Origin of the sequence: Streptomyces sp. NPDC057565 (assembly GCF_042801455.1) — a bacterium.
GTDB classification, from domain to species: domain Bacteria; phylum Actinomycetota; class Actinomycetes; order Streptomycetales; family Streptomycetaceae; genus Streptomyces; species Streptomyces yanii.
In genome coordinates this window covers 1-56,240 of the sequence record NZ_JBHVFU010000030.1, presented here as the reverse complement: position 1 = coordinate 56,240, position 56,240 = coordinate 1, and the positions used below count along the sequence as shown (strand labels likewise).

Annotated in this window: 54 protein-coding genes (1 of these 54 running past the window's edge); 31 read left to right on the top strand and 23 right to left on the bottom strand. The window is 68.9% G+C overall.

All coding sequences use genetic code 11. The annotated features are described in order from the left end of the window. Positions 1-211 carry the start of a S8 family serine peptidase gene (locus tag ACFU8W_RS34040; RefSeq protein ID WP_384045575.1) on the bottom strand. 3,620 nt of this gene lie to the left of the window's left edge, so 211 of the gene's 3,831 nt are visible here — the first part of the coding sequence; the start codon lies at positions 209-211; its stop codon lies off the left edge, out of view. Positions 212-829: 618 nt separating this feature from the next. Between ACFU8W_RS34040 and pip the strand changes: the two genes are divergently transcribed. Both pip and ACFU8W_RS34030 read left to right on the top strand, forming a co-directional pair. After that, positions 830-1,792, top strand: a complete 963-nt coding sequence (gene pip, locus ACFU8W_RS34035; RefSeq protein WP_384045572.1) for a prolyl aminopeptidase — start codon at positions 830-832, stop codon at positions 1,790-1,792. A gap of 207 nt (positions 1,793-1,999) precedes the next feature. Beyond that, a complete protein-coding gene (locus ACFU8W_RS34030; RefSeq protein ID WP_345510953.1) occupies positions 2,000-2,380 on the top strand; it encodes a tetratricopeptide repeat protein in 381 nt (126 codons plus the stop codon). A gap of 286 nt (positions 2,381-2,666) precedes the next feature. On the opposite strand, the gene ACFU8W_RS34025 is transcribed toward ACFU8W_RS34030, so the two are convergent. Both ACFU8W_RS34025 and ACFU8W_RS34020 read right to left on the bottom strand, forming a co-directional pair. Further along, positions 2,667-3,074 carry a DUF2795 domain-containing protein gene (locus ACFU8W_RS34025; protein WP_345510955.1) on the bottom strand — a complete coding sequence of 136 codons (408 nt, stop codon included), beginning with the start codon at positions 3,072-3,074 and terminating at the stop codon, positions 2,667-2,669. A 124-nt stretch (positions 3,075-3,198) separates the two neighbouring features. Further along, positions 3,199-3,447, bottom strand: coding sequence for a hypothetical protein (locus ACFU8W_RS34020; RefSeq protein ID WP_384045568.1), 249 nt, complete (start codon positions 3,445-3,447; stop codon positions 3,199-3,201). Positions 3,448-3,934: 487 nt separating this feature from the next. On the opposite strand from ACFU8W_RS34020, the gene ACFU8W_RS34015 reads away from it, so the two are divergent. From ACFU8W_RS34015 to ACFU8W_RS34005, 3 genes are all read left to right on the top strand, one after another. Further along, positions 3,935-5,563 carry an IS200/IS605 family accessory protein TnpB-related protein gene (locus ACFU8W_RS34015; RefSeq protein ID WP_384045565.1) on the top strand — a complete coding sequence of 543 codons (1,629 nt, stop codon included), beginning with the start codon at positions 3,935-3,937 and terminating at the stop codon, positions 5,561-5,563. A 443-nt stretch (positions 5,564-6,006) separates the two neighbouring features. Then, the gene (locus ACFU8W_RS34010; protein WP_345510958.1) at positions 6,007-6,138 is read left to right on the top strand and encodes a hypothetical protein; all 132 of its coding nucleotides are present in this window, start codon (positions 6,007-6,009) and stop codon (positions 6,136-6,138) included. 345 nt (positions 6,139-6,483) lie between these two features. After that, positions 6,484-7,560, top strand: coding sequence for a glycerophosphodiester phosphodiesterase family protein (locus ACFU8W_RS34005; protein ID WP_384045562.1), 1,077 nt, complete (start codon positions 6,484-6,486; stop codon positions 7,558-7,560). Positions 7,561-7,837: 277 nt separating this feature from the next. On the opposite strand, the gene ACFU8W_RS34000 is transcribed toward ACFU8W_RS34005, so the two are convergent. Further along, complete coding sequence (locus ACFU8W_RS34000; RefSeq protein ID WP_345510960.1) at positions 7,838-8,857, bottom strand: LLM class flavin-dependent oxidoreductase; 1,020 nt, start codon at positions 8,855-8,857, stop codon at positions 7,838-7,840. A gap of 194 nt (positions 8,858-9,051) precedes the next feature. Beyond that, the gene (locus ACFU8W_RS33995) at positions 9,052-9,618 is read right to left on the bottom strand and encodes an isochorismatase family protein (protein ID WP_384045556.1); all 567 of its coding nucleotides are present in this window, start codon (positions 9,616-9,618) and stop codon (positions 9,052-9,054) included. A 112-nt stretch (positions 9,619-9,730) separates the two neighbouring features. Here ACFU8W_RS33995 and ACFU8W_RS33990 point away from each other — a divergent pair, with 112 nt between their 5' ends. Then, positions 9,731-9,856, top strand: a complete 126-nt coding sequence (locus tag ACFU8W_RS33990) for a hypothetical protein (protein WP_384045553.1) — start codon at positions 9,731-9,733, stop codon at positions 9,854-9,856. A gap of 199 nt (positions 9,857-10,055) precedes the next feature. On the opposite strand, the gene ACFU8W_RS33985 is transcribed toward ACFU8W_RS33990, so the two are convergent. Beyond that, positions 10,056-10,421, bottom strand: coding sequence for a hypothetical protein (locus ACFU8W_RS33985; RefSeq protein WP_384045550.1), 366 nt, complete (start codon positions 10,419-10,421; stop codon positions 10,056-10,058). A gap of 36 nt (positions 10,422-10,457) precedes the next feature. Here ACFU8W_RS33985 and ACFU8W_RS33980 point away from each other — a divergent pair, with 36 nt between their 5' ends. Beyond that, complete coding sequence (locus ACFU8W_RS33980) at positions 10,458-11,237, top strand: PP2C family protein-serine/threonine phosphatase (RefSeq protein ID WP_384045547.1); 780 nt, start codon at positions 10,458-10,460, stop codon at positions 11,235-11,237. 234 nt (positions 11,238-11,471) lie between these two features. On the opposite strand, the gene ACFU8W_RS33975 is transcribed toward ACFU8W_RS33980, so the two are convergent. The 3 genes from ACFU8W_RS33975 to ACFU8W_RS33965 all read right to left on the bottom strand — a co-directional run bounded on the left by ACFU8W_RS33975 (position 11,472) and on the right by ACFU8W_RS33965 (position 16,205). Further along, entirely contained in the window at positions 11,472-12,521 is a 1,050-nt protein-coding gene (locus ACFU8W_RS33975) for a PP2C family protein-serine/threonine phosphatase (protein ID WP_384045544.1), read from the bottom strand. A gap of 209 nt (positions 12,522-12,730) precedes the next feature. Further along, complete coding sequence (locus tag ACFU8W_RS33970) at positions 12,731-15,103, bottom strand: SpoIIE family protein phosphatase (RefSeq protein WP_384045541.1); 2,373 nt, start codon at positions 15,101-15,103, stop codon at positions 12,731-12,733. Between the two features lie 436 nt (positions 15,104-15,539). Beyond that, complete coding sequence (locus ACFU8W_RS33965) at positions 15,540-16,205, bottom strand: TetR/AcrR family transcriptional regulator (protein ID WP_384045538.1); 666 nt, start codon at positions 16,203-16,205, stop codon at positions 15,540-15,542. 72 nt (positions 16,206-16,277) lie between these two features. Here ACFU8W_RS33965 and ACFU8W_RS33960 point away from each other — a divergent pair, with 72 nt between their 5' ends. Further along, positions 16,278-17,108, top strand: coding sequence for a class I SAM-dependent methyltransferase (locus ACFU8W_RS33960; RefSeq protein ID WP_384045535.1), 831 nt, complete (start codon positions 16,278-16,280; stop codon positions 17,106-17,108). A 407-nt stretch (positions 17,109-17,515) separates the two neighbouring features. On the opposite strand, the gene ACFU8W_RS33955 is transcribed toward ACFU8W_RS33960, so the two are convergent. Next, a complete protein-coding gene (locus ACFU8W_RS33955; protein WP_384045532.1) occupies positions 17,516-18,352 on the bottom strand; it encodes an alpha/beta fold hydrolase in 837 nt (278 codons plus the stop codon). Between the two features lie 81 nt (positions 18,353-18,433). Beyond that, a complete protein-coding gene (locus ACFU8W_RS33950; RefSeq protein WP_384045529.1) occupies positions 18,434-19,186 on the bottom strand; it encodes an alpha/beta hydrolase in 753 nt (250 codons plus the stop codon). 598 nt (positions 19,187-19,784) lie between these two features. Between ACFU8W_RS33950 and ACFU8W_RS33945 the strand changes: the two genes are divergently transcribed. Beyond that, on the top strand, positions 19,785-20,540 hold the full coding sequence (locus ACFU8W_RS33945) for a dienelactone hydrolase family protein (RefSeq protein ID WP_384045526.1): 756 nt from the start codon (positions 19,785-19,787) through the stop codon (positions 20,538-20,540). Positions 20,541-20,817: 277 nt separating this feature from the next. On the opposite strand, the gene ACFU8W_RS33940 is transcribed toward ACFU8W_RS33945, so the two are convergent. Continuing rightward, positions 20,818-21,276 carry an Lrp/AsnC family transcriptional regulator gene (locus ACFU8W_RS33940; RefSeq protein WP_384045522.1) on the bottom strand — a complete coding sequence of 153 codons (459 nt, stop codon included), beginning with the start codon at positions 21,274-21,276 and terminating at the stop codon, positions 20,818-20,820. A 176-nt stretch (positions 21,277-21,452) separates the two neighbouring features. Here ACFU8W_RS33940 and ACFU8W_RS33935 point away from each other — a divergent pair, with 176 nt between their 5' ends. Together ACFU8W_RS33935 and ACFU8W_RS33930 are read left to right on the top strand one after the other, a co-directional pair. Beyond that, positions 21,453-22,097 (top strand): AzlC family ABC transporter permease, encoded by a 645-nt coding sequence (locus ACFU8W_RS33935; RefSeq protein WP_384045644.1) that lies wholly within the window; start codon positions 21,453-21,455, stop codon positions 22,095-22,097. After that, on the top strand, positions 22,090-22,419 hold the full coding sequence (locus ACFU8W_RS33930; RefSeq protein ID WP_384045516.1) for a branched-chain amino acid transporter permease: 330 nt from the start codon (positions 22,090-22,092) through the stop codon (positions 22,417-22,419). Before ACFU8W_RS33935 ends, ACFU8W_RS33930 begins: the two co-directional genes overlap by 8 nt. Before the next feature lie 413 nt (positions 22,420-22,832). Here ACFU8W_RS33930 and ACFU8W_RS33925 read toward each other — a convergent pair whose 3' ends face one another. Further along, positions 22,833-23,105, bottom strand: coding sequence for a DUF6225 family protein (locus ACFU8W_RS33925; RefSeq protein WP_266989368.1), 273 nt, complete (start codon positions 23,103-23,105; stop codon positions 22,833-22,835). 567 nt (positions 23,106-23,672) lie between these two features. Between ACFU8W_RS33925 and ACFU8W_RS33920 the strand changes: the two genes are divergently transcribed. After that, positions 23,673-24,194 carry a hypothetical protein gene (locus tag ACFU8W_RS33920; protein WP_384045510.1) on the top strand — a complete coding sequence of 174 codons (522 nt, stop codon included), beginning with the start codon at positions 23,673-23,675 and terminating at the stop codon, positions 24,192-24,194. Positions 24,195-24,589: 395 nt separating this feature from the next. Continuing rightward, positions 24,590-26,800, top strand: coding sequence for a HelD family protein (locus ACFU8W_RS33915; RefSeq protein ID WP_384045639.1), 2,211 nt, complete (start codon positions 24,590-24,592; stop codon positions 26,798-26,800). A gap of 241 nt (positions 26,801-27,041) precedes the next feature. Here the strand turns inward: ACFU8W_RS33915 and ACFU8W_RS33910 are convergent, their stop codons facing one another. After that, positions 27,042-29,696, bottom strand: a complete 2,655-nt coding sequence (locus ACFU8W_RS33910; RefSeq protein ID WP_384045505.1) for a SpoIIE family protein phosphatase — start codon at positions 29,694-29,696, stop codon at positions 27,042-27,044. Positions 29,697-29,997: 301 nt separating this feature from the next. On the opposite strand from ACFU8W_RS33910, the gene ACFU8W_RS33905 reads away from it, so the two are divergent. Next, positions 29,998-32,070, top strand: a complete 2,073-nt coding sequence (locus ACFU8W_RS33905; RefSeq protein WP_384045502.1) for a SpoIIE family protein phosphatase — start codon at positions 29,998-30,000, stop codon at positions 32,068-32,070. 107 nt (positions 32,071-32,177) lie between these two features. On the opposite strand, the gene ACFU8W_RS33900 is transcribed toward ACFU8W_RS33905, so the two are convergent. From ACFU8W_RS33900 to ACFU8W_RS33890, 3 genes are all read right to left on the bottom strand, one after another. Beyond that, positions 32,178-33,074 (bottom strand): RNA polymerase sigma-70 factor, encoded by an 897-nt coding sequence (locus ACFU8W_RS33900; RefSeq protein ID WP_384045499.1) that lies wholly within the window; start codon positions 33,072-33,074, stop codon positions 32,178-32,180. A 15-nt stretch (positions 33,075-33,089) separates the two neighbouring features. Further along, positions 33,090-33,356, bottom strand: coding sequence for a hypothetical protein (locus tag ACFU8W_RS33895; protein ID WP_384045496.1), 267 nt, complete (start codon positions 33,354-33,356; stop codon positions 33,090-33,092). A gap of 75 nt (positions 33,357-33,431) precedes the next feature. Further along, complete coding sequence (locus ACFU8W_RS33890) at positions 33,432-34,163, bottom strand: SDR family oxidoreductase (protein WP_384045493.1); 732 nt, start codon at positions 34,161-34,163, stop codon at positions 33,432-33,434. A gap of 3 nt (positions 34,164-34,166) precedes the next feature. On the opposite strand from ACFU8W_RS33890, the gene ACFU8W_RS33885 reads away from it, so the two are divergent. Continuing rightward, positions 34,167-34,412, top strand: a complete 246-nt coding sequence (locus tag ACFU8W_RS33885) for an Rrf2 family transcriptional regulator (RefSeq protein ID WP_384045490.1) — start codon at positions 34,167-34,169, stop codon at positions 34,410-34,412. Between the two features lie 158 nt (positions 34,413-34,570). Here ACFU8W_RS33885 and ACFU8W_RS33880 read toward each other — a convergent pair whose 3' ends face one another. Beyond that, positions 34,571-35,767, bottom strand: a complete 1,197-nt coding sequence (locus ACFU8W_RS33880) for an NAD(P)/FAD-dependent oxidoreductase (RefSeq protein WP_384045487.1) — start codon at positions 35,765-35,767, stop codon at positions 34,571-34,573. Positions 35,768-36,211: 444 nt separating this feature from the next. Here ACFU8W_RS33880 and ACFU8W_RS33875 point away from each other — a divergent pair, with 444 nt between their 5' ends. The 4 genes from ACFU8W_RS33875 (at position 36,212) to ACFU8W_RS33860 (ending at position 37,932) form a co-directional block, all read left to right on the top strand. Beyond that, positions 36,212-36,445 carry a hypothetical protein gene (locus ACFU8W_RS33875; protein WP_384045484.1) on the top strand — a complete coding sequence of 78 codons (234 nt, stop codon included), beginning with the start codon at positions 36,212-36,214 and terminating at the stop codon, positions 36,443-36,445. Next, the gene (locus ACFU8W_RS33870) at positions 36,432-36,611 is read left to right on the top strand and encodes a hypothetical protein (RefSeq protein ID WP_384045653.1); all 180 of its coding nucleotides are present in this window, start codon (positions 36,432-36,434) and stop codon (positions 36,609-36,611) included. Before ACFU8W_RS33875 ends, ACFU8W_RS33870 begins: the two co-directional genes overlap by 14 nt. A 422-nt stretch (positions 36,612-37,033) precedes the next feature. Then, positions 37,034-37,354, top strand: coding sequence for an SRPBCC domain-containing protein (locus ACFU8W_RS33865; protein ID WP_384045481.1), 321 nt, complete (start codon positions 37,034-37,036; stop codon positions 37,352-37,354). A 35-nt stretch (positions 37,355-37,389) separates the two neighbouring features. After that, positions 37,390-37,932, top strand: coding sequence for a TIGR03086 family metal-binding protein (locus ACFU8W_RS33860; protein ID WP_384045478.1), 543 nt, complete (start codon positions 37,390-37,392; stop codon positions 37,930-37,932). 246 nt (positions 37,933-38,178) lie between these two features. Here the strand turns inward: ACFU8W_RS33860 and ACFU8W_RS33855 are convergent, their stop codons facing one another. Further along, the gene (locus ACFU8W_RS33855; protein WP_384045475.1) at positions 38,179-40,512 is read right to left on the bottom strand and encodes a SpoIIE family protein phosphatase; all 2,334 of its coding nucleotides are present in this window, start codon (positions 40,510-40,512) and stop codon (positions 38,179-38,181) included. A gap of 477 nt (positions 40,513-40,989) precedes the next feature. On the opposite strand from ACFU8W_RS33855, the gene ACFU8W_RS33850 reads away from it, so the two are divergent. The 3 genes from ACFU8W_RS33850 to ACFU8W_RS33840 all read left to right on the top strand — a co-directional run bounded on the left by ACFU8W_RS33850 (position 40,990) and on the right by ACFU8W_RS33840 (position 42,314). Beyond that, a complete protein-coding gene (locus ACFU8W_RS33850) occupies positions 40,990-41,433 on the top strand; it encodes an SRPBCC domain-containing protein (RefSeq protein WP_384045472.1) in 444 nt (147 codons plus the stop codon). Further along, positions 41,430-41,783 (top strand): metalloregulator ArsR/SmtB family transcription factor, encoded by a 354-nt coding sequence (locus tag ACFU8W_RS33845; RefSeq protein ID WP_345518846.1) that lies wholly within the window; start codon positions 41,430-41,432, stop codon positions 41,781-41,783. The genes ACFU8W_RS33850 and ACFU8W_RS33845 overlap by 4 nt, the downstream gene beginning before the upstream one ends. 297 nt (positions 41,784-42,080) lie before the next feature. Continuing rightward, complete coding sequence (locus ACFU8W_RS33840; RefSeq protein ID WP_384045469.1) at positions 42,081-42,314, top strand: hypothetical protein; 234 nt, start codon at positions 42,081-42,083, stop codon at positions 42,312-42,314. A 324-nt stretch (positions 42,315-42,638) separates the two neighbouring features. Here the strand turns inward: ACFU8W_RS33840 and ACFU8W_RS33835 are convergent, their stop codons facing one another. From ACFU8W_RS33835 to ACFU8W_RS33820, 4 genes are all read right to left on the bottom strand, one after another. Beyond that, positions 42,639-43,460 (bottom strand): alpha/beta fold hydrolase, encoded by an 822-nt coding sequence (locus tag ACFU8W_RS33835; RefSeq protein WP_384045467.1) that lies wholly within the window; start codon positions 43,458-43,460, stop codon positions 42,639-42,641. 338 nt (positions 43,461-43,798) lie between these two features. Next, on the bottom strand, positions 43,799-44,560 hold the full coding sequence (locus ACFU8W_RS33830) for a metallophosphoesterase family protein (protein WP_384045463.1): 762 nt from the start codon (positions 44,558-44,560) through the stop codon (positions 43,799-43,801). A 640-nt stretch (positions 44,561-45,200) separates the two neighbouring features. Further along, on the bottom strand, positions 45,201-46,028 hold the full coding sequence (locus tag ACFU8W_RS33825) for a VOC family protein (RefSeq protein WP_384045459.1): 828 nt from the start codon (positions 46,026-46,028) through the stop codon (positions 45,201-45,203). A gap of 35 nt (positions 46,029-46,063) precedes the next feature. Continuing rightward, positions 46,064-46,390 carry a plasmid stabilization protein gene (locus ACFU8W_RS33820; protein ID WP_384045456.1) on the bottom strand — a complete coding sequence of 109 codons (327 nt, stop codon included), beginning with the start codon at positions 46,388-46,390 and terminating at the stop codon, positions 46,064-46,066. A 260-nt stretch (positions 46,391-46,650) separates the two neighbouring features. Here ACFU8W_RS33820 and ACFU8W_RS33815 point away from each other — a divergent pair, with 260 nt between their 5' ends. The 9 genes from ACFU8W_RS33815 to ACFU8W_RS33775 all read left to right on the top strand — a co-directional run bounded on the left by ACFU8W_RS33815 (position 46,651) and on the right by ACFU8W_RS33775 (position 55,992). Then, positions 46,651-47,067 (top strand): hypothetical protein, encoded by a 417-nt coding sequence (locus ACFU8W_RS33815; RefSeq protein ID WP_384045453.1) that lies wholly within the window; start codon positions 46,651-46,653, stop codon positions 47,065-47,067. A 542-nt stretch (positions 47,068-47,609) separates the two neighbouring features. Then, positions 47,610-48,137: a (2Fe-2S)-binding protein gene (locus tag ACFU8W_RS33810; protein ID WP_384045450.1), complete on the top strand. Its 528-nt coding sequence runs from the start codon at positions 47,610-47,612 to the stop codon at positions 48,135-48,137. Positions 48,138-48,148: 11 nt separating this feature from the next. Beyond that, on the top strand, positions 48,149-49,147 hold the full coding sequence (locus ACFU8W_RS33805) for an FAD binding domain-containing protein (protein WP_384045447.1): 999 nt from the start codon (positions 48,149-48,151) through the stop codon (positions 49,145-49,147). Then, positions 49,144-51,384 (top strand): xanthine dehydrogenase family protein molybdopterin-binding subunit, encoded by a 2,241-nt coding sequence (locus ACFU8W_RS33800; protein WP_384045444.1) that lies wholly within the window; start codon positions 49,144-49,146, stop codon positions 51,382-51,384. Before ACFU8W_RS33805 ends, ACFU8W_RS33800 begins: the two co-directional genes overlap by 4 nt. Before the next feature lie 257 nt (positions 51,385-51,641). Continuing rightward, positions 51,642-52,124: a DUF6328 family protein gene (locus tag ACFU8W_RS33795; protein ID WP_384045441.1), complete on the top strand. Its 483-nt coding sequence runs from the start codon at positions 51,642-51,644 to the stop codon at positions 52,122-52,124. 149 nt (positions 52,125-52,273) lie between these two features. After that, the gene (locus tag ACFU8W_RS33790; RefSeq protein ID WP_384045438.1) at positions 52,274-52,612 is read left to right on the top strand and encodes a thioredoxin family protein; all 339 of its coding nucleotides are present in this window, start codon (positions 52,274-52,276) and stop codon (positions 52,610-52,612) included. A gap of 235 nt (positions 52,613-52,847) precedes the next feature. Continuing rightward, positions 52,848-54,476, top strand: a complete 1,629-nt coding sequence (locus tag ACFU8W_RS33785; RefSeq protein ID WP_384045435.1) for an IS200/IS605 family accessory protein TnpB-related protein — start codon at positions 52,848-52,850, stop codon at positions 54,474-54,476. 46 nt (positions 54,477-54,522) lie between these two features. Then, positions 54,523-55,161 carry a TetR/AcrR family transcriptional regulator gene (locus tag ACFU8W_RS33780; protein WP_384045432.1) on the top strand — a complete coding sequence of 213 codons (639 nt, stop codon included), beginning with the start codon at positions 54,523-54,525 and terminating at the stop codon, positions 55,159-55,161. Positions 55,162-55,305: 144 nt separating this feature from the next. After that, entirely contained in the window at positions 55,306-55,992 is a 687-nt protein-coding gene (locus tag ACFU8W_RS33775) for an alpha/beta hydrolase (protein ID WP_384045429.1), read from the top strand. Positions 55,993-56,240: the final 248 nt, after the last annotated feature.

Here is a 56,240-nt window from a genome sequence, read left to right as displayed (position 1 = left end):
CCGACGCGGTGCGCCGTCCGCCGGGCAGCGATGTCACGGTCACCCGGTCACCGGTCACCAGCCGTACGGTCGCGGTCCGAGCTCCCGGCACGGCGGCGGCTCGAGTGGCGGTCCCGGTGTCAGCCGTCCGCGTCGCGGCGCCGGCCGGCAGGCCTCCGGCAACCAGCATCAATCCTGTCGATACAGCCGCCGTCAAGCGGATCCATCTCATCAGCGAAAGACCTTTCGTACAGCTGGCGGTCACAACCTGTCCGAAAGAATCGGCTGATGAAGCCGCACGTGTCACTGACCTCACGTGTCGCACCTGCGACATGTCCCAACGACGACACGCCACGCCGGCCGCCCGCCGGATGTTCGCCGTCGGCCCAACGGCCCACGGCCCACGGCCAGGGACAGCCCTCGACGAGTCGCCCCAGGGCGATCGTCTCGGGCACGGCGACAGGCATGACTGGCACCGGCCGCGGTAGCCCACGGTGCTCGAACTCGACCTGCTCGACGGCGTCCTCGACGGGGTCGGGCAGCCCGGCCGTAGCCGTCGGATCACGGGGGAGCGCTCGTGGAAGCGCCGGATGTACTCGGTCAGGTACGGCGAAAGAGGAGCGGCGGACGCGTCCGACAGCGTCCGCCGGCCCTCGCCCGCGTCGCGGCGCAGTGCCCGGCCACGGGGGGGGCGTGTACGAGACCGCTCCTTGAGGGTCACCGCCTGGCGGGCACGACCTGACGACATGAATGCCGGCTGAACGACGGCCCGTCAGCTGAGTCGCCTCGGCAGCCAGGGGAGCCCTGTACGGTCGAGGCCGACCATGTTGCCGTCACAGGAGATCACCGCATGCCTGCCGCCTTCTCCTCAACCGCGGCCCGTGACCACGGAATGTTGGACGTCGGCGACGGCAACCTCGTGTACTGGGAGGAGCGCGGGAACCCGGACGGCAAGCCGGCGCTCATCGTGCACGGTGGCCCAGGCAGCGGGAGTCCGTCCGGAACTCCCAAGGCGTTCGATCCGGAGCGTTACCGGATCATCCTGTTCGATCAGCGGGGCTGCGGACGCAGTACTCCGCATGCGAGCGATCCCGCCACAGACATGGATCTCAACACCACGGAGCACCTGCTGCGCGACATGGAGCGGTTGCGCGCGTACCTGGGAGTGGAGCGGTGGTTGGTCTTCGGCGGGTCGTGGGGGTCGGCGCTGTCGGTCGCCTACGCCGTACGTCATCCGGAACGGGTGTCGGAGATGGTGCTGCCCGCGTTTTGGACGATGGGCCGGTCGGAGGTCGACTGGCTGTACCGCGGCGGGGTCGCGCGACTCTTCCCCGAGCAGTGGGAGCGGTTCAGGCACGGCGTGCCCGAGGGTGAGCGCGGCGGTGATCTGGTCTCCGCCTATGGAAGGCTTCTGGAGCACCCTGACCCGGGCGTGCGGGCGCAGGCGGCCCTCGGCTGGGCCGCCTGGGAGGACGCCGCCCTCTCCCTGGAGCCCAACGGCAGGCCGACTCCTTACAGCGGCCGCGCGTCGGACGCGCTGGTGGCGTTCGCGCGGATATGTGCCCACTACGCTGCCAATGACGGCTGGTTGGAGAACGGCGCACTGCTGCGCGGCGCCGGTCGCCTGGCCGGAATCCCCGGTGTGATCATCCATGGCCGACATGATCTGAGCTGTCCGCTCGATGCCGCCTGGGCATTCAGCCGGGCCTGGCCGGGCTCGGAACTGCTGGTCTTCGACGACGCAGGGCACCAGGGCAGCCCCGCAATGAGCGAGCAGGTGCGCCGCCTACTGGAACGATTTGCTGGGCGATGACGGGAGAGCGCGCAGTCGAGCGGTGTAGGCGTTGGGTCCCTTATGCGTTTCCTTCCCTAGGGTGGAACCCGCGCGGGAATGATTCAAGCTTCAACGAAGTTTCCATGGTCGGGCGAGGGGCTCATCGACTCCCCGCGCCTCGGAATGCCTCAGGCGTCAGGCGTCTGAACCGCTGAACGAATGTTCGCGCAGTGAACGGAGAACGTGATGGCCGGTATACAGGGAGTGAGCTGGAGCGAGCGGCGGCAATATGCGAGCCGCCTCTTCGAGTCCCAGCGTTACCGCGCGGCCTCCCGAGTTCTCACGGACCTGGTTGCCGCGGCGCCCCGCAACCTCGACCTGCGGATGCTCCTCGCCCGTTCGTACTACTACACGGCGCAGCTCTCCCTGGCTGAGGCGGAGCTGCGTCAGGTCCTGCGTGACGAGCCCGCCCACGCCTCTGCCCACCTCGCTCTCGCCCGCGTCCTGGAGCGCCAGCATCGCTGCTCCGAGGCGGCTCCGCACATGAGGATTGCGGACACGATGACCGCACGCGATCTTCTTGCCCTCAGGCACTCCCACGGTTCATCCCCCCGACTGGCTGCGTGAGGCCCCTCCTGGCCGCCGGCCGCCGGCTGTGCGCCGCCCGGGCCGGTTGTGCGCCACTCGAAGCGCGTGGATGCACCCCGGCCGGTCGTCTCCGCCAGTGCCGTGCAGGAGCGATACTCCGGAGACGAACCGGTATCACGATCGCTGAGCTCTTCGACGCGGACCTCGAGGTCGTTGTCCAGGACGTCACTGTCACAGGGCTCCGGGCGAGGGCCGGTTTCCACCGCGGGGACGGAGACAGCACCTCTATGCGTGGACGGGCCCGCGATGCGACGATTCCACGTAGTCAGGCGTGGGGCCGGTGACCCAGCGCCCGGACGATCTGCCCCGCGTTTTTGTAGCGCTCGTCCCTGGGCAGTTCGCGCACGGCATCGACCAGAGTGTCCGGAGCATGCTCCTTCGACAAGGTCTGCACGAGTGACGCACGGTTGCCCGGGAAGGCCGTGCGATTGAGGTGGCGCGCCAGATCGGACCTCAGAGCTTCAGCCGCCTTCTCGGCACGGATCCGGTCCCTTGCCTCGCCGGGCGGGGGCACGGGGCCACCCGCGTCCACTCGCACGTCGTCGTCGGCTGCCGGCTCGGGATCGTAGGTCTCCTCGGCATGGGTGGAGTGGCCGGACCTCAGATAGCCCTGCAGTTCGTGCTTCCTCGCATCGTCCTTGTGCGGACTGACCTGGTTGCTTCCTCGCTCCATGGTGGAACACCTTCTCTGTGTGCGGTGATGCTGCCGGACGGTCAGCCGACGGACAGGGCTTCGGGCAGGTCCCCAACGGCCGGATCGGGCAGCGCCCGGCCGGGCCGGGTCTGTGGCCGCTTCCTCAACCATCGAGGCGTCGGCACACCAGCCGGCGCGCCTCGCCCCCCGCCTCTTCCGGACGGTCCCCGACGTGCTCCTGCCCGCTGCTCCGGTCCTGCGTGTACTGCTGACGGGCAGTCGAGGCCGGCGACTTCAGATCGAGGTCGCCGTGCCGTTGCTCGTGGGCGCGCAGATCGCGCTCCGCCGCCCCCTTGTGCCGGCTCGGCCCCTCGTCGTGTGGGGGCTGGGATGGCTTCGGCATCTTGGTCATGTCCTGACCTCGCTGTCCAGAGTTCGAGCTCAGGCGGCTCTCTGCACACCTTTCGAGGGTAGTCGAAATCACCCATCTGCGCGTATGAAGCCACTCAGGGCACGTTGCGCCCCTTCCCCGTCAGCTGCTGTCGGGTTGAGCCGCTGCCGCCTGGGCGGGGAGGGCCGCTTTCGCGGATGGGCCCCCTCCGGCGTTGTGGCTCTGCGATCACCGACGGGTCTCGACCGTTCCCGTTGCCGCCCATGAGGAACCGCACCCGGAAGTTGAACACTGCCCGACCGCCGAGAGGGGCTCCTGGTCCGCAAGGGGTTGTGAGCTGCTGTCGGTTTGCTGAGCTGAAGTGAGTGGTGGTGAGCGGGAGTGGGTCCTGTCGGTGGGTTTGTGGGGGGTGGGAACGGGGGTTCCGGGGTCGAATGGGTGACCTTCGGCGGCTGTTGCTCGTTGGGCTGGGTGACGGGTGTCCGGCCTTGCGGGAGGGGGTGGCGCGGTGGGTGGTGTGCGGGAGTTGGCCGTGCCCTTCGTGGTGCCGGGGCCTTGCGGGGTGGCAGTCCGGGACCGTCTGGGGCACCTCACTCCCCGGGACGAGATGGTGCTGCGTGCGGTCGGTGAGCATCAGGGTGCGCTGGCTTCCCGTGATCTCAAGGCCCGCTGTGCGGACGGTCTGGAGCACGGCGCGGACACCTGGGCGGCGCGTAAGCGGGAGCTGACCGGGGTGTCGTCGTCGCGGATCGCGGGGGCGATCACCAAGGCCACGCACGACCAGTGGGCGCTCGCGCGCCGTTGCCAGGCCGCGCACATGAAGACGCTGGAGGCCGGGATCAACATGCTGCGGCACCGGCTGTCCCTCCCGGTCGGGGAGAAGGGCACCAAGCGCGCGGCGGGTGGCTACCGGTCGAAGAGCGAGTGGTTCCGCAAGTCTCGCCGTCTCGTGATGCTGGAAGACCGGCAGGCCGCTGCTGTTGCCGACCGGCAGGCCGGACGGGTGCGGGTGGTACGGGGCGGCAGACGTCTGTTCAACACCCGCCACCATCTCGCCCAGGCCCGGCTCACCGAGGGCCAGTGGCGGGAACGCTGGGAGGCGGAGCGCTGGTTCATCGCGGCGGACGGTGAGTCGGGGAAGCGGTTCGGGAACGAGACGATCCGCGTCACCCCGGACGGCGAAGTGTCCATCAGACTGCCTGCCCCGCTCGCGCACCTGGCCAACGCCGGGCACGGCCGGTACGTCCTCGCCTCCCGGATCGCGTTTGCGCACCGGGGCCAGGAGTGGGCCGACCGCATCGCGGCGAACCGGGCCGTCGCCTACCGCATCCACCTCGACACCCAGCGCGGCCGCTGGTACCTCACCGCGTCCTGGCAGCGCCCCGCCATCCCGACCATGACGCTGTCCGCCGCCCGCGCCCGGGGCATGATCGGTGTCGACACCAACGCCGACCACTTCGCCGCCTACCGGCTCGACCGGCACGGCAACCCCATGGGCGACCCGCGCCGCTTCGGCTTCGACCTGTCCGGGACCGCCGGTCACCGCGACGCCCAGCTCCGCCACGCGCTGACCCGGCTGATCCACTGGGCCGAGCAGGTCGGGGTCGCGGCGATCGGCATCGAAGACCTCGACTTCACCACCGAGAAGACCCGGGAGAAGCACGGCCGCCGCAAACGGTTCCGGCAGCTCATCTCCGGCATCCCGACCGGCAGGCTCAAGGCCCGGCTCGTCTCGATGGCCGCCGAACACGGCCTGAGCATGGTCGCGGTCGACCCCGCCTACACCTCCCGGTGGGGTGCCCAGCACTGGCAGAAGCCGCTGGTCACCCCCCGCCGCACCATGTCCCGTCACGATGCCGCGGGCATCGCGATCGGACGACGCGCCCTCGGGCACCCGATCCGGCGTCGGACGGCACCGCCCCCGCACGACCGGAGTGATCGTGCGGGGCATCGGACCGCCCAGGCCGGACCAGGCGCCCGGGGGCGTGAGGGAACCCGCCCACCCACAACGGACCGGCCCCCCGCAGGGCCGTCACCGAACGGGACGCGAAAGCGGGAACCCAGCGCATCCAACACCGTTCGGGATGCGCCCAGCACGCAACAGTGGGTCCAAGACCCACTCATGCGCACTGGTTAGGAACGGTCCAGAGGACCCTGCTCATGGACGGTGGACACGAGCCGACCGTTCCTGAGCAGTGAGCGGGAGTGTGTCCGCGCACTGGCACGCCCCGAACGGTCTTGGGCGCACTGGTCCCCGGCGTACTCGACCCCGAGGCAGCGACACGCATCCTGTGCGTGGTCCGATCCCGGGAGGCCAGTTCCCTGGGCGACCTGGCCAAGTGGGTGCGGCCAGAGGCGACGGGGAGGCCCTGAACCATCACTCCGGTGAAGCAGGGGCCCCGCACGCTGGCACCGCACCCGGCGTCCCAAGATCGCACGGCGACGTTACCCCGGCCACCCCAGGGCACCGCAAGCCCACGACCCGGCCATCACACGATCGAGCTAAACCGACCTTATGCGCGCTTCCCTGCGACCAGTTGCCAACCCCGCCGTGGACGTCGGATCGTAGGATGGTTGACCATGGGAGACGCTCCGCACGAGGTCGACGCATGGCGCCAGGGGCGCAACCCGCAGCGCCGGAAAATCGGGGTGCTCGGCTGGGCCTTGCTGGTCCTGCTGATAGTCGCGCTGTTCACCCTGGGGCCGCGCTGACTCATGACCCCGCGATGAGGCCGGCCCAGCACAGCAAGGCCCACCTCACCTGAGGCACGATCACGCTCATGACCCAGCGCCCGATCGGGAATTCCCAAGGCCCGATCAGGCTTGGCGGCTGGTGGGAAAGCGATGCCTTGTCGAAGGGGACGCGGGTCAGCCGCCGCTCGGACAGTGACCTCGACGGCGTGGGCGGCCTCCCGTGCGGTGGGGCGGTTCGCTGCGGTGCCCGGTGAACAACAGTTCCCCGGGCATTCACGGTGCCCTAACGTCTGGGCTCCGTACGGGCTGGAACTGCGGCTTAGCGTCACAGGGTCCAGTTCGTCCGATGCACATGAGGTTCACATGTCCCTCCGGCATGCAGTTGCCGCGCTGGCCGTCGTACCCGCGCTCGTGGTCCCCGCGACGGCCCACGCGGCCACGACTCACAACGGCCACGTCCCGCCCCAGCAGACCCACTTCGACCTCCAGGCCCACCGCGGCGGCATCGGTATGACCACCGAGGAGTCCCTGGAGGGCTTCGCCAAGGCCCTGCGCCTCGGAGTGACCACCTTGGAGCTGGACACCCAGATCACCAAGGACCAGAAGGTCGTCGTCAACCACGACCGGCAGATCAGTGCCCAGAAGTGCAAGGACACCGGGCCGGTGACGCCGGGCGACCCGATGTACCCGTACGTCGGGAAGTACATCAAGGACCTGACGCTGGCCCAGATCAAGACAATGGACTGCGGCTACCAGCAGCTGCCCGGCTTTCCCGAGCAGGAGCAGGTCAAGGGCTTCCGGATGGTGGAGCTCAAGGACGTCCTCGATCTCGTGAAGAGTTACAACGCCAAGCAGGTCAAGCTCAACATCGAGACCAAGGTCGAGGCGGGCGCGCCGGAGCAGACTGCGCCGCGCGAGCTGTTCGTCCGCCGCGTCCACGAGGAGATCCACCGCTCGGGGATCGAGCGGCAGGTCACCATCCAGTCCTTCGACTGGGGCGCGCTGAAGGAGATGCACAAGCTCGCGCCGTCCTACCCGCTGGTGGCGCTGACCAACTACGACTTCCTTCAGGTCGGCAAGCCCGGCGCCTCCCCATGGCTGGGAGGCATCGACGCCGACGACTACGACGGCGACTTCGTCAAGGCGGCCTCGGCTGTCCCGGGTGTCACCGCGCTCTCCCCGAATTACGGCTTCCCGCAGAACGGCACCGTCGCGGACCCGAACTTCCGCTTCTACCCCGACGAGAAGATGATCTCCGAGGCTCATGCCCGCGGCCTGAAGGTCATCCCGTGGACCTGTGACGACAAGGCCACGATCGAGGCGCTGATGGACATGGGCGTCGACGGCATCATCACCAACTACCCCAACCACGTGCGGGAGATCATGGCCGAACGAGGCATGCGCCTGCCCAAGGCCTACCCCGCGCCGCACGACCACTGACGAGTGGCGGCGCGCCACAGGCACGTACCGTCCCCGGAGCACCGTTTGCTTCGGGGACGTACGCCGTTATGGGGGCGTGAGCCGTTACAGGGGAATGGCGCCGCTGTTCAGCACAGGGCGGCCACCGCGTTCTGTGCCGGGACCGAGCCTTGGCGAGCCGATTCCTGCGGCAGGTGCTTGCCGGCAATGGCCGTGTGCAGCACGGACAGGACGCCCCGGCACACTCGTCGGCGCTCGGTTCACGATTCCGGTGTCAGGGCTCTGTACGTACCGGGCCTCAGGAGCCGGGCCGCCAGCCCAGGGCCGGCCCGAGAACGGTGGAGATGTCGGTGAGGATCTGGACGTAGTCGTCGTGATCGAAGGTGAACGGCAGAGCGAACGCGACCTCGTCGACCTCCCGGAAGGCGGCGTCCGCGTAGAGCTTTTCGGCGATCTCGGCGGAGGGCCCGACGAGATCGGGCGCGAACATCATGCGCGCCGGTCCCTGCGGCTGGGCGGTACGCGGCAGTCGCGTGCGGGCGTACTCCTCGTACTTCGCGCGCTGCTCCGGCGAGGCGGAATCGGTCGGAATGACGACGAGCCCCTGCGAGACCCGGGCGCGGTCGCCGTCGGGGTGATGGGCGCGGAACGTCCGGATGTGCGAGAGCTGGATCTCGCCGAAGTCCTCGGACTTCTCCGCCTTCACGACGCTGCTGGTGAGGAAGTTCATGCCATGCGCACCCGCCCACTCGGCCGATCGCAGGCTGGCGCCGCCGTACCACATACGGCTGCCCAGGCCGGCGGACTGCGGCTGGACGCGGTCGGAGAACACCTCGAAGCCCTCGACGCCGCTGAAGTCGGTCGCGGGTGCGCCGCGCACGAAGTCCAGCAGCCGCCGGACCCGCTCGTAGCTGAAGTCCTCGGCATCGGCGGTGCCGGGGTAGAGCGCCTCCTGCACTTTGGCGAAGTGCATCGGCGGGCCCACGCTGACCCCCGGATTGAGGCGGCCCCCGGACAGGATGTCGACCGTCGCCAGATCCTCGGCCAGACGCAGGGGGTTCTCCCAGCCCAGCGGAATGACCGCGGTGCCCAGCTGGATACGACTGGTGCGTTGGGAGGCCGCTGCCAACAGGGCGACGGGGGAGGAGATGCCGTACTGCAGATGCCGGTGCCGCACCCACGCACTGTCGAAGCCCAGCCGCTCACCCAGCTCGATGATCTCCAGCGTCGACTCGTGCCCGCGACGGGGCTCAGCGGGGTCGAACAACCCGATGGTCAGGAACCCCAACTTCCGCAAGGGTTCGGAGATCGGCGGCACAGGGTCCCTCCGTCGTCCACGGCAGGCGCGAATCACCCACGGGTTCGACAACGTCGGTGCGGGAACGGGCATTCCGAGTCGGGCGGGCGGTTCGATCCCGCGGACGAAGTCGGTGATCGCCAGGTTCGGCCCCGCGCGCGCACCAGTGGCACTCGGGCCTTGAGGCCGGTGACGGTGAAGGCAGGCGCCTCGTCTCAGGCGCCGGCCTTCACAGCGAAATCGACGTCTGCGGTGTTGACCGTGCCCGCGGTCCGGCCGGGAGCCGTGTGGTATTTCCAGTACAGGTTCGTGTGGGCGATGATCTTGTCGGGTGTCGGCGCTCCGTACTGAGACAAGTCCTCCGTGGTGTGGGCGTCGCCGACCAGCGTCGCGTCGTAGCCGCGGGTGATCGCGCCGTGGAGCGTCGAGCGGATGCACTCGTCGGTCTGCGCGCCGGCGACGAAGAGTCGGCTGATGCCGCGCGCGGCGAGTACCGACTCCAAGTCGGTCTCTTCGAAGGAGTCGGCGTACGCCTTCTGCACCAAGGGCTCGGAATCGCGCCGCACGAGTTCGGGCACGTACTGCCAGCTCTCGCTGTCCCGGAGCAGCTCGTCGCTGTTGTGCTGTACCCAGACAACGTCGATGCCGGCGTCGCGCGCCTTGTCGACCAGGGTGCCGATGTTGGCAACGATGCCGTCCCGGGCGTACGCCTCGCCCACGACGCCGTTCTGCACGTCTATGACGAGCAGGGCGGTGTTCGGCCGGTTGACGAGCGTGCTCACGGTGCCTCCCGGCACATGGGGATCGGGGTCTCGACGATGCTATGCCAGTTCGGGCGTGTAGCCGGGGTGTTGCCGAACTTCAGTGGCAAAAGGCCGAGGATTCCGCACCGCCATGCGTTGTCTGCCGGCCTGTGGCGGCGGTATCGCGATCGACGCCGCCTGCGCCGCCGTCGTGGTGGTGCTGCGCAGGCAGTTGCACGGCCCGCGCGGTGCAGAGTTCGGGTGGCACCCTGGGTGAGCGCGGCCGCGCAGGGAGTCAGTGCGTCAGAAGAGCGTGCCGCGCCTTCGGAGTGGGGGCCGGAGCCTTCGCTGCCATTTCCGTCGGACAAGCTGATCTGCGGTCCTTCACATGGGCGTCGTGGGCGCTGCGTTTGTCACGGGCGGACCGTGAAGGGATGCGGTATGCCTGAAGTGTGGATTCCTGGAGCAGTCGCTTGTCACTGCACCAGCACGGACCGTACTCGAAGGCACTGCTGGCCGTGCCGTTCGGTCTGGTTGGCCTGGTGACCGCCGTCGACGTCCTGGTGCCGCCTGAGGTCCACCTCGGTCCGTTCCTCGTCGCGGCGCCGGCCGTGACGGCCTCGTTCGCCGGTCTCCGCATGACTGCTTTCGTCGGTGCGGTTGCCGTACTTGCACAGGCGCTGGTAGCTGTCATGCGCACCAACTTCACCGACCTCAATCACACCTACCAGATCATCGCGCTCTTCCTGATCTCGGCGTTCGCCGCCTTCCTCGCCGGTCTGAGGGAGCGAAGCGATCAGCGGCTCAATCAGCTGCGCTCGGTCGCCGAGGCGGCCCAGCACGTGGTGATGCGCCCCCTGCCCGTACGGAGCGGTCCCTTGCACATTGCCTCGGTCTACCTGGCTGCAGAGGACGAGGCGCAGCTGGGCGGCGACCTGTATGCGCAGGCACGCGCCGGCGACGGAACCCGGATGATCGTCGGAGATGTGCGAGGCAAGGGCCTCGATGCCATCGGCGAGGCTGCCGATGTGCTCGGTGCTTTTCGTGCACTGGCCCACAAGGACACCGAGTTGCCCGAACTGGCGGCTCTCCTGGACACGGGTGTCGCGGCCAATACGGCTGACACACACCAGGAGCGGGCAGAGACTGCTGACGGGTCGGAGACGTTTGTCACCGCAGTGGTGATCGAAATCCCTGACGCATCTTGCGAGATCCACCTGATCAGTTGCGGACATCCGCCGCCTCTTCTGCTCCGTGGCGACCTGGTGATTCCGCTGGAGGCACGAGAGCCTTCGCCGCCTCTGGGACTCGGAAATCTGCTGGCCGCGACCTCCACGACCGACACGTTCCCATTCGATGTCGGTGACGTCCTGCTCCTGTACACCGATGGTGTCATCGAAGCCCGTGACCCTTCAGGAGCCTTCTACTCCTTGCCGCAAGCGGTCTCCGCCTGCCGCTCCAAGAATCCGGAATCCCTGCTGGCGCACCTGAAGGTCGATCTTCAGCGTCATGCAGGCGGTCACCTGAGCGACGATGCGGCCATGGTCGCCATCGAACGCCTGGACGTGACGGCCGCGCCCGAGGTCGTGAGGCGCCGCCCTGACGACAGGCAGCAACCGGATCAGGTAACTCCTGGGTGGACGGAATTCGATCACTGAGCCTTCTCCGACCGAGGTTTTGCGTAGGCGAATGGAATCGCTGCACAACAACGAAGCTCCTGGTGGACGGGTTCTCGACCAAGATCACCAATATCTGTCGGCAGCTTCGTGTGCCGGCTGGACCGCAGCACGAGTGTGGGCCGAGCTCCACCGCGTCCGGTCCACACTCGCCCAGGTCGCCCATGCCCTCGGGGTCGCCCTCACCCACAGGGCCGCCACTGCGGCAGGTGCCCGCTAAGCGGGACCGATGTCTTCGGTGGCGGGAGTTTTCGGGCGGCGTACGGCGAGGGCCGAGATGTCGTCGTTGAGGTTTCCGTTGCTGTGCCGGAGGAGAGCCCCGTGCAGCCGGTCGATCAACTCACGGGGCGTGTCTGGGCTTTGCCGCCGCATCCAGTCAGGCAGCGGGAAGAACTCGCCGGTACGGTCCCGGGTCTCCGTGACACCGTCGGTGTAGAGCAGCAGTTGGTCGCCCGGGGCGAAGGCGACGGTTTCGATGCTGTAGTCGTCACCGAGAAGCGCCGCGAGGTTGAGGGGCGGCGAGGGGGTGGAGGGGTCCAGGACGCGGATCTCCCCGTGGTGCATGAGCAGCGGCGGGGGGTGCCCGCAGTTGAGGAGCCTGACGTGGCCGGCGCCGTGCGGGATCTCGGCGAGCAGGGCGGTGGCGAAGCGCTCCGGCAGGTCCTGGGAGGGGTGCGCGGCGCTGTGGCGGGCAGTGCTGGTCTCCAGGCGGTGGATGATGCCTCTCAGGTCGGGCTCGTCGTACGCGGCCTCCCTGAAGCAGTTGACCACCGCCGAGGCTGCCCCTACCGCGGACAGGCCCTTGCCGCGTACGTCGCCGATGAGCAGCCGGACCCCGTACCGTGTGTCGGCCGCCTCGTAGAAGTCGCCGCCGATCCTGGCCTGCGCCTGGGCCGCCAGATAGAGCGACTCGATCTCGACTCCCCCGATGCTGCGTGGCAGGGGGCGCAGCAACACCTTCTGCGCTGTGTCGGCGACGATGCGGATGTGGAAGAGCGCCTCCTCCCGCTGGATTCTGATGTGGCTTGAGTATGCGGCCGCTGCGGTGACCGCGACGATCGCAGCCCCTGTGTACGCCGTCCCCAGGTCGGCGTAGATGAGGCTGAGACCGATCATGATCACTAGGCAGAGTGCCCCCAGCAGGGCAGTGGGGAGCACGGGCCAGAAGGAGGCGGCGAGAGCGGGGGCGGCGGGCAGGAGGCGACTGAAGGCGACCTCTCTCGGTGTGGCGAACGCCAGGCCGGCGATGAAGGCAGTCAGGATCACTGGTGACAGCAGCGCAGATTCCCACCGGCCGCCGTAGCGAGGAGGACGGCGTCGCAGCCGTTGGAGCGTGATCACAAAACGCAGCATATCCGGGCAAACTTCCACCGACCTCCGACGGACGGGGCAGACCGTTCTCCCAGCGGCCAGTCGCTGTGCGAGGCCCGTGTCTCCGGGCCGGCCGACGTGCCCCCCTCATCGGTACCACGCACCTACACGGGAAGGGGTTGCTCGGCCCAGATGGTCTTGCCTGTGCCGGTATGCCGCATTCCCCAGCGCTCGGTGAGCTGGGCGACCAGCATGAGGCCTCGTCCACCCTCGTCAAAGATGCGGGCACGGCGCAGGTGCGGTGCGGTGCTGCTGGCGTCGGAGACCTCGCAGATCAATGTCCTTTCCTTGATCAGCCGCAGCTGAATCGGCGCGGCAGCGTAGCGGATCGCGTTGGTCACCAGCTCGCTGACCACGAGTTCGGTGACGTAGACCAGGTCGTCCAGCCCCCAGGCGTGGAGTTGGGCGGTCGTCCGAGAGCGGGCTTCGGCCACAAAGGCCGGATCGGCGGGAAGGTCCCAGACGGCGATGTGCCCGCTGTCCAGGGCGCGGGTACGGGCGATGAGCAGCGCGACATCATCGGCGGGCCGCTCGGCGAGCAGAGCATCGAGCACGTGGTCGCAGGTGGTCTCCAAGGACGGAGCCATGTCGGCGAGGGCCGTGCGCAGAGCATGCAGGCCGGCGTCGACATCGCGATGGCGCGCCAGGACTAGGCCGTCGGTATAGAGGGACAGGAGACTGCCTTCGGGCAGTTCGCGTTCAACGGATTCGAAGGGCAGCCCGCCCAGGCCGAGCGGCGGGCCGGTGGGCAGTTCGAGGATCTCCACCTTGCCGTCAGGGGTCACCACAGCGGGCCAGAGGTGGCCGGCGCTGGCGAGTGAGCACTTGCGGGAGGTGGGGTCGTAGACCGCGTACAGGCAGGTGGCTCCGAGTTCTCCGAAGGGCGCCTCGGCTCCGGACTCGGGGCCGGATCCGAGCCGGACGACGAGGTCGTCCAGATGCGCAAGCAGCTCGTCCGGAGCCAGATCGACGTCGGCGAGGGCGCGTACGGCGGTGCGAAGGCGCCCCATGGCGGCGGAGGCGTGGATCCCGTGACCGACCACATCGCCGACAACGAGGGCGACGCGGGCGCCGGAGAGCGGGATCACGTCGAACCAGTCACCGCCGACACCGACCTTCGAGTCTGCGGGCAAATAGCGGCTGGCCACGTCGACAGCGGACTGCTCGGGAATCCCCTGCGGCAGAAGGCTGTGCTGGAGGGCCAGAGTCGTGGTGTGTTCGCGCGTGTAGCGGCGGGCGTTGTCGAGGCAGACTGCGGCGCGCGCCACAAGCTCCTCGGCGATCTGCAGGTCGTCCTGCCCGTACGGCCCGGCGGACGGATCCAGACGGACGAAGAGCACAACGCCGAGGTTGGTGCCGCGGCCGCGCAGCGGCACCGTCATCAGCGAGTGCGCGCCGTGCCGACTCACCCAGGCGGTTCGGTCCGGGTCGTGGGCCAGCCAGCGGGTGATCTCGGGCTCGCCGATCTGGTGCACGGTGCCGCGACCGGTGGTCAGGCAGCGAGCAACCGGCGAGAACTCCGGGTAGCGGGACGACGCGCCGACCGTGACGACGGCCTTCACGTCGGGGCGGACGGCTGCGCGCCGCAGCAGCAAGGGACCGTGGAGGGGGACCGCCGGAGGCTCCTCGCCGTGCAGCACGGCGTCGAGGAGATCGACCGAGACGAAGTCCGAGAGGGCGGGCACGGCCACGTCGGCCAGTTCCTGGGCGGTGCGGGCCACGTCCAGGCTGCTGCCGATACGCCTGCTGGCGTCATCGAGCAGCGCCAGGCGTTCGCGGGCCGCGAACTGTTCGGAGAAGTCGAGGGCGGCCAACTGCACGCCGTGCACCAGCCCGAGGGAGTCCTTGAGCGGGGTGAAGTGGATGATCCAGGGGTGAGCTTGGGGCTCTCCCGGCACCTTGACGTAGTTCTCGATGTGCTCGGACTCACCGGTCCGCAACACGCGATCGAGAGCCCGTTCCGGGGCCCGGAAGCCAGGATCGGACATGTGCTCGGTGATCCGGAGCCCGCGAAGATCCTCCTCCGAGGCGGCGAGCTGCTTGGTCATGGGTTTGTTGGCCCGCAGGAGCCGGCCCTCGGTGTCGTAGATCGCCAGGGCGAACGGGGACTGGTAGAACGACCAGCAGAGCAGAGGGTCCGTGGCGCGGTCCGCCTCCTCCGCCGCCGGGACGCCCTCCAGCAGCCAACTGGCTCGCCCGTCACCCGTGGGCAGCGGACGCGCCCGCAACCGGCACTCGACCGCGCTGCCGTCCCGGTGGCGGAGTACCACCTGCCCGGTCCAGTCCTCCTGCCGATCCCAACGCTCACGAACGCCGATGGGGAGGGGCGATTCAAGCAGCGCCGCCGCTTGCCGGCCGACGGCCTCATCGGCGGAGTATCCGAGCAACTGTTCCGCACCGGTGCTCCAGCTGGTCAGCGTCCCATCCGGAGCCGCCATGGCAAGAGCCGAGGCGGAGGTGAGGGAGTCACGAGGCATGCTCGCCGGTGTGTCCATGGCTGTCCATCCCGCCTTCGAGTCCACTGCTGATTCAAGGATCTCTCGGTCCTGCCGTGAGATCGCGTCAAACAGGGCCGCACGTGCCGGGCGCGGAGAATCGGACTCCGGGGAACCCGGAGAGTCGAACGACGGTGACCATCCGTAGCGGTTGCCGACAGGCGATCGACGGCCGGTATCGCGCTGACCAGCGCGCGAGCCGATGCGGCCGTGCCGCGCCCGCTCCGCGGCGTCGGGCAGGACGGCGGGTTGAGTGCCCTCCGCCGGACGTGTCGCGCTTCCACTCCCGCGGGAGCCCCCGGCGGAGGCTCCCGCGGGCCGCTTTCGCCGGCGGGGATCACGGGCCAAAGGTTTTGGCCTTGTTCACGAGCTGGTGAAAGACGGCTCACCCTCGCCCGTGACGGCCTCCTGGCTGGACCTATGGGACCTCGTCGGCATCGGCGACGACGGCCACGTCGTGGTCGACCCCTTGCTGCTGGGCGGTTGGCAGCAGCGGTTCTCGCACGACGCCGGCGATGACCGTGGCCACGACCTTGTGGACGGCTCCGGCCTCCGGCGGGGCGCTTTCCCGGTCGGCGAAGAGCAGGTGTCCGGCGCCGATCAGCGTGGGGGCGAGTGTGCAGACGTCGGCGTCGGGCGCGATGCGTCCCCGTTCACGCTCGATGGTGAGGTAGGAGGCGATCATGGTCGTGGCTTCCGCCAGGATCGGCACGCCGGTCGGAGTGGCCTGGCGCAGCCGGGCTCGCAGGTCATCCCGCGAGATGACGAGGCCGACGATCGCCACGGCGACCGACTCGAACAGGGTTGTCAGCGCGCCGGTGAGGTTGCCGGCCACGGTGTCGGCCCCGGCGGAGTTGCGCAAGGCGGAGGCCTGGTTGTCGATCCGGGCGATGCGGTTCAGTACAAGCTCGGCGAGGAAGGTGTCGAAGTCGGCGAAGTGCCGGTGCAGGACGCCCTTGGCGCAGCCTGCCTCCGTGGTGACCGCCCGGCTGGTCAGCGCGTTCGGCCCGTCCCGGAGCAGGACACGCTCGGCGGCGTCGAACAGTTGCTCGCGCGCGTTGCGGATGGCTACCCCTGTCGGCACCGTGCGTCTCTTCCTTCGCTCGCTGGGCCTGCCCGGTTGACGCGTGGGCATGTGCCCACTAGTAATGGGCACATGCCCACTATACCGTCGGCTCGAGCGTGTCCTTCCGGGAGCGAGCCTCATCAGTACCGGCAGGCAGCGGAGTCGTTCGGCACGGACGCCGAACGGTACGACCGGGCCCGGCTCCGCTATCCCGACGCCATGGTGGACCGGATCGTCGCCGGCAGCCCGGGCCCCGACGTCCTCGACGTCGGCTGTGGTACCGGAATCGCCGCCCGGCAGTTCCAGGCAGCCGGCTGCAGGGTGCTCGGGGTCGAGCCCGACGCGCGGATGGCCGACCTGGCACGGCGTCTCGAGGTCGAGGTTGACGTAGCAACGTTTGAAGACTGGGATCCGGTCGGCCGGTCATTCGACGCGGTCGTCGCCGGCCAGGCCTGGCACTGGATCGACCACCTCGCCGGGGCGGCCAAGGCCGCTCAAGTGCTGCGCCCCGGCGGACGGCTGGCGGCATTTTGGAACGTCTTTCAGCTTCCGCCCGTCGTGGCGGAAGCCGTCGCCACGGTCTGCCGCCGGGTGATGCCCGACTCGCCGTTCAACTTCCAGGCGGTGACGAGGCCGGCCCTGGACGGGTATCAGGTGCTGTTCACCAAGGCCGCGGACGGGATCCGCGAGGTGTGCGGGTTCAGCGAACCGGAGCAGTGGCGATTCGACTGGGAGTGGTCCTACACCCGGGACACGTGGCTGGACCAGATGCCTACCCAGGGTGCCTTCACCCGGCTCCCGTCGGACAGGCTGGCGGAGGTGCTGGAGGGTGTCGGGGCGGCCATCGACTCGATGGGCGGCAGCTTCACGATGCGTTATGCCACGGTGGCGGTCTCCGTGGTGCGAACCGGCGCCGCCTGAACCGGCTCTACGGCCTGTCCTCGGCCGGCGGGGAGGCCGGCCCGGACCAGGGTCCGGTCGGCCGGGGCTGCCGGGCCCGGGCCGGCCCGGTGGCACCTCCGGCGGGCCGGTCCGGGCCCGGCCTCTGCATCGACACCCGCGGCGCCGGCCACCGCAACGAGAGGCGGCGCGGCGAGTTCGAAAAGCAGCGGGCCGCCGCCTGGGCGGCCGGTCACCAGCCTCACCGGCGCGAGCCACGGATCACCCGGCTCCGGGATCGGAATCAATGACTCACCCCCCAACTCGCCTGCATTCAGATCGAGTTCGACCAGCCCGAACAGGGCCACCAGATCGCCCTGTTGGTCCTGGCGTCCCAGAACGACGAGCTCCAACGGCTCCACCGGGAGCTACGGCGACGACGCGGTCGCCTACCCCAGGAACGCCTCGGTGATCGCCACGAACCGGTCGGCGTCGTCGAGCCACGGGAAGTGCCCGGCTCCGGCCTGAACGACGAGTTCGGCGTGCGGAAACAGACCGGCGAACTCGGCCATCGTGCGAGGAGGGGCACCCGGATCGACCTCTCCGGCGAGCAGGAGCACCGGCGAGGCGAACCGGGCGAGCGCGGCGCGGGTGGCGTCCGGATCGAAAGCGCCCTCGGCACCGAAGGCAGCCACGACCTCCATGTTCATCTGCTCGCCCCCAGCAGCCTGATGGGCCTGAGCCACCTCGTCCCAACGGCCATAGGAAAACGGTGCTATGGCCTTCCAGGCGTCGCTGGTGGTCCTGCCCGCCACTATCGCCTCCAAGGCCGCGAACGCCGCCGGGAACCACGGCTCGTCCCGGCGGAGCTGAGCAGTCTCGCGCCGAAGGTCGCCTGTGATCGTGAAGTCGACGGCCCGGACGCTCGGCGTGATCAGCGCCAGCTTGCTGACGCGTTGCGGATGGCGGCCCACGTACAGTGCTGCCAGATTCGCGCCGGCGCAGTGTGCGAGCAGGTCCATCTGGTCCAGGCCGAGGTGCTCGCGCAGGGCTTCCAGGTCGTCGACGAGTCGGTCGCAGCGGCAGGAGGCGACGTCCTCCGGCATCTCCGACCGGCCGGTTCCCCGGAGATCCAGCCTGATCAGTTGCCGGTGCGTGGAAAGGCCACCGAGGTCGCCGAGGTATACGGAGTCCGTCGGTCCTCCGGGCAGGCAGACCACGGGATATCCGTCGCCGAAAACATGGTAAGCAAGCTTGGTTCCGTCAAATGCGGAGAAGGCGGGCATGGCAAAGGTCCTTTCAGCAGTGTTTCGGAGAAAAACGCCGAAGCGGTACGTCGGCTTGATCCACGCAGGTCAGTGGCGTGCCTACGGGGCGTCGTGGTCTCGGACGAGATGACGTGCGAAGAAGCGCTGTGGGCTCTCCGGCTCGAACGCGGGGATGCCCGCGTTGCGGCCCGGGTTGGTGTGGAGCGGCTTCTCACGGGAAGCGAAGGCGTCGAAGAGCGCGAGGCCGGAATCGCGCGGCACCGGCTCGTCGTCCCACTGCAGCAGAGACTCGACCGGGACGGTGACCTGTGCCGCCGCCTCGGGCAGGGTTTCGTGGCCCGCGCAGCCGAAGACGGTGGCGGTGATCCTCGGTTCGGCTGCGGCCAAGGGCACGCCGATCGCGCTGCCCAGTGACACGCCCCGGAACCCCACCCGTCCGCTTGCGTCGACGTGGTCAAGGTCTTGAAGGGCGTCCAGGGTGGACTGCCACTCCGGAACGGCACGCGCCGCCGGCGAGGTGTTGTGCCGGGTGATGAGCGGGCCGATGGGCTCGCCGGCGGGCATCCGTTCCTTTCTGCCTGCCGCGAACTGCTCGTCCAGCTCGGTTCTTTGGCGGTCGCCGTGTCCGGGCGCGTCGATGGCCGTCACCGCGAAGCAGCAGCGAGTCACGTAACAGTGGGCCCGGGCCACGAGGTCCTGCGCGCTCTTGTGCCGGCCGCCGCCGTGGCCCAGCAGCACCAGGGGGCGCCTGCGGGTGGCACCGATGGGTGACCTGAGCAGACCTGAGATGCCGTCATGGGTGAACGGACGTTCCGAGACGCCGTTCGAGGTCGTCTCCGAGGTGGCGTACATGGGTTCGTGGCCTTTCGGGATGCCTACGGGCGCTCCCGGGGCCACCTATATCAGATGAACCGCACAGCCGCGGGGGAGGAGAGCACCCAGCTTGATACAGCGTTAATGGGTCTCACCTCCTCGGTCGGTCATGTGCACGGCGACGCTATCAGGCCTGGGGCCGGGGGAACAGACCAAGAGTGGAGCCGGTCGCCGCCGCACCCTGACCCGGCGCTGAGCAAGGCGGTGCCGGATCCGACCAGTTGAACCGGGGTTCGCCCAACAGGGCTGTCATCTCGGGAAGCGCTGCCACCACGGGATTCCTTCCAGCACGTCGAGCCGATGCCGGTCTTGGAGTTGACCGCAGTACAGGAGACAGTCTCCTCGACCCCCTGGGGTCCGTACATGGTCGTCCCCACCTGAACGGTGGCAGGAACGGCATCGGATCCGGGCGGGGCGGAGCCTCGGCTCCGCCCCGCCCAAGACCCCCGGCAGCAGTTCCCCGTCGGAGACGACCTGATGGGTACCGGCTGCCGCATCCATGTGGTGTCCGATAATGAGCACGGGTCACCCGCAGCAGCGCCCCTACTGAGTCAAGACAGAAAGAAGAGAAGCGCCGATGACTGCCGTGCACGGAACAGCGGTAAATATTCCCACCCCGGATGGCTCGGCCGACGCATACCTGGCTCATCCCGACGATGGCAGCCCCCATGCCGCTGTCCTGCTCTACATGGACGCCTTCGGGCTGCGCCCGCACCTGGAGACGATGGCTGACCGCCTTGCCGGGGCCGGCTACACCGTGCTGGTCCCCAACGTCTTCTACCGTCATGGCCGCGCCCCGGTGGTGGAGCTTCCCGACTTCATCGACCCCGTCCAGCGCCCCGACATCTTCCAGCGCATCGTCCCCATCATGCGGTCACTCACCCCCGAACTGGCGATGCGTGACGCCGACGCCTACCTGCGCTGGTTGGCTGCTTGCCCACAGGCCACCGACGGCCCGGTCGGCGTCACCGGCTACTGCATGGGTGCAGGCCTGGCCCTGCGTACCGCAGGCACCTACCCGGACCGCGTCGCCGCCATCGCCGGCTTCCACGGCGGGCAACTGGCCCCCGACACCCCCGACAGCCCGCACCTACTCGCCGACCGCATCACCGCCGAGGCGTACTTCGGACACGCCGATCAGGACCAGGCAATGCCCCCCGAGCAGATCGACCGCCTCGAGAAGGCACTCACGGCAGCTGGTGTCCGCCACCAGGGCGAGGTCTACCGAGGCGCGCACCACGGTTACACCCAGGCCGACACCGCCGCCTACAACCCCGATGCAGCCGAACGTCACTGGACGGCACTTCTGGACCTTCTCACCCGTACGCTCTGACCGACCCCGGCTCCTGGGGGGACACCTGGTCACTGGTGTCGGACCCGTCGTCCGGGCGGATCGCCCGGCCGATGCCCGTCGTCCACCACCGTTCAGTCCCGCGTGCCCGACGGCACACGCGCAAGGAGTGCACACACGTGTACTCCCAATTTGCGAGTCGATCGCAACGATCCACCGCAGAGCCCCAAGACCGGCTGGGAACTGCACGGGTACCGCCATTTCGCCCTGACCCACATCGGTGAGCAGGGCGCCTCCCGGCCGATGCTGATGGCTGCTGTCAGGGGCTGGTCTTGATCTTCTTCATGGTCAGGTGAGATTCGAGGCGGAGGACGCAGGGCAGGCCGCTGAGCTTGCCGGTGAGGAAGGCCTCGTAGGCGGCGTGGTCGGCAACGGCGACGCGGATGAAGTAGTCGGGGCGGCCGAACATGCGACGGAACTCGATGACCTCCTCGTAGGACGCCACGGTGTCCTCGAACTCCTCAAAGGTCTTGCGGTCGGTGGCACTGACCTCGACGTCGATGAGGACTTCCAGCCCGCGGTCGAGGGCTTCGGGGTCGATGACGGCCCGGTATCCGGTGATGACACCGAGCTCCTCCAGCCGCTTGACCCGGCGCAGGCACGGCGGCGGGGTCAGGCCGACTCGTTTGGCCAGTTCGACATTGGTCAGCCGCCCGTCCTGACTCAGATGAAACAAGATTTCACTGTCGATGCGATCAACATGCACTTCATTGCTCATAAGTGGATCGTAGAGCCATTTTCAGCAACCATATAAGGCGGATTTTGTCCTAAAGTTTCCACATGGGAATACTTCCGCCCGTTGCCGTTGATCCTTCTCGGCCTGCCGCCGCGTCCCGGACCCCCGCTCCGCGCCCGACGCCTGCGGCTCTGGCCGCGTTCAAGGACTCCACCTCCGTGGGCCTGGGGCTGGCGCCGCTCGGCCTCGCCTTCGGGGTGCTCGTCACCCAGTCCGGCCTGGCCTGGTGGTGGGCGAGCGCGTTCACCGCCCTCATCTACGCCGGATCGTTCGAGTTCCTGCTCGTCGGCCTGGTCGCCGCCGTCGCACCGCTGGGGACGGTCGCCCTGACCGCCTTCCTGGTGAACATCCGGCACGTCTTCTACACGTTGTCCTTCCCCCTGCATCGCGTGAGCGGGCGCCTCGCGAAGGCCTACAGCACCTTCGCCCTGACCGACGAGGCCTACGCCCTGACCACCAGCGAGCAGGCCCGCTCCTGGCCCGGCCGCCGCATCCTGTGGCTCCAGCTGTACATGCATCTGTACTGGGTCGGCGGCGCCACCGCCGGCGGACTGCTCGGCTCGCTCATCCCCGACAGCGTCACCGGTCTGGAGTTCGCCCTCACTGCCCTGTTCACCGTCCTGGCTCTCGATGCGATCAGGGACCGGCGCGATGACCTGCCCACTCCCGTCCTTGCGCTGCTCAGCGCACTTGTCGCCCGTCTCCTCTTCCCTGGCCAGATGATGCTGGCGGCCTTCGTCCTGTTCACCGCTGCCCTTCTGACCCGGCACCTCACCGCCCGCACGAGGACCCGCCATGCCTGACACCCCCTATTTGATCGGCGCAGTCGCCATTTCCGCCGCCGTCACCTGGGCCTTGCGCGCCCTGCCCTTCGCGGTCCTGGCCCCCCTGCGCGCCAGCAGCACCGTCCAGTACCTCAGCGCCCGCATGCCGGCCGGCGTCATGGTGATCCTGCTCGCCTACTGCCTGCGCGACCTCCCTCTGACGGAAGTACGCGCCATCGCCCCGCTGGCGGCCCTGGCCGTCACCATCGGCCTGCACCTGTGGCGACGCAACGCCCTGCTGAGCATCCTGGGTGGCACCACCGTCCACGTGGTCCTCGCCAGCACCCTCTTCGCACACTGACCGGGCCCGGCCACCCGCGTCCATCAGCAGGGCAGCAGGCCCGGGGTGGCGATCACCGGACCGCCACCTTGGCCCGACATCGTGGCAGCGGTGCCGGAGGGGGGTTCCGCGTTGTTCCTTCCGGAAGGAGTAGAGCTGCCCGGCCCGGCCGTGCGGTTGTTCCACGCATCGCCGAGTGGGCGGCGCCATGCGCTGTTGGGCGTTGAAACAGGGGAGCCAGTGACGAGGCGCCGCCCAGGGTGCGGAGCTCCTCCTACGGGACAGCCCTTAGGGCCCGGATCTCTTCGGTGGCCGCGTAGGCAATGGTCTGCGGTGAACGCTCAGGTCCACGGGGGACTGCTCCTGCGATGCGGGCGCGGCCGGCGAATACTGCAGCGACGACTGACAGTCCGGTGGACCTGAGCGTGACCGGTTCAGTCGAGAAGGTCGTACCTGTCCGGCTCCCAGTCGGCGAACAGGGTCAGCGCCTTCTCCGTCTCGGTGCGTTCTGGAGTGGTCGCGGTAGCCGGCCACCAGTTCTCCACCTGATGGGCGTCCACGAGGACGAAGCCGCGGTAACCGTCGAAGTCGCCGGGGTCGCTTGCCACACCGATATGGATGGGTGCGTCATCGGGTAGATCTTTGAGGGCGTCGCGCAGCTGTGCGGCGTTCCAGATTTGGGGGGTGTGCTCGAAGGTGTCGGCCATGCGCACAGGTTGCCGGAGAGGGTTGTCCAACTGGGGGAGACACGACCGCTTGGAGGGCGAAAGCGCTGATCCGGTGCAAGGGTAGGTCAAAGAACGGATCACCCCCCGGGAGACAGGAAGATGGGGCGCCGGTCAGAAATGTGGCACAGGCCGCAAACGGCCCCGCACGGCAGGGAAGATCCAATTTCGGGCGTCACACCAGGTCAATACGCCGCAGTGCCAGTCCATCGTAAGGACTTCGTCGCCGCTGGGACGGTCGCACGGTTCGTCCAACTGGAGTTGGGCAGGTTCCGGATCTCCGCCAGGTTGCTCCGGAGAAAGCAGACGAGATGATCCGACGGCGACCTTCCACCATGGCCATGGGCATCTCCGGTGCTGGCCATGCCGGTTGAGCCGTCCGGTTTCCCAGCCGTCGGAATCGCCTCACGAAGCACTGACCGGAACCGCTCTCTTGTGGACGCATTGCCCCAGTAGTTCCGCGGAGGGGCGCCGTCATGTCCGACAGGGGGTCTCAGCCGACCCCCGAACCGCTGGTCACAAGGGCCGACCGGCGTCGAGAATGTCGCCATGACCGACAGCCGCGACGACGCCGACCGCATATTCATCCGCAGCAAATGGGGCACCAACCGATACGTCTACAACCCGCACAACCCCGTCGGCCGCGCCCTCATCATCGGCTCGCTGCTGTTCGCCGTCGGCGGGATGTACCTCCTTTATCATCCGGGCTTTCTCAGCGGCTCCAACAACTGGGACGGGGACGAACTGCGGTCCGCCGTGACAGCGGCGACCGCCGAGCTGTCGAGCGAGGCGCAGTTCGGGCCCGGGACCATCAACTACGAGGACATCCTGCAGGCCCGCATCGCGGAGAAGGGCCACAGTTCCCAGGACGCGCTGACTGTCACGCTCGCCTCGGATCCGCCGGATTCCGACGTACTCAACGGGGGTGCGGAACAGGCCGACTACACCGTCACCGCCGACGGCACGGACACTGCCTTCTGCCTCGAGGTCTACGCCATGAAGCGCAAGCAGGCGATGGGCTACGACTTCGTCACCACCTCCATCGGCGATGGTGCGTGCCCTGACTCCTGATACCTGTTTGTCCGCTCGGATGCGGGCCGGGCTCCGGTGCCCGTCCCGCCTCTGTTCCGAGCCGCTACCGGGGCGGGCGGAGGAGTCGGTGACCTCGGGGGAGGCCTCGTCCAGCAGGGGCCCGGGAGGAGTCCTGCGGCGCGGGCAGCGCCGGGCAGGGATTCGCGCACGGTACAGACGTGCTTCCGACTCGGGCACGGCCGCGTCTGTCGTGACCTCAGTTCCCAGTCCATGGTCCCCGAGCACAGAAATCCCCGTTCCGCAATTGCGGAACGGGGATTTCCTCGCGTATATTGAGTGGTTCTGTGTATCAAACAGAAAAGACCCCTTACCGGGGCCACTAGGAACACCATATCCGGCAGGGAGTGACTTTGTCAACTCGCGAAAACGTCGAATTGCAGAAGGAGCAGGAATTCATCGACCGGCTCTACAACCGTGTCGACACGCTGCGGGGGGTCACCGCGCAGCGTGTCGAGGACGCGTTGACCCCGGTAGGGAACGGCCTGCAGGCCCGTCTCGAACGCGATGTGCTCCTCGCCGAGCGTTCCGGTCTGCTCGCAGCCCTGAATGCGGTGGACGGCTCGCTGTGCTTCGGCCGCATAGACCTCCGCGACGGTGCCGCGCACCATATCGGCCGTATCGGAATTCGTGAGGACGACACCGAACACACGCCTCTGCTGATCGACTGGCGGGCACCTGTCGCCCGGCCCTTCTATCTCGCCACCGGGCATACGCCCATGGGGCTGCGCCGACGCAGGCACATCAGCACCGAGGGCCGCACGGTGACCGAACTGCACGACGAGATCCTCGATCTCGGGGACCGCGAACGCAGCGGCTTCGAGGACCCGAGCGGTGACACCGTGCTGCTCGCCGCGCTCAGCTCCGCCCGCACCGGCCGCATGGGCGACATCGTGCGGACCATCCAGGCGGAACAGGACCGCATCATCCGTGCTCCGCACCGTGGTGTCCTCGTCGTCGAGGGCGGCCCCGGCACGGGCAAGACCGCGGTCGCGCTGCACCGTGCGGCCTTCCTGCTGTACGAGCACCGTGAGCTTCTGGCCAAGCGCGCGGTCCTGGTCGTGGGCCCCAATCCGGCCTTCCTGCGCTACATCGGCGAGGTGCTGCCCGCCCTCGGTGAGACCGGGGTCATGCTGGCCACGCAGGCCGAGCTCTTCCCCGGTGTCCACGCCCGCGGGACCGATACCCCCCGTGCGGCCGCCGTCAAGGGCGGCGCGGCGATGGCCGAGGCGCTCGCCCGCGCCGTACGCGACCGGCAGGGGCTGCCCGAGCCCGGCGCGCCGGTGGTCATCCCGCACGACGACGGGGACCTCGTCCTGGACTGGGAGATCGCCTACGAGGCCCGGCAGTCGGCCCGCGAGACCCGTCTGCCGCACAACCTCGCCCGTCCGTACTTCGCGTTCCACGTCATCGACGCCCTCACCGCGCAGCTCGTCGAACGCATCGGCGCGGACCCGTACGGCGGCCCGAACTTCCTCGGTGCGGACGACATCGCCCAGCTCGGCAAGAGCGTCGCCGCGAGCGAGGAGGTGCACGCCGCCGTCGGAGAGCTGTGGCCGGCGCTCACCCCCGAGGAGTTCCTCGCCGGCTATCTGGCCGAGCCGGTGTACGTACCGGAAGAGGACGCCGAGGCCATCCGGCGCGTTTCCGGTGACGGGGAGTGGACCCCGGCCGACGTGCCGCTTCTCGACGAGGCGGCCGAGCTGCTCGGGGCCGACGACAGTGCCGAGCGGGCCGCCGCCGAGGCCGAGCGCCAGGAGCGGGTCGCTTATGCACAGGGCGTCCTGGAGCTGTCCCGGGGTTCGGAGACGTACGAGTTCGAGGACGAGGAGTCCGAGCGCCTGGCCGCCCACGACATCATCGACGCCGAGCGGATGGCCGAGCGGCAGGAGGAGGCCGATCACCGGAGTGCGGCCGAGCGGGCCGCCGCCGACCGGACCTGGGCATTCGGCCACATCATCGTCGACGAGGCGCAGGAACTGTCGCCGATGGCGTGGCGACTGCTGATGCGCCGGTCACCGACCCGCTCGCTGACCCTGGTCGGCGATCCGGCGCAGACCTCCGAGGAGGCGGGCGTCGGTTCGTGGGAGAGGATCCTGGAGCCGTACGTCGGTGACCGTTTCGAGCATGTGAGGCTGGGGGTCAACTACCGTACGCCCGCAGAGATCATGGAGCTGGCCGCCAAGGTCGTACGGGCCCAGGACCCCTCGTTCGAGCCGCCCGCGTCGGTGCGGTCCACCGGCGGGACGCCGTGGACGCGGGACGCCGGTGCGGATCTGGCGGGCGCGGTGGCACGGGCCGTCGCGGAGCTGACGCCCGAGGAGGGGCGCCTCGCGGTGATCGCACCGCGAGCGCTGCACGAGGAGATCGCGGCCCCGCTCGACGGAGTCACGGCCGGCGCCGAACCCGACCTCACCCGTCCCGTGGTGCTGCTCGGCCCGCGTGAGGCCAAGGGGCTCGAATTCGACCATGTCCTGGTCGTGGAGCCGGGGCGGTTCGGGACCAGTGACCTGTACGTGGCGCTGACCCGTGCGACGCAGCGCCTGGGCATCGTCCACCGGGAAGAACTGCCCGAGTCGTTGCGCTGACCGCTGCGGCGGCGGGTGCATGAGGGTCGGTTCGACCCCAACGGAGGGTGTCGGTGAAACAGTGGCCCGAGGGCCCCTCGGCCGCCCCGGAAGCAGCGTGGGAGCGGTACGACTCCGGTATGCGGGCGTTGCGAGAGGTGATCAGGGCCGACGTGCGCGCCGCGCACGTCGGCCTGGGAACCGTCATCCGTCTCACCGCCTGGCACGCGGTCGAACACCACTCCCAGGACGAATCGCACTGTCAGAGCGCTTCATCGACGGCAGGGGATTCCGGCAGGGCCTGCTCCACCCAGATGGTCTTGCCGGTGGGCGTGTAGCGCGTGCCCCACTGCTGTGCGATCTGGGCGACGATGAACAGGCCGCGGCCGCTCTCGTCGTCGGCGGCGGCGTGGCGCAGATGGGGTGAGGTGTGCCCGGTGTCGGCGACCTCGCAGATGAGGGTCTGGTCGCGGATGAGCCGGACGTGGATCGGCCCGGCGGCGTAGCGGATGGCGTTGGTGACCAGCTCACTGACGATGAGTTCGGTGGTGAACGACAGTTCGTCGAGTCCCCACTCTCCGAGTTGCCCCATGGTCATGGCGCGGGCCTTGCCGACCATCGCGGGTTCCGCGGTCAGTTCCCACACCGCCACCTGGTGCTCGCCGAGCATCCGTGTGCGTACGAGAAGCAGGACCGCGTCATCGTTCGCCGGCCCCGGCACCAGGGTCGCGACTGCGCGGTCACAGAGTTCTTCCAGGGAACGCCGGTGCTGGACGAGGGTTTCGGCGAGCAGGCCGAGGCCGACGTCGAGGTCGTCGGCAGCCGCCTGGACGAGGCCGTCCGTGAAAAGGGCGACGAGGCTGCCCTGCGGCAGCTGGAATTCCGTGGTCTCGTAGGGCAGACCCCCCAGTCCCAGCGGAGGGCCCGCCGGGAGCTCCGGGTAGGTGGTGACGCCGCTGTCCGGCCGGACGACCGCAGCCAGCGAATGGCCGGCACGCGCCATGCTGCACTGTCCTGACACCGGGTCGTACACCGCGTACAGGCACGTCAATCCCAGGGCTGCGTCCTCCTCGGGCCGCGCGCCGCCCGCACCATGAACGGCCGCCCTCTCCTCGGCGGTCTGTCCGGCCAGGTCGTCCAGGCGCGACAGGAGCTCGTCCGGGGCGAGGTCGAGGCGGGCGAGGACACGTACACCGGTACGCAGGCGTCCCATGGTGGCGGCGGCGAGCAGTCCGTAGCCGGTGACTTCCCCGACGACCAGGCCGACACGGGCTCCCGACAGGGGGATGACGTCGAACCAGTCGCCGCCCACCCCGGACCGGCTGTCGGCGGGCACATAGCGGCTCGCCATCTCGACAGCGGTCCGCTGCGGCAGCCGGTGAGGCAGCATGCTGCGTTGAAGCCTGAGGGCCGCGGTGTGCTCGCGCGTGACGATGAGCATCAGCACGACACCGAGCAGCAGGGCTCCGAGGCCCATGACGGTCACCCCGCCCGTCCGTCCGATGAACGGCAGGTCGATGGAGGTCTCACCGTAGCCGGGGTCGGCGTAGACGTCGAAGGCGGCGTAGCAGAAGAGGAAGAGCATCATCAGCCCGCCCAGGCCTGGCAGCAGCCCCTTGCACAGGAAGTCTCTGGGGCTGCGGGCGAGCACGCTGCGGAAGTACCAGACACAGGCGAAGCCGGTGAGGCCGTAGTAGAACGCGATCGCGAGGCCGACCGACTCGACGGAGTCGGCAAGGACGTTGCGGCTGACCGCCGTCAGGAGGACGTAGAAGCCGATGGAGGCCAGGCCCAAGCTGATCGTCGACCAGGTCGGGGTGAGAAATCTGCGGTGCAGGCGGGCGAATCGGGAGGGCACGGCCTTGTGCGCGGCCATGGAGAAGACGGTGCGGGCCATCGGGAGGATGGTGGTCTGGGTGGAGGCCACCGCGGAGGTCAGCACCATGAGGATCAGCAGTTTGGCGAGAAGGGGCCCCAGGCCGTTGCTGCCGAAGACGGCGTTGCCCAGGCCCGAGAGCACGTCGCCCGCGTTGGCCCTGTTGCCCAGCCCGATACCCGTGGAGCCGACTCCGGCGAAGGCCTGCGCCGAGGTGGTGACCAGGACATAGAGGATCAGCAGCAGCACGACGGAGATGATGGCGGCGCGCCCCGGGATGCGCGTGCTGTCCGCCGTCTCCTCGTTGACCGTGACGGCGGTGTCCCAGCCCCAGTAGATGAAGACGGCGGCGAGGATGCCCGCGGTCAACGCTTCGACCGATGGCACGTGGAGGGGGTTGAACCAGGACGCTGAGACATGGATCGCCATCTCGGGGTTACCGGTGTAGACCTTGACCAGGGCGGTGACGGCGAACAGCACCAGTACGGCCACCTCGAAGAACAGGAGCCAGCGCTGAAGGGCAGCCGAGATCTCGATGCCGATGTAGCAGATCGCGGTCATCACGCTGATCCAGACGACGCCCGCGATCGTGGTCCACACCCTGTTTTCCGTGAGCGAGTCGTAGCCCAGGAGCCGGAAGCCGTAGATGCCTGCGATCTCGGCGAGGTTCGCCATGACGATGATGTCGGCGACGATGATGCCCCAGCCGCCCATCCAGCCGGTGCGCGGGCCGAAAGCACGGGTCGCCCAGGTGAAGGTGGTCCCGCAGTCGGCGTTGCTCGCGTTGAGTTCCTTGTAGGCGTATGCGATCAGCAGCATCGGGATGAAGGCCAGGATCGTGATGATCGGGGCCTGCAGGCCGACCCCCGCCACGATGAGGCCGAGCGTGGCCGCGATGCTGTACGCCGGGGCGGTGGACGCCACGCCGATGGCCACGGAGGAGCACAGTCCCAGGGCACCGGATTTGAGCCCTTTCCTGCCTGCGCCCGGGCCGAGCGCCAGAGGCGCGTCGGACGCCGCAGGCCTACGGGAGAGCTTCACACCGGATGCCAACCTCCTCATTTGCCTTCCGCCCACCATTTTCGCCGCAGGTGATGAGGGCTGCCACGGGAAACCGGCTGGATGACGTACGCGGCTGTCAGGGACCGGTGGGAGCGGACTGCCGCGTGTCCCGTCCGCCGGGACGGCGGCCATACCGGTCTCCGGTCTGCCGACCGTCTTGCGCTGGGATGACGACGGGGCCAGAGGGAGTATGGGGGTATCCGGAGCAGCAAGGAGACCGGCGCAACCGAAGGCCGGCAGGAGGCCCCGCGTCGGTTGGCAGGCGGAGGGAGTGCCTTGCATGAACAGCATCGAATCCTTCCGGGCCGACATCAGCCGAGTGCGCCCCGGGCGTTCACGCCCGGGTGGGCTGCTGGATCTGCTGACTGTCGCCGCGGTGGTGCTGGACGCCGACGGGCGGATCGCTTTCTGGAGCCCGCAGGCCGAGGAACTGTTCGGCTATACCGCCCAGGAGGCTCTTGGCCAGTACGCGGCACGCCTGATGGTCCACGAGGAGCACCTGGATCTGGTGATCAAGCTGTTCGCCGAGGTGATGGACACGGGCCAGAGCTGGGCCGGTGCTTTCCCTGTCCGGAACAAGGACGGCACTACCCGGCTGGTCGAGTTCCGTAACATGCGGCTGCTGGACGACCTCGGCGACGTGTACGCCTTGAGCATCGCGGCCGACCACACCACCCTCCAGCAGGTCGAGACCGAGCTCGCGCTCTCCGAGCGGCTGGTCTCGCAGTCCCCCATCGGGCTCAAGGTCATGGACACCGACCTGCGGTACGTGACCGTCAACCCAGCCCTGGCCCACATCAACGGCCTGCCCGCCGCCGACCACATCGGCCGGAACGTCCATGAAGCCCTGCCCTTCCTGGACACCAAGGCCATCGAGTCCGTCATGCGCCAGGTCCTGGCAACCGGTATCCCCGTCCTGGACCGGTACGTCGTCGGACGCACCCCCGCCGAACCCGAGACCGAGCATGCGTGGTCCACCTCGTATTTCCGGCTGGAGGACCGCGCCGGGCGGGTGCTCGGTGTGGCTGCCTCGGTGGTGGACATCACGGAGCGGCACCGTGCCGCCACCGAGGCCGCACGGGCTCGCCGACGCCTTGCCCTCATCGCCAAGGCCTCCGCTCGCGTCGGCACCACCCTGGAGGTGGACCAGACCGCCCGGGAGCTGGCCGAGGCCGCGGTGCCGGACCTCGCCGACGTGGTCGCGGTGGACGTGCTCGACTCCGTCCTGGCCCTGCGCCGCTCGACCGCGCCCGCGACCGGCCCGGAACTCTTTCGCGCCCTCGCCGTCGTAGCCGCCTATCCCACCGAGGTCGTCCGTGCCACCGACAGGCCCGGAGACCTTGCCACCTATGGCGCGGACCGCCTGGTCACGCAGTGCGTACACACTGGTCGACCGGTGCTGGTGCCGCACGCAACCGATCAGGATCTGCCCCGCATCGCCCGCGACCCGGCTGCCGCCGCCCTACTGGCCCAGGCCGGCGTCCACTCGTATCTCGCGGTCCCACTGATCGCCCGCGGCGAAGTCCTGGGCGCCGTGGACTTCATACGTGCTCGCAATCCGCTGCCCTTCGACGAGGACGACGCCACCCTGGCCGGTGAGCTCGCCGGCCGCGCCGCGGTATGCATCGACAATGCGCGTTGGTTCCAGAGCGTGCGCAACATCGCGGTCACCCTCCAACGCAGCCTGCTCCCGGATCACCCTCCGCACCATGCGGGCCTGGACGTCGCCTCCCGCTATGAACCCGCAGGAGCTGCCAGTGAGGTCGGCGGGGATTGGTTCGACGTCATCTCCCTGGACGGCGACAAGACCGCCTTGGTGGTAGGTGACGTGATGGGCAGCGGCATAGACGCCGCCGCGACCATGGGCCGACTGCGCACCGCGACGTGCACGCTGGCCGATCTCGACCTCGACCCGGCACAGGTGCTCCGACAGCTCGACAAGACCACCGCACGCCTGGAGCACTACATCGCCACCTGCGTCTACGCCGTCTACGACCCTCGCCGCGCGGAGTGCCACATCGCCACAGCAGGACACATGCCTCCCGTCCTCGTACGCACAGGCCATCCACCGGAACTGGTCGACCTGCCCACCGGCGTCCCCCTCGGCGTCGGCGGCGTCCCCTTCGAAGCCGGCACCGTCCGATTGGGGCACGGAGATCTGCTCGTCCTCTATACCGACGGACTGGTCGAAACCCGCGAACGTCCCATCGACGAGCGCCTGAAGAGACTGCTCCAGCTGCTGGAAGGCCCCCAGTGCCCCTTGGAGGAGACATGCGACCGGCTCCTCGGTGCACTGCGCGACCCGGAGCACCACGACGACGTGGCCCTGCTCATCGCGCGTCCTCGGGCATAGCCGGTTGCGCGTCCGTCGTGTTGAATCACCCGGCGGTCGGATCTCATACGACGCCGGCCATCCGGCAGGGCATCGCCCGGCCTTGTACGCGGTGCGGTATTGAATGCTCAGGCGGCCATGGCAGCGAGTTTCGACGGGTTCATCATCCACAGCACTCGGTCGATACCGTCTGCGGTGACGCTCACCGTGACAACGGCGAACACGCTCCCGTCACGGTACAGACGCACCGCAGCCCGGCCGTTGGTCTCGACCGGCTCCACCGAGACACCGGACCAGAAGGTCTCGGCGAACGCGTGGATATATTTCGCCACTCGGTGAGGGCCCACGACGGGGAACTTCGACGCCCGAACGGCGCCCCCGCCGTCCGAATACGAGACGACGTCCTTCGCGAACAGCTCCTCCAATGCGGTCACATTCCCTGTCTGTGCGGCCGCCACGAACGCGGTCAGGAACCGCTGGTGCTCGGGGGCCGCGACACTTGCACGTTTCTCCGCGGCCAGATGCTTTCGCGCCCGGCTCACCAGCTGGCGCACGTTCTCATGCGTCTGACCGATGATCTCCGCGATCTGCTCATACGGGTAGTCGAATGCCTCCCGAAGCACGTACGCCGCCCGTTGCGTGGGAGTGAGTTTCTCCAGCAGCATCAGCACCGCGATCTCCAGAGCCTCCCCGCGCTCCGCGCCCAGTGCCGGGTCACTGCTGGTGTCGACCGGATCCGGCAGCCAAGGGCCGACATAGGTCTCACGGCGGACCCTCGCGGATTGCAGGACGTTGATCGCGATCCTTGTCGTGGTCGTCGCGAGAAACGCCTGCGCGTTCTGCACCGTGGACCGGTCGTAGGTCTGCCAGCGGATCCAGACCTCCTGGAGGATGTCCTCTGCGTCGCTGACGCTGCCCAGCATTCGGTAGGCAATCCCGAACATGCGACCGCGGGCACCGCGGAACACCGCCTCTGCTTCCTGAAGGTTCTCGGCGTCTTCCGCTGGATCTTTCTTCGACGGCATTGTTCGAAACCCTTGCTACTCGACGAGTTTGCCGGCGGTCGAGACCTTACGCATGAACGCCGCGATGCCGTCGGGTATCGGCGGGATGGCCTCGCGTTCCACCGGCCCCGGACCGGACCGCACCAGGTCGACCTGCGGCGATGGGGCGAGCTCCGGGTGGTCGGACCGGTTGTGGCAGCCGCGGGCCTCGCGGCGCTCGAGTGCGGCCCCGATCGTCGCGCGCGCCGCGAGCACCGCGGACTTCACGTCGATGTCCTGGAAGCCCGCGGTGCCCGGGTACACGTCGGCGTCGGGCTGGACGTGGTGGCGTCGTCGGACGGGAGGTCGACACGGCCGAGCGCTGGGGGCGCGGCTGGTTCAGGAGAGCCAGTCGGCGTAGTGGGTGGGGGCGATGCGGGCGTCGTTCCGGGCGGTGAGGACATCGCCGTGGACCGCGGCGAACATGCCGGCGGTGTCGTCGGTGACGACGGAGCGCCCGTCGCCCTTGGCGGTGAGGGTGAGCCTGCCGAGTTCGTCGAGGGGATAGACGTCGGGGCCTGCGATGTGAAGTACGCCGTTGAGCGGGGTGCCGGCGGCGACCTCGGCGACGACGCGGGCGACATCCGCGGCGGCGATCGGCTGGAGTGGCGTACGCGGCAGGCGGACGGTCTCGCCTTCGCTGGTCTCGGACATGACCGCGTCGATGAACTCCATGAACTGCGTGGCGCGGACGATGGAGTACGGGAGAGGGCCGGCCTTGAGGATGTCTTCCTGGAGCACCTTCGCCCGGTAGTAGTCCAGGTCGGGCACCTGATCCACGCCGACGATGGAGAGGATCACGAAGTGCCCGACGCGGCCCTTCTCACTCGCGGCGAGGAGGTTGTCCATCGACGTCCGGAAGAAGGCAGGCGAGGCGTCGTCGAAGGTCGGGGAATTCGTCAGATTGATGACGGTGTCGGCTCCCGCCACGGCATCATCCAGGCCCTGGCCGGTGATGATGTCGACGCCTGTGGACAGGGAATGCGGGACGGCCTGGTGGCCGGCCGTGTTCAGGTTCTCCACGACCAGCGACCCGATCAGCCCGGTTCCGCCGATGACTGCGAACTTCATTGCATGGTCCTTTCGTCGATGACGATGTCCGATATATGCCTTGGTGGCGCCAACTTCACCCAGCCCGCGCGGCCGGCGCAACCGCACGGCTTCTCGCCCGCCCTTCTCGTCGAGCAGCCCCCGGCCGTCTCGCGCGCCGGGCTCGTGCATTCATTTCAGCGAAAGGTGGGCGGCCACGTCCTGACTCGGTCACTCGTGTCGATCACGGTGCTCGACGTCGTCGAAGCAGTTGACCGGCCTGGCCCCTGAGGCGTAGTCGGCGCGCTGGATGCCGGGCCGCGCCGCGATGACGAGACAGGCGCCGCACCGGCCATGCGAGTGCGACGCCTGTCCGCGGTGCCGTTCATGCGCGCCATCGGCAGTGGTCTCGCAGGATCGGCGGGCGGGATGCGCGGCCGCCTGCGCTGTCAGAGGTTGGAGAAGCGGCCTGCCTGGGCGAGGATCTGCTCGGAGTCGTCGACCGGCGGGTAGATCCACAGCGTATTGATGTTCCGCTTGAGGGCCTTGGCGTCCTTGCCGGTCATCAGGACCGTGCGGTCCCAGCCCTGTGTGACGACGGCGCCGGCCGGACCGAGATCCAGGCAGGTGCTGTAGGGATCGGGGGTGAAGGGCAGCGGATCGGTTCCCAGGAGGTCGGCGGCCACGTTGTGTCCGGCGAATTTCCCCATCGGCTGGGCGTGCTGGCAGCTCTGCGTCGTGTAGTGCCCTTCCTCCGCGAGGGCGACGGCGGTGTCGCCGGCGGCGTAGACGTCAGGGACTCCCGTCACTCGCAGATAGGCGTCCACGCTCAGCCGTCCCAACCGGTCGCGTTCTCCCGGGATCTGTGCTGTCAGAGAACTGGCGACCATTCCGGCCGTCCACACGACGGTGGCTGTGGGGATCACCTCTCCGTCCGAGAGAGTGACATGCTCGGGGGTGGCCGCTGCCACGGTGCGTCCCAGGCGTCGCTCTATCTTCAGTTCGTCGACCGCACCGTCGATGTGCGGGCGGGGTCCGGGGCCCAGCTCCGGTCCGATGACGTCGGCGCGGTCGACCAGGACGACCCGCACCTCCTCGCCCGCGCCGTGCGCGTGGGCGATCGCCCGCAGCCGTTCGCCCAGGCCGGTGGCTATCTCCAGGCCGGTGAAGCCGGCGCCCACCACGACGGCCGTGTATCGGCCCGGGGACGGCGCCCGCTGCGGAAGCCGCCGCAGGTGATGGTCGAACGCGGCTGCCGCGGCCAGGGTGTCGATGTCGAAGATGTGCTGTGCGCCCGGGAAGTCGGGGCGCACCAGCCGACTGCCGGCGGCCAGCACGAGCTTGTCGTACGACAGGGTCAGCTTCTCGCCTGCTCGCCCGACGGCCCGCACAGTACGGGCCCCGGTGTCGATACCGGTCACAGTCGCCGTGACCCGGCGCACGCCGATGGGTCCGAGAACACGGTCCAGAGGCACCCGCTTGCTCTCCGGGTCCTCTTCGTAGAGACGGGGACGCACGACCAGATCGTCACCACCGCTGACCAGAGTCACCCGCACCTCCTCACCTGCCTCACGTGTGGCTCGCACGGCTCCTGCCGCGCTCCACACGCCGGCGAATCCTCCACCGATGACAAGGATGTCCTTCATTCGTTCTCCTGTGCCGTGTTGACGTTTACGCAGCATTGACAAGACAGCTGGGCGGAGCGTGACAGGAAGGAGAGTGTGACGTGCGTCTCCGAGCGGGCGGTCAGAACGCCGAAAGAACAACGGAGTAGGCCCTGAACTGGGAAGATCATGCCGGACATGCTCTCGCCGTCGCCGAGATCACCAGTGACGGTGCCGTGCGCGCCCCGGTCCCCGTGCGGGGTGATGCAGTGGACGGTGGTCCCTGTTGCGCAGGCTCATGTCCTGCTCGCGCAGGTGCAGTGTCATGGCCGGCAGGAGACGGTGCTGTGCCGTCGTACGTGAACCGCGTCCAGGCGGGTGATCGCGCAGGCCCATGCCGCCGGTCGCCTTGCGTTGGGGTGAGGCCGGGCACAGCCTCGTAACGTCCAGGAGAGATGCCCGACACAGCGCGAGGAGCAATCGGCCATGGCGGTATGTGAAGTCTGTAGCAATGACTACGAGAAGGCATTCGAGGTTCGTGCGGCGGGGGTTGTCCACATCTTCGACAGCTTTGAGTGCGCCGCCCAACGGCTCGCTCCGTCCTGCGAGAACTGTCAATGTCGGATCCTGGGGCATGGCCTCCAGTCAAACGGCCAGTTCTTCTGCTGCGCCCACTGCGCACGCCAGAAAGGCCATGCACAACTGGTTGACCACGCTTGATCCGACGCCAGATTCCTGCCTGCAGCAGGTCGCCTCGGTGTTCGACTGCAGCGCGCCGCGCCACGAATCGTCAGGGGCGGCCGAAGCCGCCCGTGACTTTGTTGAGTTGCAGCGGCGGGGACTGGTGGCGTGCCGTCCGTCGGACGGTCCCGACGGCGCGGGCTGAACCGTGGCCCATCGTGGCGACACACCGATCCGCCGGCACGACGGGACGGCACCGCCCAGGGTCCGCCTGCCACCCGTCCAGGTCCTCGCCGGAAGCCGTCCCACGCTGCGAGCGATGCCGCCGGCCAGATCCATGAGGTCCAGTAGTCGGGCGGCGAACCCCTCGGGGACGGGTGTCTCTCGCCTGCCCGCAGTGACTGCGGTCAGCCGCTCGGACACCGCGCGGCCCGGAAACCGCGAGCCGCTGGCCGGATACGCCCTTCACCGCCCTTGAGCCCGCGGGCTACTGCATCCAGCTGTCGGCGCCGGGGTCGCCCCGCTCCGCGCGTACGGCGAGCCGCTCGACATCGCCGCCGATCGCGGCCGCGTGCTGCAGGCGCTCAACACCGACGACGGCCTCACCGGCTGGTGGACCAACGATGTGTGAACCGCAAGGACGAGGTCCTGTTCTTCAACTTCCCCGGAGTTTCCGAGCCCTTCCAGCTCCGCCGCGAGAAGGCCGACGAGGACGGCGTCGTCCGGGTGAACATCGGCGCTTTCCCGCCGCACCGGGCCGACACCACCATCACCTGCGCACTGACCACGGGCCCCGACGGCGTCGGTACCCGCGTGGCCTTCTCGCACTCCGGCTTCACGAAGGACGAATCCGAGCTGCCGATGATCAGTGACACCTGGGGGCAGCTGACGACCCGACTCAAGGACTCCACCGAGACCGGCAAGCCCACTCCCTTCTTCACCGTCTGACCTGCCCGCACGAGACCAAGGACCAGGAGCCCGCCATGGATGCCCCACTCAACGAACTCGCCACCGCCTTTGCCGGTGCGGCCCGCGCCGTACACCCCGACCAGCTCGAAACACGCACCCCCTGCGAGAAGTTCACCGTTGCCGAGCTTCTCGGCCACCTTGCCGGAGTGCTGGCCGGCTCCGAGCGCGCCGCCCGCAAGCAACCGCAGACCCCGGAGACCACGACCGCCGAGCCCGCAGCCGTCGCCGACCTCGCCCTCAAGGCAGCCGCGGCCTGGGCCGAACCCGCCGCGTACGAAGGCATGACCGCTTTCGGCCCCGGCGAGATGCCCGCTCAGTTCGCTGCCGCGATCACTCTGCAGGAACTCGCTCTGCACGGCTGGGACCTGAGCCGAGCGATCGGCCGCACCTTCACCGTCAGCGAGGAGACCGCTGAGGTCACCTTGGCTGTCGTCGAGCAGCTGGCCGAACAGGCCCGCGCCAATGGTTCGTACGGGCCGGCCCTCGAAGCGTCGGCCGGCGGTCCCGCCTTCGACCGCGCCCTCGCGGCCAGTGGCCGCAACCCCGAGTGGGCGTAAAACCGCACGCCCTCCGCCCTCCCCGGTGAAGTCGTGCGCGCCCTGTCCAGATCGCACTCGACGCGGTGACACATGCACCCCGGCAGGTTTCGCCGATGGTCGACGGGCGGACGTCCGCTTCTGCGGGCAGTGCGTCATCCCGTTGGCAGCCGCGGCTCGTTCCGACCGGGACGCGGAGCTTCGTCCTGCAGCCACGCCATGTCCGGATCAGACGACGGTGGACCTGTTTCCTCGGTTCATCAGCCTTCAGTCGGGCGAGCGGTTCTGTTCGGTCCAGATGGTCTTGCCGTTCTGGGTGTAGCGGGTGCCCCAGTGGTGGGCGAGTTGGGAGACGATGAACAGCCCTCGACCGCTTTCGTCCACGACCCGGGCGTGCCGCAGATGGGGTGCGGAATCGCCGCCGTCCGTCATCTCGCAGGTGAGTGTGCGCTCCAGGATCAGGCGTAGTTGCAGGGGAGGGGATCCGTAGCGCACGGCATTGGTGGCCAGTTCACTGACGATCAGCTCCGCGGTGAAGGCCGTTTCCTCGTCCAGGTTCCATTGGTCGAGCTGGCGCCGGACAAGTGCCCGGGCTTCGCCGGCGGCTGTCGCGTCGGGGGTGAGCTGCCAGGTGGCCACGTGACCGGAGGCGATGTCGGAGGTCCGTGCCAGGAGAAGGGCGGCGTCGCCTCGTGGGCGCTCGTTCCCCAGTGCGTAGGCGACGTCGTCGCACAGGGACTGCAAGGAGCGGTCGGATCGGCCCAGGACGCTCCGGAGCAGGCCGGGATCCGTCTCCGTCTCCGCCTCCGAGAGCAGGGCTGACGTGTAGAAGGCGAGGGTGCTGCCCTCGGCGAGTTCGAGGCTCGCGGAAGCCCTGGGCATGTTCTGGGTGCATCCCAGCGGGGGGCCTGCCGGGACATCGCAGACGCGGGTCGTGCCGTCGGGATGGACGACGATCGGGGCGGGCTGACCCGCACGGGCGATGGTGCAGACGCGGGTGAGGGGGTCGTAGACCCCGTAGACGCAGCCTGCCGTGAGCGTCTCTTTGTGGAGCGGGTCGGCGGATGGGAGAGCCGCGCGTTCCTCGGCGAGACGGTCGGTCGTGTCGTGCAGTCGGGCGAGGAGTTCGTCGGGTTCCAGGTCGAGTGCGGCCAGCGCGTGGATGGCGGTGCGCAGTTGACCCATGGTGGTGGCGGCGGAGATTCCGTCCCCGGACGTATGGCCGGTGACCAGAGCCGTGCGGGCGCCGGGAAGGGCGATGGTGTCGAACCAGCTCGCGCCCCGGTCTGCCGGGAGGTGGAGCCACGCTGTGTCGAGGGCTGTTTGCGGAGAGGGGCTCTGGGGCAGGAGTCGGCGCTGGGTTGTGGCGGCGATGGTCCGCTCGCGGGTGAAGCGGCGGGCATTGTCGACGCACAGCGCGGTGTGGGCGGCCAGTTCGAGGGCGAGGTCGACGTCGTCCTCGCCGTAGGGTTCGGTCTGCCCGCAGCGGTACAGGCTCATCAGCCCCAGCACCGTGCCGCGGAGCGTCAACGGTGCCGTGATGAGCGAATGTGCTCCCGCCGCGCGGATGGCCTCGGCCCGTGCCGGGTCCGCAGCCGACCACGCACTCTCGGCAGTCAGTTCCAGGAGCCGGGGGCGCAGGTCGGACAGAGCCCGTCCGAAGGGGGTCCCGTACGGAACGGTCCGTACATCGCCGAGCGGATGTACGGGCTCCGCGGCACGGCTGCGGAAGGCGGCACGCCGTAGGGGCACATCCCGGCTGAGCGGACCGAGGGGGGGGTCCTCACCCCGTACGACTTCGTCCACCACCTCGACCACGACAATGTCGGCGTACCTGGGTACCAGGACATCCGCTGCCTCCTGGCAGGTGTCAACCACACCGAGGGTTCGCCCGACGTATTCGCGAACATCGGCGAGGACAGAGGCGTGTGCGTGCACCCGCTCCCGGGCGGTGACATCGACGGTGAAGATCGCAAGCCCGAGGACCGTACCTTGGTCGTTCCGAAGTCGGAAGACGGATACGGAGAACACTCGTCCCCCGCCGTGATCAGCATCAAAACGAACGCGCACCAGGCGGTCGAGCGCCGGCAGCCCTTGCTCCAGTACTCGGCGGGTCACGGCTTCCTCGGCCGCAGGGTCCACAAAGGGGTACGCCTCCGCGAGTGGCCGGCCCAGTACGCTTTCGGCCGTTACTCCTTGCATGGCCAGTGTGGCCGTATTGATGCGCACGACCCGGAGCTCGGGGTCGAGGATGTGCAAGCCGATGGGTGACTGGTTGAAGAGGGCCTCGATCCCACCGGCGCTGATGCTGCTTGCACTGGTGCCGCCCGCGAGTTCCGTCGGCTGTCGCCCGATCTCCCAGGCCACAGCGCCGTCTCTCAGGGTTGGCCGCACTCGCAACTCACACGTTGCCGTGTGGCCATCCCGGCTGCTCAGCCGTACCTCTTCCTCGCCGGTGCTGCCCTTGGTGACTGTGAAGAGTCCCGTTGCCGGAGAGCCCAGTACCTGGGAGGCAGGCAGGTCCAGCAGGGACTCGGCCTCGTGGCTCCACTCCATGATCACGCCGGAACCATCGATGATCATGAGTGCGTCGCCTCTCACGGCCAAGGCACCTCCGTCGCCATCGGGGCAATCACTCATCCTCGCGACGGGTGATCGTCCCGACTCTCGGTGATCCCGCAGGTGAGGCGCTGATCCCCATCTGCTGTTCTCAGTGTGCCGCGATGCGCTCGACGCGGCGATGTCGAGCCGCACCGGGTCACGACAGCCGCTGAGCCCAGGCCGGTAATGGATCAGTGACGTTGCGTGACCTGGGGGCGGGTGGCTCGGAGGCGCCCTGGTGCCGCCGTGGCGTCGCCGGGCCGTGTCGGCCGGTGCCGCCACGGCGTGCCCGTCGCAGAGTGTCCGCGGTGCAACGGGCGGTATGCGCGGAGGCCGGGCCGCCTCGCGCGGTGACCATGCGAAGACGTGCGGGCGGGTGAAGCGGCGCGCGGTCGAGGTGCAACTCTCGGGTTGCGCGTGGGGGGTCGACGTGCAACTCTGGAGTTGCATCCAATGGTGACAGTGAAGGAGTCCCTCATGAGCGAGGACCGGATCGAACGCGAAACCCTGATCGAGGCACCCGTGGAGCGGGTCTGGTCGCTCGTGGCCGACCCCGGGTTCTGGGTGGCCGACAAGGCGAACCTGCCTGGCATCGCGGCCAAAGAAGGCGAGTCGGTGGTGGCGAAGAATGCCGAGTACGGCGACTTCCCGGTGCGCGTGGAGAAGGTCGAGCCGCCGACGTACGTGGCGTACCGCTGGGCCAGCGCGTTCCCCGGCGAAGAGCTGCACGAGGACAACAGCACCCTCGTGGAGTTCACGTTGACCCCGGAGGGCGACAAGACGCGGCTCCGTGTCGTCGAGAGCGGGTTCGCGGCGCTGGCCGGCTCCGAGGAACTGCGCAGCAAGGCGGTGAAGGACAACACCGGCGGCTGGCCCCAGGTGTTCGAAGCGCTCAAGACGCGCGCCGAACAGTCCGCGTGACGGACGAACGTCGCGGCGGCGGCGAGTCGGTCGACAGCGTTCTCGTCGCGCTGGCTGACCCGACGCGACGTCAGCTGCTTGATCTGCTTGCCGCACAGGGCGAGGCCACCGCGACGAAGCTCGCCGAACGAGTGCCCGTCTCGCGGCAGGCGGTGGTCAAGCACCTCGCCGTGCTGGACGCCGCCGGGCTGGTTTCCGGGCGCCGGGTCGGACGCGAGATGCGGTACGCGGTGCAGCCCGCGGCGCTGGACGCCACGGCGCGGTGGATGGCCGCGCTCGCGGCCGACTGGGATCGGCGGCTGGCGGACATCAAGCGCATCGCCGAGGCAGCGGAGCGGGATTCGCGCTAGGGCGTGTGTCGGAAGTCCCGCCGTCCGCCCGAAGGGCGGGCCCGGCGGCGTCCGGTGCGTGCGATCGCAAGGCGGAGGGTCGTCCTCGTACTGGACGTACTCGGGCGAGCCCGACAACGCAGCGAGCGTGCGTGCCAGGCGTCGCGGGACAGGCGGGACTTCCGACACACGCCCTGGTGTGCTGATCACAGACGTTCACGGTGCGGGGCGACACGCCGCCCGGCCTGCCGGCTGGGCTCCGTCGAGAAGTGCGAGGCACCCCTCCACGCCCGCCGCATCACCAAGGTCCTCGACCGCATGCCCGACCCGATGCCGTCGCGCGTCCGGGAGGCCCTGCGTGGTCTCGGCTACATCGACGAGCGGATCCACGGCCCGCAACGCTCCGGCGAGACCGTGCAGTTCATCGTCGACCTGCGGGTGATGGGCGGCCAACTGTGTCTGTCCGGCAGCGTCGGTGGTGCGAGGACCGCCATCGAACCGTATGGCGCCTCCCCGGAGGTCGGCTGCCCGGGTGTGCGGCGCCGCGGATGAAGAGCGGAGGACAGCGAAGAGCGGAGGACAGCGACGGGATGACCGAGAGCCCGCCTGCCGACGTAGCCGAGGCACGGGCGGCTGCCAGGACCTGACGCATGTGTCGAGGAGGCCGACCTGCTCGGCAACTCCCTTTGTTCGCGGCCACAGCTTCCCGCCCTCGGACAAGAAGTCGTTGTACGGGTCAACCACAAGCAGTGCGGTCGTCTCGCCGGCGTATCCGGGGTCGTTCATGCCAAGGCTCCCCTCGCGGCGGTTCTGGACGGTGGCGGAACAATCGTCCATGAGGCACGGACGCGTCGCCCGGCCGGAGGTGGGTGGCGGTCAGCCCTTGAGGAAGTCCAGCAGTTCCGCGTTGAAGGCCTTCTCGTGCTCGCCGACAAGGCCGTGCGGGGCGCCGGAGTGGACTATGAGGGTCGAGTCCTTGACGAGTTCGGCGGACTTGGGCGCAGAGGCGACGAAGGGCACGATCTGGTCGTCGTCACCGTGCACGATCAGCGTCGGAACGTCGAAGCGCTTGAGGTCCTCGGTGAAGTCCTGCTCCGAGAATTGCTCGATGCAGTCGTACGCGCCCTTGAGGCCGACCTGCATGCTCCACATCCAAAAGGCCCGGCGCGCCCCGTCCGAGCCGGTGGCCCCCGGCCTGTTGAAGCCGTAGAAGGGATCCGCGAGCTCCCAGTAGAACTGGGAGCGGTCGCCGGTGACACCCTCGCGAATGGCGTCGAACGCCTCGATCGGCAGGCCCTCCGGGTTGGTCTCGGTCTTGAGCATCAGTGGAGGCACCGCACCCAGCAGCACAGCCCTGGCGACGCGGCCGGTGCCGTGGCGGCCGATGTAGCGGGCCACCTCCCCGCCGCCGGTGGAGTGGCCGACCAGGACGGCGTCGCGCAGGTCGAGGGTGTCGATCAGCTGCGCCAGGTTGTCGGCGTAGGTGTCCATGTGGTTGCCGTTCCACGGCTGGCCCGAGCGGCCGTGCCCGCGCCGGTCGTGGGCGATGGCCCGGTAGCCGTTCTCCGCGACCAGGCGGAGCTGGCCATCCCATGCGTCGGCGTTGAGAGGCCAGCCGTGGCTGAACACGACCGGCTGCCCACTGCCCCAGTCCTTGTAGAAGATCTCTGTCCCGTCAGCAGTGGTGAACGTGCTCATCGTGGTTCCTCCCAGCTGACTTTCCCGAGCCGTCACACCGGCGACGGTCCCCGTCCGGCTCACGACCATGTATGTGCGGGTCCAGCTCCTGGGACGCTTCACCGATCGCACCCACCGTCACGGACGCTGCTCACGCTCCGCTCCGGCAGTCAGTTTCGACCATAGAACGCCACAGATCGGGGCGCCACGTTGAGCCGGATGGGGGAGTTTCCCTCTGCCGGCGGGCCGGCGCCGAGCAGTGGATCAGGGCGGTGCGCTGAAGGGGATACAGACGGGCAGGTCATCGTTGATGGTGTGGTCGGTGCTGTGCCGCCTGCTGTCGGAGACAGAGGAGACGGTCACCCTGCGTGCTCGCGTCCGTCCCGCGGGCCGAAGGCTTCGAGAGCGTCTGCGTCGGTTGCGCGCGCGTGCAGGAAATAGTCGGCCCACTCCGCGATTTCGGGGTACGAGGAGTCCTGGCTGACCTGGGTGACGGCGGCCTCGATGTCGAAGTCGGTGACGCGCAGGTCGATGCCAGGGCCCAGGATGGCCCAGTGGGCTCCGCTCCGTCCGTAGGGCATGCCCACGCTGCCGGGGTTGATCACCAGCCGGCCGTGGGCCAGGCGGACGAATGGCATGTGGGTATGGCCGCAGACGACGGTGCGGATGTCGGTGTCGAGCCCACTGAACACTTCCTTCCAGCGATCGAGGCGCGAGTCGACCAGGACGACCTCTTCGTCGTCCCGGGGGGTGGCGTGGCAGAACAGCACCCTGCCCAGGCCGTGCACGGACAGGGAGAGTGATCGCGGCAGCCGGCCGAGGAGGTCGAGGTGGTCCTCGCGCAGCTGTTCGGCAGCCCAGGGGGCGATCGGATCGGGGATCGAGTCGCGCTGCCCGCGGCGGTACTCCAGAAGTTCGCGATCGGCGTTGCCACTGATCCAGATGACCCGGTTGCCGAGGCTGGTCAACAGGTCCAGGACCTGGGTCGGTTGCGGACCTGCGGTGATGTCGCCGGTGAGCACGATCTGATCAGCGGCGCTCACCTCCGGCTCGGCCAGCACGGCCTCGAGCGCGGGCAGGACTCCATGAATGTCGGAAAGAACGGCTACTCGGTTCAGCATGGTCACCACTGTGAGGTGAAGACAGCCGGGAAGTGGGAGCGTTCGCCTGCCGCGAAGGACGAGGTGGGGCCGCTTCACCGTGCACGGTCACCGGAGGCGTAGTTTTTTGCGGGGCGGAGCGTTTCGCTCATTGCGTCGCGTCCGCCCTGCTCAAGGCGTGGAAGACACGATGGCGAGTACGTCGCCCGAGGAGAAGGCCGGGTCGACGATGCCCTTGTCTGCGCGTCGGCGGTCGACTGGACGTCTGCGTCGTCGTGCCCCGGCAAGAAGTGGAACAGGTCGCCGGGGGAGGTGCGCTCCGGCCGGGCACAGCGCCGTTCCGCCAGGGATGACGGGACGACCCTCAGCAGGGGAGATCGTGGCCCGTGATGGGACCGTCTCGGCGATCATCCTTGCTCACCGGAAACGGTCCGGTGGAGTCTGCGCGGTGGCACGCTGACGGGCTGTACCTTTCCGACGGGACCTCTGGCGAGGTGATCGTCGCGCCAGGCCGGCCGGAGCGAGACGACTGCTCACCTCGGTGGTCCCGGACACCGGGACGGCCGATCGTGTGAGGACGGCGGCCGCGGGACCACATCACCGGTTGCGGCGATCTCCATCCCGGCTGTGCGGCGGCGCCATCGCCGGTCCCCGGTATCGGTCACACCGGTTCTTGGTCGGCTGTGGTCATCGGCCCGGCGAGTACCGATCTGGTCCACACGGTGAAGAGGGCGCCGCCGGGGTCGCTGATGACGGATTCGGTCCCGCCGCCGGGCGAGGGGGCCACGGGGGTTGCGGTTCCTCCTGCCGCGCGTGCTGCGACGATGGCCGATTCCACGTCGTCGACCTGGAAGTGCACGTGCCAGCGCGGCCGCACGCGGGGGTCAGGAGATTCCCCGACGCCGCCTCCGCGCAGGGTGGCCACAGTGTCCTTGCCCTGGCGGACGGTGACGGTGTCCTGCTCGTAGGCGTAGGTGACCTCGCAGCTGCCGGGTTCGCCGGAGGCCCAGTCGAAGATCTCGGCGTAGAAGATGGCGGCGTCGAACGCGTCACGGGTGCGCAGCTCGAGAAAGGCCGGTGCGTTGCCGCGGCCGGCCGACCAGGGCAGGGTGCGGCCTTCCCAGAAGCCGAAGACGGCCCCGTCGCGGTCTGCTGCCATCACGCCCCGGCCCAGGCCGAAGCGCACCGGGCCGACGGCGATGGTGCCGCCGCGCTCACGGGCCCGGGCTGCGGTGATGTCTGCGTCCGCCACGGCGAAGTACGGGGTCCACGCCCCGGCCACCGGCAGGCCGGGCGCCACCTCAGCCAGCCCGGCCACCGGTCGCCCCTGAACGCAGGCGACCGAGAAACCCGTTCCCAGGCTGCCCGGGCGAAACTCCCATCCCAGAACGGTCGTGTAGAAGTCCTGCGTGGCGCGCAGGTCGCGGGTCACGAGGTTGACCCAGCACGGTGTACCGCACACCGGAGTGACGTGACGTGCAGGCGTCATCAGGATTCGTCTCCTCGCCCCCGCACGAGGGGCTGTCAGCGGCCGAGTGCTTCGCGCAGCTCCTGTTTGTTCATCGTCGAGCGGCCCTCGACGTTCTTCTTCTTCGCCTCTTCGTAGAGCTGGTCCTTGGTGGGGCCCTGCGCTCCGCGATGGGACCGTTCACCGCCACGCTGTGAGGCGGATTTCGGATCGCGCAGGGATGCCCTGCTCGCCGTTTTCGCCTCTCCCGAGCGGGCCCGCTCCTTGTTGACGGTGCGCGCGGCGATTTCCTTCGCACGTTCCTCGGAGACACCACGCCTCTCGGCACTCTCCTTGATGTGCTCGTACTGCCGCTCCCGCTTACGACTGGATCCTGCCGGCATCACACCGCACCTTTCCTCCTGTCCGTCCTGTGCGCGGCAGCTCGGGTGGCGATTCGCGCGCCCCACGCACCATCCCGTACCGGCCACCGCATGCACTCCACGCATACGCCCACTACGCCCCGCACGCCACCCGGGACAGCGCCGGATTTCCCCGGACGGGCCCTGAGGGGAAGCTGCCCTGCGAGCCGCCATGGCCGGTGGGTGCTGCCGACGGGTTCCCCTCGCTGCGCAACGGCCCGGAGTCGGCGCAGACTGGGGGTATGAACCCCTACGAGGGGCTGGCAACGGTGGAGCGCAGCGACGGGACCCTGGTCCGGGTGTGGGCCGAGGTCACCGTCGCCCAAGAGCACAGCGCGGCAGACCCTGACCGGCCCTGGACGGCCCGGCTGACCGCGCCCGGCGGTGAAGGACTGCTGCTGCGGGGCGCCGTCAGCTTGATCCTCGACTCCGGGACCCGCTGGCCCGCCGAGGTCACCCACACCCAGCTGTCATCCGGCCTGCACTCCCCGAGCTGGACCGAGATCCGGGGCACCGGGCCCGCTGTGACCGTGCCAGGCGTGATCTCCGGCGACCATGCCCGGGACGACGCGCCAAAGCCCGGCGTGACGGGTCCCGGTGAGCGGCGAGGGACGGTTCTCCGGCCCGAACCGGACCCCGACCACGACGAAACCCCCTGAAGGGGCCGGGGACCGGCCGATGGAACCGGACGACGCCCGGATTCCGTGCCCGGGAGGATCTCGACAGGGACCTCGTACCCGGCGAGGTCCTGCGTCCGGTCGCCGAGGACATCGAAGCACCGGTCGCGCAGGTCGCCACCGCGTGGGTGCTCTCCCGTGGCGACGACCTCGTACGGACCTTCGGTGCCTGGCGCCCCGGGCGGCTCACGGACGCGGGGGCTGCAGCAGAGTCCGTGCTCATGGACACGGGACTGCCGGCACAGATCGAGCGCTTCACACCGGCTGGTGCCGCGGGCAGGCGACGGCTGTCCGTCGAACCGGATGACCGACCTCGACCGCGAGCGCTGAGAGGCGAGGAACACGGCCCTGATGCTGCCGGGCGATGGTTCAACTCCGTCGGAATCCTTGAACTCCTTTGTGCCTCTTGTGAGTTGAAGCATCGAGGCATTGTCGACCCGGCATCGTCAGGCCGACTGGACGCCCGAGTGGCGGTCCGCTTTGCAATGAAACAGGATGAATCCATAGGCTGAGGAGGTCCGTCAGTGTCTGCATCCCATATCCCCTCCCGGGTTGCCGAGGCCGCCGTCCTGCCGGAACGCGGGCCCGGCCCGGTGAAGGTCACGCTGTCGGTCAACGGTGCCGAGCACGCGATGGAAGTCGAGCCGCGGGTCAGTCTCCTGGACGCGCTGCGTGAACGCCTGCATCTGACGGGTGCGAAGAAGGGGTGCGACCAGGGAACCTGCGGCGCGTGCACCGTGTGGGTCGACGGGCGTCGGGTGCTGGCCTGTCTGACCCTTGCGATCGCCTGCGAGGGACACGAGGTGGCGACCATCGAGGGCTTGGCCCAAGGGGATGAACTGGACGCCATGCAGAGCGCGTTCATCGAGCAGGACGCCTTCCAGTGCGGCTACTGCACGCCCGGCCAGATCATGTCCGCGGTGGCGCTGCTCAAGGAGGGACATGCCTCCGACGATGCTGAAATCCGGGAGTGGATGAGCGGCAACATCTGCCGCTGCGCTGCCTACCCGCACATTCGGGCCGCCGTTCGCGCGGTCCGTGACCAGGCCTAGGGAGATCTGCCGTGCGGCCCATCAGCTACTCCCGCGCCAGTGCCGTCGCCGACGCCGTCGCCACTGTTGCCGCAGACCCCACCAGCGACTTCCTGGCCGGGGGGACGACCGAAGTCGACCTGCTGCGCCAGAACGTCCTGCTGCCGCGCCGGCTGGTGGACATCAACGACCTGCCCCTCACCCAGATCGAAGAGCGGCCCGACGGCGGCCTGTATATCGGCGCCCTGGCGCGCATGAGCGACGTGGCGGAGGCTGCCGCGGTGCGCGAGCGGTTCCCCATGGTCGCCCAAGCACTGGTCATGGGCGCGTCCCCACAGCTGCGTCACATGGCCAGCATGGGGGGCAACATGATGCAGCGGGTGCGCTGCGGCTACTTCCGCGACGGGATGTCGCCGTGCAACAAGCGTGATCCCGGGAGTGGTTGCGGCGCCCTGGACGGCTTCAACCGCGGTCATGCCGTTCTCGGTGTCAGCGATCACTGCATCGCCACCCATCCGTCGGACGTCGCCGTGCCGCTGATGGCGTTGGACGCCCGCGTCCACACGGAAGGGCCCCACGGTCGTCGGGTCTACCCGATCGACGACTTCTTCCTCCTGCCCGGCGAGACCCCGCACATGGAGCACCCGCTCGAACACGGTGAGCTGGTCGTGGGCATTGAGGTGCCGGGTCTGCCCGCGGCCCGTAGCTCCACGTACCTGAAGGTCCGTGATCGCGAATCGTACGAGTTCGCCCTGACCTCCGTCGCCGCCGCGGTGACTCTGGCGGACGGGATCATCGGCGACGTGCGGCTGGCCCTCGGAGGAGTGGCCACCAAGCCCTGGCGGGCCCGCCGTGCGGAGGAGTTGCTGCGCGGAGCGCCGGCCCGACGCGAGACATTCCAGCGGGCCGCCCGCGAGGAACTCGCCTCCTCCCGCACCACTCCGCTCAATGCGTTCAAGGTCGAGCTGGCCCGGCGGACCATGGTCCGCGTGCTGGAGACCCTCACCACCGGCACGGAGAGTCCGTCATGAGCACGCCCCTTGCGATCGGACAGCCTGCCAACCGGGTCGACGGCCGCCACAAGGTCACCGGCGGTGCGTCCTACTCAGCGGACTTTCTCCTCGACAACATGGCTTACGCCGTCGTGGTCGGCGCGCAGGTGCCCAGTGGGCGGATCACGGGCATCGACACCACCGAGGCACTGGAAGCCAGGGGAGTACTCGCGATCCTCACCCATGAGAATCTGCCCGCGATCGCCACGCAGCCGCCGCTGCTTCCCTCGCTCGCGGGCATGCCTGCCCCTGGGCAGACCTTCTTCCCCCTGCAGGACGAGGTCGTGCACTACACAGGCCAGCCCGTGGCCCTCGTGGTCGCCGACACCATGGAACGCGCACAGCACGCAGGCGCGTTGATCCGCGTCGGCTACCGGGAGACGTCGTCGGTCACGACACTGGACCAGGCACGTGACGAGGCCTACGAGCCCGAGGCGATCTTCGCAGGCTTCATCCCGGGGCGGAACCAGCGTGGCGACGTCGAGGCAGGGCTGACCCAGGCCGACGTACGCATCGACGCCACCTACACCTACGCCGCGAACAACCACAACCCCATCGAGCCCTCGGCCACCACCGCGGCCTGGGACGGCGACCGGCTCACCCTCTACGACGCCACGCAGGGCGTGGCCGCCACCCAGCTCACCGTCGCCGCACTGCTCGGCGTGACCCCGTCGAATGTCCGCGTCATCTCCCACTACGTCGGCGGCAGCTTCGGTTGCAAGGCCATGATCTGGGCGCACCCCGCCCTGGCCGCGCTCGCCGCCCGCCACGTCGGACGCCCGGTCAAGCTCAACCTGACCCGTGAGCAGATGTTCACCTCGGTCGGGCACCGGGAGCAACAGGAGCAGCACATCACCTTGGGGGCGAGCAGCGAGGGACGCATCACCGCGCTGCGGCACCACAAGCTCTCGCTCACTTCGCCTTTCGATAACTGGGCCGAACCCTCCCTCGGGGTCGCCTCCCAGATCTACGCCTGCCCGAACTACGAAGGTGTCTACCGGCTGATCCGCGCCAACACCATGACGCCCACCTTCATGCGGGCCCCAGGCGAAGCCACGGGCATGTTCGCGCTGGAAAGCACGATGGACGACCTCGCCCACCAACTGGGCATCGACCCGATCGAACTGCGCCTGCGCAACCACACCGACACGGACCCAGGCACCGGCAACCCCTGGTCGAGCAGTGGTCTCAAGGAGTGCTACCGGCGCGGAGCCGAGCGCTTCGGCTGGGAGCGGCGCAACCCCGAACCCCGCTCGCATCGAGACGGCCACCTGCTCATCGGCTACGGCATGGCCACCGCCGGATATCCCGTCTACGGGCCGAACAACCCGCAACGTGCGCGCGCCCGGCTCTACTCCGACGGCACGGCCGTGGTTCAGGCCGCCACCCCCGACTTCGGCACCGGGGTCGCCACGGTGATGACCCAAGTCGCCGCCGACGCCCTCGGAATCCCGATGGAACGCTGCCGTTTCGAGGGCGGTGACACCGCTCTGCCCACCATCGCGGCCGCGGTCGGCTCCTCGGGATCCGGCATGATCAGCGCCGCGGTCCACACCGCGGCCACCAACCTGCGCAACCAGCTGGTGGCCCAGGCCGTCGCCGATTCACAATCACCGTTGCACGGAGCCGATCCCGGCACCGTCACTGTGCAGGACGGCCGCATGATGCTGCGCGACCGGCCGGAGACCGGGGAGAGCTACGGAGACCTGCTCCACCGCAACTTCCTTCCCGACGTCGAAGCCGCCGGCGCCTGGTCTCCCGGACCCCAGACCCACAACTACGGGATGATGACCTTCGGCGCCCAGTTCGCCGAGGTGGCCGTCGACCCCGACCTCGCGCTCGCCCGGGTCCGGCGGATGGTCGGCGCCTTCGCCCCCGGCCGGGTACTCAATCCCAAAACAGCCCGCAGCCAGCTCATGGGCGGGATGCTCTGGGGACTGGGCCAAGCCCTCCTCGAAGCGAACTACATGGACCCGAACCGCGGCCGCTGGGTCGCCTCCAACCTGGGCGACTACCTCGTCCCGGTCAACGCCGACGCCCCCGAGGTGGAGATCGAGCTCGTCGAGGTGGAAGACAAGATCGTCAACCCGCTCGGTGTCAAGGGCGTCGGGGAGGTCGGACAGGTCGGCGCGGCCGCAGCGATCGCCAACGCCATTCACCACGCCACCGGACGCCGCATCCGCAAGCTGCCCATCACCATCGAAGACCTGCTGTGACCCCCGTCGGCGACGAATCCGGCCACCTGCCGGAGGACCCTCCGCCGAATGATGGAGCACTGTGCCTGCTTCAAGCCGGTCCGCCACGGGATCGGGCCCCTGTGCCGGGCGAGCTCAGCCTGTTCACTTCCTGTGCACGGCCCGCCGTCGTGGGCCGTGGCGTCCTTGCAACGGCCTCGCCCACATGCCGTGCGCCGATGCGGTGGTTTGGTGCGTTGCGCCCCTGGATCCCGGAGGCGGGAGGGAGGATGCCGTGTGTGGAAGCAGAGCGGGACGACAGCGGGCAGCAGGGCCGTCAGGAGACCTCCGAAGAACAGGCCGACCGAAATCTGATCGAACTCCTGCAGGAACTGCGGGTCATCCAGACCGGTGTGCAGATCGTCTTCGCGTTTCTCCTCGGCCTGGCCTTCACCAGCAGGTTTCCCACGCTCGACACCATGGAGCGCTACACCTATGTGGTGACGCTGCTGCTCGCCGTGGTGTCGTCCGCGATTCTCGCGACCCCGGTCGCGCTGCATCGGGTGCTGTTCCACCAAGGCGAAAAGGTGCGCATCGTGGCCCTGTCGGCCCGGCTCACCGAAGTCGGTCTCGTCTTTCTCGCACTCGCGCTCAGCGGCGCCACCTTGCTTCTCATGGACGTCGTGCTCGGACTCACGGCGGCTGTGGTGATCACTGCGGCTACGGTCGCCATGTTCGCCGGCCTGTGGTTCGTCCTGCCTCGGACACTGCGCCGTCCCTGAGGTGGCTCCGGTTCCCTCCGCCGACGACGATCAGTTCCGGCGTCGACGCGGGAATTCTCGATCGCGTACCGCCCGGCCCGCGCGTGCTGCGGTGGCAGGGGCAGGTCATGATGGGTACTGCCGTGTTGATCACCACCTCAGGAGCGCCGATGGCGAGTCGGGTCCACCAGCCGCTGGAGAACGCTGAGTTCGACTTTGTTCTGGCCAGGGCCGACGCACCGGTGCTTGCGTACTTCTGCGGGACCTGGGCGAAGGTGGCTGAGGTGTGCAGGGAGATGGACTCCCTCGTGCGCGAGATGGCCGACGCGTACGGGGAGCGGCTGACCGTCGTCAGGACCGACATGGTCCGGTGCCCGGAACCGACCCGACGCTACGGGGTCACCGGCGCGCCCTCGTTTCTCCTGATCAAGCAGGGGGAAGTGACGGCGACTCGCACCGGACCCATGAACCGGACGCAGTTCAGGGAGTTCCTGGACGCCAACCTCTGAATACTCCACAACTCCTGACACGGAGTTGTGCCGCGGCGCGCACGCGGACGCGCGGGGGTTGTGAGCTGCTGCCGGTTTGCTGAGCTGAAGTGAGTGGTGGTGTGCGGGAGTGGGTCCCGTCAGCGGGTTTGTGGGGGCGGGAACGGGGGTTCTGGGGTCGAATGGGTGACCTTGGCGGCTGCTGCTCGTTGGGCTGGACAGCGGGTGGCTGGCCTTTGAGGGCGGGGGTGATGTGGTGGGTGGTGTGCGGGAGTTGGCCGGGCCCTTCGTGGTGCCGGGGCCTTGCGGGGTGGCGGTCCGGGACCGTCTGGGGCACCTCACGCCCCACGACGAGGAAGTCCTGCGCGCGGTCGGTGAGCATCAGGGTGCGCTCGCTTCCCGTGATCTCAAGGCCCGCTGCGCGGACGGTCTGGAGCACAGCGCGGACACCTGGGCAGCGCGCAAGCGGGACCTGACGAAGGAGTCGTCGTCGCGGATCGCCGGGGCGATCACCAAGGCCACCCACGATCAATGGGCGCTCGCGCGCCGTTGCCAGGCAGCACACATCCAGACACTGGAAACCGGGATCAGAGTGCTGCGGCACCGCCTGTCCCTCCCGATCGGTGCACCCGGAACGAAGCGGGCCGCGGGCGGCTACCGCTCCAAGGGCGAGTGGTTCCGCAAGTCCCGACGTCTCGCGGCCCTGGAGGCACGGCATGCCGCTGCTGTTGCCGAGTGGCAGGCCGGGCGGGTGCGGGTGGTGCGGGGCGGCAGACGTCTGCTCAACACCCGCCACCACCTCGCCGAGGCCGGGCTCACCGAGGGCCAGTGGCGGGAACGCTGGGAGGCGGGGCGCTGGTTTCTTGCGGCGGACGGTGAGTCGGGGAAGGGGTTCGGGAACGAGACGATCCGCGTCACCCCGGACGGCGAAGTGTCCATCAGACTGCCTGCCCCGCTCGCGCACCTGGCCAACGCCGGGCACGGCCGGTACGTCCTCGCCTCCCGGATCGCGTTTGCGCACCGGGGTGCGGAGTGGGCCGACCGCATCGCCGCGAACCGGGCCGTCGCCTACCGCATCCACCTCGATACGGGGCGTGGCCGCTGGTACCTCACCGCGTCCTGGCAGCGCCCCGTCGTGAAGACCATCCCGCTGGAGGCCGCCCGCGCCCGGGGCATGATCGGTGTCGACACCAACGCCGACCACTTCGCCGCCTACCGGCTGGACCGGCACGGCAACCCCATCGGAGACCCGCACCGCTTCCCCTACGACCTGTCCGGGACCGCCGGTCACCGCGACGCGCAGCTCCGCCACGCGCTGACCCGCCTGATCCACTGGGCGGTGCAGGCCGGTGTCGCCGCGATCGGCATCGAAGACCTCGACTTCACCGCCGAGAAGACCCGGGAGAAGCACGGCCGCCGCAAACGGTTCCGGCAGCTCATCTCCGGCATGCCGACCGGGAAACTGAGGGCCCGGCTGGTGTCGATGGCCGCCGAACACGGCCTTGCGATCGTCGCGGTCGACCCCGCCTACACCTCCCGGTGGGGTGCCCAGCACTGGCAGAAACCGCTGGTCACCGTGCACCGAAAGATGTCCCGTCACGATGCCGCGGGCATCGCGATCGGACGACGCGCCCTCGGACACCCGATCCGGCGTCGGACGGCACCGCCCCCGCACGACCGGAGTGATCGTGCGGGGCATCGGACCGCCCAGGCCGGGCCAGGTGACCGGGGGCGTGAGGGAACCCGCCCACCCGCAACGGACCGGCCCCCCGGAGGGCCGTCACCGAACGGGACGCGAACGCGGGAACCCAGCGCATCCAACACCGCTCGGGATGCGCCCGGTACGCAGCAGTGGGCCCAGGACTCACTCACGCACACTGGCTAGGAACGGTGCAGTCGGTTCAGCGCGTCCGAACGTGGAAGCTGTAGGGGTGAATACCTCAGCCGGCGACGGCTCACCAGAACGCGCCGGCTACCGGCGATCGGCGGGGTCGCCGCGCGGCGAGGCCCGGCGCCGCGAACTGCTCGAACGGGTCACCGACGACCTCATGGTCAACGGGCTCGTGGACTTCTCGCTCCGGCGTGCCGCGCGGGCGGCCGGCACCACACACAAGGTGTTGCTCTATTACTTCGACGGAGCCGACGACCTGCTCCGACAGGCGGTCCCGGGGCTGCGCGAGCGGCACATCGGCAACGCGTTCGCCACTGCCGCACAAGGGTTGGGCGGCGGGACGCTGGCGGACCGGGTGCGTGCCATGTGGCAGCACCTCGGCGAAGAGGACGCGGGGCTGCGGCGGGTGCTCGACCAGCTCATCGGTCTGGCGATGTACGACCCGGTCCGCTATGCCGAGCCCGGCCGGGAGGTCTCGCAGCAGTACCTGCCTGCCCTGCTGTCCATCTGTCCCGAGGACTGGTCCGACCGACGCAGGCACGAGGTCGCGGAGATGATCCTCGCGACCCTCCGGGGCTTCCTGGTGGAGCGGGTGACCAGCGGGGACACCGCAGGCGTCGACGCGGGGTTCGAGGCCCTGATCCGTGCGCTGGAACGCGAGGAGGCCGCCGGCCGATAGCTGACCCGTGCCGGAAAGCCGTGGTCAGGGGCCGCCTCGTGGAAAGGATCGAGTGAATCTGTGTGCGGTGGCGGCCCTTGGGCGGTCCGCTTAGCGTTGCCGATGCAAGCAGACCCCCGGCGAGAGGGAAATGGTGCACACGCCATGGATGACAAACCCGCCGTAGTTCTGGTCCACGGCTTCTGGGGAGGCGCCGCCCACTGGGGCAAGGTCATCACCGAGCTGCACAGACGTGGCTTCGGCTCCCTGCACGCCGTGGAGATTCCGCTGACCTCGCTGGTCGACGACGCCGCACGCACGCGCAAGATGGTCCAGCAGATCGACGGGCCTGTGCTCCTGGTCGGGCACTCCTACGGAGGGGCCGTCATCACCGAGGCCGGAGACCTGCCCAACGTGAAGGGTCTCGTCTACATCGCCGCGTTCGCCCCGGACGCCGGGGAGAGCCCCGGTGGGATCAGCGAGGAGATGCCGCCGGCCGCCGTGGAGAACCTCGTCCCGGACTCCGACGGTTACCTGTGGATCGAGCAGGACAAGTTCCACGAGAGTTTTGCGCAGGACCTGCCGGCCGACGAGGCGCTGGTCATGGCCGTGACGCAGAAGGCTCCGCTGGCATCGACGTTCGGCGACAATGTCACCTCGGCGGCCTGGCGGGCGAAGCCGAGCTGGTACCAGGTCTCCACCGCGGACCGCATGATCCACCCCGACAACGAACGTCGTATGGCCCAGCGCATGAATCCGCGCAAGACCATTGAACTGGTAGCGGGCCACGCCTCGTTGGCCTCCCAGCCCGGCCCGGTCACGGACTTCATCGAAGAGGCGGCCGCAGGCTGATCACGGATACCGAAGGCGGGGGAGACGGGCAGTGCCTGCTTCCCCCGCCTTTCCCGTGTCTGTGCCACTGCACGACCAGCGACGGGCGGCGGGTCCGAGCCGGTGAGCAGCGTGTCGTGCGGATCCGCCGCGCGACACGCTGCTGCACGGGCATCAGCCCTTGCGGGAGTTGACCTCTTCGGTGAGCTGGGGGACGACCTGGAAGAGGTCGCCGACGATGCCGTAGTCGACGAGGTCGAAGATCGGGG

Excerpts from the sequence above, each read along its gene's own strand:
- ACFU8W_RS33880 (WP_384045487.1), bottom strand. The coding sequence starts at position 35,767 with ATGAAGGACATCCTTGTCATCGGTGGAGGATTCGCCGGCGTGTGGAGC.
- ACFU8W_RS33885 (WP_384045490.1), top strand. The coding sequence starts at position 34,167 with ATGGTCCTTTCGTCGATGACGATGTCCGATATATGCCTTGGTGGCGCC.
- ACFU8W_RS33840 (WP_384045469.1), top strand. The coding sequence starts at position 42,081 with ATGCCCGACCCGATGCCGTCGCGCGTCCGGGAGGCCCTGCGTGGTCTC.
- ACFU8W_RS33815 (WP_384045453.1), top strand. The coding sequence starts at position 46,651 with ATGAACCCCTACGAGGGGCTGGCAACGGTGGAGCGCAGCGACGGGACC.
- ACFU8W_RS33905 (WP_384045502.1), top strand. The coding sequence starts at position 29,998 with ATGAACAGCATCGAATCCTTCCGGGCCGACATCAGCCGAGTGCGCCCC.
- ACFU8W_RS33900 (WP_384045499.1), bottom strand. The coding sequence starts at position 33,074 with ATGCCGTCGAAGAAAGATCCAGCGGAAGACGCCGAGAACCTTCAGGAA.
- ACFU8W_RS34005 (WP_384045562.1), top strand. The coding sequence starts at position 6,484 with ATGTCCCTCCGGCATGCAGTTGCCGCGCTGGCCGTCGTACCCGCGCTC.
- ACFU8W_RS33875 (WP_384045484.1), top strand. The coding sequence starts at position 36,212 with ATGGCGGTATGTGAAGTCTGTAGCAATGACTACGAGAAGGCATTCGAG.
- ACFU8W_RS34020 (WP_384045568.1), bottom strand. The coding sequence starts at position 3,447 with ATGACCAAGATGCCGAAGCCATCCCAGCCCCCACACGACGAGGGGCCG.
- ACFU8W_RS33825 (WP_384045459.1), bottom strand. The coding sequence starts at position 46,028 with ATGACGCCTGCACGTCACGTCACTCCGGTGTGCGGTACACCGTGCTGG.
- ACFU8W_RS33970 (WP_384045541.1), bottom strand. The coding sequence starts at position 15,103 with ATGCCTCGTGACTCCCTCACCTCCGCCTCGGCTCTTGCCATGGCGGCT.
- ACFU8W_RS33950 (WP_384045529.1), bottom strand. The coding sequence starts at position 19,186 with ATGTACGCCACCTCGGAGACGACCTCGAACGGCGTCTCGGAACGTCCG.
- ACFU8W_RS33940 (WP_384045522.1), bottom strand. The coding sequence starts at position 21,276 with ATGAGCAATGAAGTGCATGTTGATCGCATCGACAGTGAAATCTTGTTT.
- ACFU8W_RS33945 (WP_384045526.1), top strand. The coding sequence starts at position 19,785 with ATGACTGCCGTGCACGGAACAGCGGTAAATATTCCCACCCCGGATGGC.
- ACFU8W_RS33890 (WP_384045493.1), bottom strand. The coding sequence starts at position 34,163 with ATGAAGTTCGCAGTCATCGGCGGAACCGGGCTGATCGGGTCGCTGGTC.
- ACFU8W_RS33925 (WP_266989368.1), bottom strand. The coding sequence starts at position 23,105 with ATGGCCGACACCTTCGAGCACACCCCCCAAATCTGGAACGCCGCACAG.
- pip (WP_384045572.1), top strand. The coding sequence starts at position 830 with ATGCCTGCCGCCTTCTCCTCAACCGCGGCCCGTGACCACGGAATGTTG.
- ACFU8W_RS33820 (WP_384045456.1), bottom strand. The coding sequence starts at position 46,390 with ATGCCGGCAGGATCCAGTCGTAAGCGGGAGCGGCAGTACGAGCACATC.
- ACFU8W_RS34030 (WP_345510953.1), top strand. The coding sequence starts at position 2,000 with ATGGCCGGTATACAGGGAGTGAGCTGGAGCGAGCGGCGGCAATATGCG.
- ACFU8W_RS33835 (WP_384045467.1), bottom strand. The coding sequence starts at position 43,460 with ATGAGCACGTTCACCACTGCTGACGGGACAGAGATCTTCTACAAGGAC.
- ACFU8W_RS33860 (WP_384045478.1), top strand. The coding sequence starts at position 37,390 with ATGGATGCCCCACTCAACGAACTCGCCACCGCCTTTGCCGGTGCGGCC.
- ACFU8W_RS33955 (WP_384045532.1), bottom strand. The coding sequence starts at position 18,352 with ATGCCCGCCTTCTCCGCATTTGACGGAACCAAGCTTGCTTACCATGTT.
- ACFU8W_RS33850 (WP_384045472.1), top strand. The coding sequence starts at position 40,990 with ATGAGCGAGGACCGGATCGAACGCGAAACCCTGATCGAGGCACCCGTG.
- ACFU8W_RS33920 (WP_384045510.1), top strand. The coding sequence starts at position 23,673 with ATGACCGACAGCCGCGACGACGCCGACCGCATATTCATCCGCAGCAAA.
- ACFU8W_RS34025 (WP_345510955.1), bottom strand. The coding sequence starts at position 3,074 with ATGGAGCGAGGAAGCAACCAGGTCAGTCCGCACAAGGACGATGCGAGG.
- ACFU8W_RS34010 (WP_345510958.1), top strand. The coding sequence starts at position 6,007 with ATGGGAGACGCTCCGCACGAGGTCGACGCATGGCGCCAGGGGCGCAAC.
- ACFU8W_RS33830 (WP_384045463.1), bottom strand. The coding sequence starts at position 44,560 with ATGCTGAACCGAGTAGCCGTTCTTTCCGACATTCATGGAGTCCTGCCC.
- ACFU8W_RS33960 (WP_384045535.1), top strand. The coding sequence starts at position 16,278 with ATGCCCACTATACCGTCGGCTCGAGCGTGTCCTTCCGGGAGCGAGCCT.
- ACFU8W_RS33775 (WP_384045429.1), top strand. The coding sequence starts at position 55,306 with ATGGATGACAAACCCGCCGTAGTTCTGGTCCACGGCTTCTGGGGAGGC.
- ACFU8W_RS33930 (WP_384045516.1), top strand. The coding sequence starts at position 22,090 with ATGCCTGACACCCCCTATTTGATCGGCGCAGTCGCCATTTCCGCCGCC.
- ACFU8W_RS33800 (WP_384045444.1), top strand. The coding sequence starts at position 49,144 with ATGAGCACGCCCCTTGCGATCGGACAGCCTGCCAACCGGGTCGACGGC.
- ACFU8W_RS33790 (WP_384045438.1), top strand. The coding sequence starts at position 52,274 with ATGGCGAGTCGGGTCCACCAGCCGCTGGAGAACGCTGAGTTCGACTTT.
- ACFU8W_RS33990 (WP_384045553.1), top strand. The coding sequence starts at position 9,731 with ATGCGTTGTCTGCCGGCCTGTGGCGGCGGTATCGCGATCGACGCCGCC.